This is a genomic window from Enterobacter sp. 04-C-12-SI-ECC (genome assembly GCF_047530715.1).
Classification (GTDB): domain Bacteria; phylum Pseudomonadota; class Gammaproteobacteria; order Enterobacterales; family Enterobacteriaceae; genus Enterobacter; species Enterobacter bugandensis.
The window spans coordinates 1-55,774 of record NZ_JBLKDI010000025.1; the positions used below are offsets into that span (position 1 = coordinate 1).

53 protein-coding genes are annotated in these 55,774 nt (G+C 57.3%); 18 read left to right on the plus strand and 35 right to left on the minus strand.

Annotation, left to right across the window (positions count from 1 at the left end):
- The first annotated feature begins 311 nt into the window (after positions 1–311).
- The 3 genes from aphA (at position 312) to ACMWL8_RS22390 (ending at position 1,910) form a co-directional block, all read left to right on the plus strand.
- Positions 312–1,025, plus strand: coding sequence for an acid phosphatase AphA (gene aphA / locus ACMWL8_RS22380; protein WP_045261048.1), 714 nt, complete (start codon positions 312–314; stop codon positions 1,023–1,025).
- A gap of 112 nt (positions 1,026–1,137) precedes the next feature.
- Positions 1,138–1,554: a secondary thiamine-phosphate synthase enzyme YjbQ gene (locus ACMWL8_RS22385; RefSeq protein WP_045261049.1), complete on the plus strand. Its 417-nt coding sequence runs from the start codon at positions 1,138–1,140 to the stop codon at positions 1,552–1,554.
- 2 nt (positions 1,555–1,556) lie between these two features.
- Positions 1,557–1,910 (plus strand): MmcQ/YjbR family DNA-binding protein, encoded by a 354-nt coding sequence (locus tag ACMWL8_RS22390; protein WP_028015174.1) that lies wholly within the window; start codon positions 1,557–1,559, stop codon positions 1,908–1,910.
- A 3-nt stretch (positions 1,911–1,913) separates the two neighbouring features.
- Here ACMWL8_RS22390 and uvrA read toward each other — a convergent pair whose 3' ends face one another.
- The gene (gene uvrA, locus ACMWL8_RS22395) at positions 1,914–4,736 is read right to left on the minus strand and encodes an excinuclease ABC subunit UvrA (protein WP_041911534.1); all 2,823 of its coding nucleotides are present in this window, start codon (positions 4,734–4,736) and stop codon (positions 1,914–1,916) included.
- 251 nt (positions 4,737–4,987) lie between these two features.
- Here uvrA and ssb1 point away from each other — a divergent pair, with 251 nt between their 5' ends.
- The gene (gene ssb1, locus ACMWL8_RS22400; protein ID WP_006810470.1) at positions 4,988–5,518 is read left to right on the plus strand and encodes a single-stranded DNA-binding protein SSB1; all 531 of its coding nucleotides are present in this window, start codon (positions 4,988–4,990) and stop codon (positions 5,516–5,518) included.
- Positions 5,519–5,578: 60 nt separating this feature from the next.
- Here the strand turns inward: ssb1 and ACMWL8_RS22405 are convergent, their stop codons facing one another.
- Positions 5,579–5,860, minus strand: coding sequence for a YjcB family protein (locus tag ACMWL8_RS22405; RefSeq protein WP_045261050.1), 282 nt, complete (start codon positions 5,858–5,860; stop codon positions 5,579–5,581).
- Positions 5,861–6,516: 656 nt separating this feature from the next.
- Between ACMWL8_RS22405 and ACMWL8_RS22410 the strand changes: the two genes are divergently transcribed.
- Positions 6,517–8,082 (plus strand): EAL domain-containing protein, encoded by a 1,566-nt coding sequence (locus ACMWL8_RS22410; RefSeq protein WP_045261051.1) that lies wholly within the window; start codon positions 6,517–6,519, stop codon positions 8,080–8,082.
- Between the two features lie 6 nt (positions 8,083–8,088).
- Here the strand turns inward: ACMWL8_RS22410 and soxS are convergent, their stop codons facing one another.
- On the minus strand, positions 8,089–8,415 hold the full coding sequence (gene soxS, locus ACMWL8_RS22415) for a superoxide response transcriptional regulator SoxS (RefSeq protein WP_008503387.1): 327 nt from the start codon (positions 8,413–8,415) through the stop codon (positions 8,089–8,091).
- A gap of 98 nt (positions 8,416–8,513) precedes the next feature.
- Here soxS and soxR point away from each other — a divergent pair, with 98 nt between their 5' ends.
- The 4 genes from soxR to ACMWL8_RS22435 all read left to right on the plus strand — a co-directional run bounded on the left by soxR (position 8,514) and on the right by ACMWL8_RS22435 (position 13,378).
- Positions 8,514–8,972, plus strand: coding sequence for a redox-sensitive transcriptional activator SoxR (gene soxR, locus ACMWL8_RS22420; protein ID WP_023331806.1), 459 nt, complete (start codon positions 8,514–8,516; stop codon positions 8,970–8,972).
- Between the two features lie 287 nt (positions 8,973–9,259).
- A complete protein-coding gene (locus ACMWL8_RS22425) occupies positions 9,260–9,931 on the plus strand; it encodes a glutathione S-transferase family protein (RefSeq protein WP_028015178.1) in 672 nt (223 codons plus the stop codon).
- Between the two features lie 297 nt (positions 9,932–10,228).
- Positions 10,229–11,578 carry a guanine/hypoxanthine transporter GhxP gene (gene ghxP, locus ACMWL8_RS22430; RefSeq protein ID WP_028015179.1) on the plus strand — a complete coding sequence of 450 codons (1,350 nt, stop codon included), beginning with the start codon at positions 10,229–10,231 and terminating at the stop codon, positions 11,576–11,578.
- Positions 11,579–11,731: 153 nt separating this feature from the next.
- Positions 11,732–13,378 (plus strand): Na+/H+ antiporter, encoded by a 1,647-nt coding sequence (locus ACMWL8_RS22435; protein WP_028015180.1) that lies wholly within the window; start codon positions 11,732–11,734, stop codon positions 13,376–13,378.
- A gap of 81 nt (positions 13,379–13,459) precedes the next feature.
- Here ACMWL8_RS22435 and ACMWL8_RS22440 read toward each other — a convergent pair whose 3' ends face one another.
- The gene (locus ACMWL8_RS22440; protein ID WP_041911529.1) at positions 13,460–14,347 is read right to left on the minus strand and encodes a LysR family transcriptional regulator; all 888 of its coding nucleotides are present in this window, start codon (positions 14,345–14,347) and stop codon (positions 13,460–13,462) included.
- 102 nt (positions 14,348–14,449) lie between these two features.
- Between ACMWL8_RS22440 and ACMWL8_RS22445 the strand changes: the two genes are divergently transcribed.
- Positions 14,450–14,860: a CidA/LrgA family protein gene (locus tag ACMWL8_RS22445; protein ID WP_028015182.1), complete on the plus strand. Its 411-nt coding sequence runs from the start codon at positions 14,450–14,452 to the stop codon at positions 14,858–14,860.
- Positions 14,853–15,542 (plus strand): LrgB family protein, encoded by a 690-nt coding sequence (locus tag ACMWL8_RS22450; RefSeq protein ID WP_045261052.1) that lies wholly within the window; start codon positions 14,853–14,855, stop codon positions 15,540–15,542. The genes ACMWL8_RS22445 and ACMWL8_RS22450 overlap by 8 nt, the downstream gene beginning before the upstream one ends.
- 32 nt (positions 15,543–15,574) lie before the next feature.
- On the opposite strand, the gene actP is transcribed toward ACMWL8_RS22450, so the two are convergent.
- From actP to acs, 3 genes are all read right to left on the minus strand, one after another.
- Complete coding sequence (actP, locus tag ACMWL8_RS22455) at positions 15,575–17,224, minus strand: cation/acetate symporter ActP (RefSeq protein WP_045261053.1); 1,650 nt, start codon at positions 17,222–17,224, stop codon at positions 15,575–15,577.
- Positions 17,221–17,535, minus strand: coding sequence for a DUF485 domain-containing protein (locus ACMWL8_RS22460; protein WP_028015185.1), 315 nt, complete (start codon positions 17,533–17,535; stop codon positions 17,221–17,223). Before ACMWL8_RS22460 ends, actP begins: the two co-directional genes overlap by 4 nt.
- An 82-nt stretch (positions 17,536–17,617) precedes the next feature.
- Positions 17,618–19,576: an acetate--CoA ligase gene (gene acs, locus ACMWL8_RS22465; protein ID WP_045261054.1), complete on the minus strand. Its 1,959-nt coding sequence runs from the start codon at positions 19,574–19,576 to the stop codon at positions 17,618–17,620.
- Positions 19,577–19,999: 423 nt separating this feature from the next.
- On the opposite strand from acs, the gene gltP reads away from it, so the two are divergent.
- The gene (gltP, locus tag ACMWL8_RS22470; RefSeq protein ID WP_028015187.1) at positions 20,000–21,313 is read left to right on the plus strand and encodes a glutamate/aspartate:proton symporter GltP; all 1,314 of its coding nucleotides are present in this window, start codon (positions 20,000–20,002) and stop codon (positions 21,311–21,313) included.
- Between the two features lie 80 nt (positions 21,314–21,393).
- On the opposite strand, the gene ACMWL8_RS22475 is transcribed toward gltP, so the two are convergent.
- The 3 genes from ACMWL8_RS22475 to fdhF all read right to left on the minus strand — a co-directional run bounded on the left by ACMWL8_RS22475 (position 21,394) and on the right by fdhF (position 24,810).
- The gene (locus tag ACMWL8_RS22475; protein WP_045261055.1) at positions 21,394–22,068 is read right to left on the minus strand and encodes a tetratricopeptide repeat protein; all 675 of its coding nucleotides are present in this window, start codon (positions 22,066–22,068) and stop codon (positions 21,394–21,396) included.
- Positions 22,069–22,189: 121 nt separating this feature from the next.
- Entirely contained in the window at positions 22,190–22,342 is a 153-nt protein-coding gene (locus tag ACMWL8_RS22480) for a Hok/Gef family protein (RefSeq protein ID WP_028015189.1), read from the minus strand.
- Between the two features lie 320 nt (positions 22,343–22,662).
- Positions 22,663–24,810 carry a formate dehydrogenase subunit alpha gene (gene fdhF / locus ACMWL8_RS22485; RefSeq protein WP_082071016.1) on the minus strand — a complete coding sequence of 716 codons (2,148 nt, stop codon included), beginning with the start codon at positions 24,808–24,810 and terminating at the stop codon, positions 22,663–22,665.
- 257 nt (positions 24,811–25,067) lie between these two features.
- Here fdhF and ACMWL8_RS22490 point away from each other — a divergent pair, with 257 nt between their 5' ends.
- Positions 25,068–25,799, plus strand: coding sequence for a response regulator (locus ACMWL8_RS22490; protein WP_045261073.1), 732 nt, complete (start codon positions 25,068–25,070; stop codon positions 25,797–25,799).
- Between the two features lie 3 nt (positions 25,800–25,802).
- On the opposite strand, the gene lpxO is transcribed toward ACMWL8_RS22490, so the two are convergent.
- From lpxO to ACMWL8_RS22525, 7 genes are all read right to left on the minus strand, one after another.
- Positions 25,803–26,711 (minus strand): lipid A hydroxylase LpxO, encoded by a 909-nt coding sequence (lpxO, locus tag ACMWL8_RS22495; protein WP_028015193.1) that lies wholly within the window; start codon positions 26,709–26,711, stop codon positions 25,803–25,805.
- 143 nt (positions 26,712–26,854) lie between these two features.
- Positions 26,855–27,859, minus strand: coding sequence for a carbohydrate kinase family protein (locus ACMWL8_RS22500; RefSeq protein ID WP_045261057.1), 1,005 nt, complete (start codon positions 27,857–27,859; stop codon positions 26,855–26,857).
- Positions 27,859–28,719, minus strand: coding sequence for a ketose 1,6-bisphosphate aldolase (locus tag ACMWL8_RS22505; protein ID WP_045261058.1), 861 nt, complete (start codon positions 28,717–28,719; stop codon positions 27,859–27,861). Before ACMWL8_RS22505 ends, ACMWL8_RS22500 begins: the two co-directional genes overlap by 1 nt.
- 10 nt (positions 28,720–28,729) lie before the next feature.
- Positions 28,730–29,416: a D-lyxose/D-mannose family sugar isomerase gene (locus ACMWL8_RS22510; protein WP_045261059.1), complete on the minus strand. Its 687-nt coding sequence runs from the start codon at positions 29,414–29,416 to the stop codon at positions 28,730–28,732.
- Between the two features lie 49 nt (positions 29,417–29,465).
- Positions 29,466–30,407, minus strand: a complete 942-nt coding sequence (locus ACMWL8_RS22515; RefSeq protein WP_045261060.1) for an ABC transporter substrate-binding protein — start codon at positions 30,405–30,407, stop codon at positions 29,466–29,468.
- A gap of 30 nt (positions 30,408–30,437) precedes the next feature.
- The gene (locus ACMWL8_RS22520; RefSeq protein WP_028015198.1) at positions 30,438–31,433 is read right to left on the minus strand and encodes an ABC transporter permease subunit; all 996 of its coding nucleotides are present in this window, start codon (positions 31,431–31,433) and stop codon (positions 30,438–30,440) included.
- Positions 31,430–32,950 carry a sugar ABC transporter ATP-binding protein gene (locus ACMWL8_RS22525; protein ID WP_045261061.1) on the minus strand — a complete coding sequence of 507 codons (1,521 nt, stop codon included), beginning with the start codon at positions 32,948–32,950 and terminating at the stop codon, positions 31,430–31,432. The genes ACMWL8_RS22520 and ACMWL8_RS22525 overlap by 4 nt, the downstream gene beginning before the upstream one ends.
- Before the next feature lie 125 nt (positions 32,951–33,075).
- On the opposite strand from ACMWL8_RS22525, the gene ACMWL8_RS22530 reads away from it, so the two are divergent.
- Both ACMWL8_RS22530 and yjdP read left to right on the plus strand, forming a co-directional pair.
- Positions 33,076–35,355 carry an ATP-binding protein gene (locus ACMWL8_RS22530; protein WP_045261062.1) on the plus strand — a complete coding sequence of 760 codons (2,280 nt, stop codon included), beginning with the start codon at positions 33,076–33,078 and terminating at the stop codon, positions 35,353–35,355.
- A gap of 69 nt (positions 35,356–35,424) precedes the next feature.
- Positions 35,425–35,748 carry a DDRRRQL repeat protein YjdP gene (gene yjdP, locus ACMWL8_RS22535; protein WP_028015201.1) on the plus strand — a complete coding sequence of 108 codons (324 nt, stop codon included), beginning with the start codon at positions 35,425–35,427 and terminating at the stop codon, positions 35,746–35,748.
- Between the two features lie 52 nt (positions 35,749–35,800).
- Here yjdP and phnP read toward each other — a convergent pair whose 3' ends face one another.
- The 16 genes from phnP to ACMWL8_RS22615 all read right to left on the minus strand — a co-directional run bounded on the left by phnP (position 35,801) and on the right by ACMWL8_RS22615 (position 47,452).
- Positions 35,801–36,559, minus strand: coding sequence for a phosphonate metabolism protein PhnP (gene phnP / locus ACMWL8_RS22540; protein WP_045261063.1), 759 nt, complete (start codon positions 36,557–36,559; stop codon positions 35,801–35,803).
- A gap of 9 nt (positions 36,560–36,568) precedes the next feature.
- Entirely contained in the window at positions 36,569–37,003 is a 435-nt protein-coding gene (phnO, locus tag ACMWL8_RS22545; protein ID WP_045261064.1) for an aminoalkylphosphonate N-acetyltransferase, read from the minus strand.
- Positions 36,996–37,547, minus strand: a complete 552-nt coding sequence (gene phnN / locus ACMWL8_RS22550) for a ribose 1,5-bisphosphokinase (protein WP_028015204.1) — start codon at positions 37,545–37,547, stop codon at positions 36,996–36,998. Before phnN ends, phnO begins: the two co-directional genes overlap by 8 nt.
- On the minus strand, positions 37,544–38,680 hold the full coding sequence (gene phnM, locus ACMWL8_RS22555; RefSeq protein WP_045261065.1) for an alpha-D-ribose 1-methylphosphonate 5-triphosphate diphosphatase: 1,137 nt from the start codon (positions 38,678–38,680) through the stop codon (positions 37,544–37,546). The genes phnN and phnM overlap by 4 nt, the downstream gene beginning before the upstream one ends.
- Entirely contained in the window at positions 38,677–39,357 is a 681-nt protein-coding gene (gene phnL, locus ACMWL8_RS22560; protein ID WP_045261066.1) for a phosphonate C-P lyase system protein PhnL, read from the minus strand. The genes phnM and phnL overlap by 4 nt, the downstream gene beginning before the upstream one ends.
- A 9-nt stretch (positions 39,358–39,366) precedes the next feature.
- Positions 39,367–40,122, minus strand: a complete 756-nt coding sequence (phnK, locus tag ACMWL8_RS22565; protein WP_045261067.1) for a phosphonate C-P lyase system protein PhnK — start codon at positions 40,120–40,122, stop codon at positions 39,367–39,369.
- Complete coding sequence (gene phnJ / locus ACMWL8_RS22570) at positions 40,119–40,964, minus strand: alpha-D-ribose 1-methylphosphonate 5-phosphate C-P-lyase PhnJ (RefSeq protein ID WP_041911512.1); 846 nt, start codon at positions 40,962–40,964, stop codon at positions 40,119–40,121. Before phnJ ends, phnK begins: the two co-directional genes overlap by 4 nt.
- Positions 40,957–42,021, minus strand: a complete 1,065-nt coding sequence (locus tag ACMWL8_RS22575) for a carbon-phosphorus lyase complex subunit PhnI (protein ID WP_028015209.1) — start codon at positions 42,019–42,021, stop codon at positions 40,957–40,959. The genes phnJ and ACMWL8_RS22575 overlap by 8 nt, the downstream gene beginning before the upstream one ends.
- Positions 42,021–42,605, minus strand: a complete 585-nt coding sequence (gene phnH / locus ACMWL8_RS22580; RefSeq protein WP_414751614.1) for a phosphonate C-P lyase system protein PhnH — start codon at positions 42,603–42,605, stop codon at positions 42,021–42,023. Before phnH ends, ACMWL8_RS22575 begins: the two co-directional genes overlap by 1 nt.
- Entirely contained in the window at positions 42,602–43,054 is a 453-nt protein-coding gene (phnG, locus tag ACMWL8_RS22585) for a phosphonate C-P lyase system protein PhnG (protein WP_028015211.1), read from the minus strand. The genes phnH and phnG overlap by 4 nt, the downstream gene beginning before the upstream one ends.
- Positions 43,055–43,780, minus strand: coding sequence for a phosphonate metabolism transcriptional regulator PhnF (gene phnF, locus ACMWL8_RS22590; protein WP_028015212.1), 726 nt, complete (start codon positions 43,778–43,780; stop codon positions 43,055–43,057).
- Positions 43,781–43,800: 20 nt separating this feature from the next.
- The gene (gene phnE, locus ACMWL8_RS22595; RefSeq protein ID WP_028015213.1) at positions 43,801–44,580 is read right to left on the minus strand and encodes a phosphonate ABC transporter, permease protein PhnE; all 780 of its coding nucleotides are present in this window, start codon (positions 44,578–44,580) and stop codon (positions 43,801–43,803) included.
- A gap of 51 nt (positions 44,581–44,631) precedes the next feature.
- A complete protein-coding gene (phnD, locus tag ACMWL8_RS22600; RefSeq protein WP_045261069.1) occupies positions 44,632–45,648 on the minus strand; it encodes a phosphonate ABC transporter substrate-binding protein in 1,017 nt (338 codons plus the stop codon).
- 23 nt (positions 45,649–45,671) lie between these two features.
- Positions 45,672–46,460: a phosphonate ABC transporter ATP-binding protein gene (phnC, locus tag ACMWL8_RS22605; protein WP_041911507.1), complete on the minus strand. Its 789-nt coding sequence runs from the start codon at positions 46,458–46,460 to the stop codon at positions 45,672–45,674.
- 137 nt (positions 46,461–46,597) lie between these two features.
- Positions 46,598–47,035, minus strand: a complete 438-nt coding sequence (gene yjdN, locus ACMWL8_RS22610) for a VOC family metalloprotein YjdN (protein WP_028015216.1) — start codon at positions 47,033–47,035, stop codon at positions 46,598–46,600.
- 81 nt (positions 47,036–47,116) lie between these two features.
- A complete protein-coding gene (locus tag ACMWL8_RS22615) occupies positions 47,117–47,452 on the minus strand; it encodes a zinc ribbon domain-containing protein YjdM (RefSeq protein WP_028015217.1) in 336 nt (111 codons plus the stop codon).
- 593 nt (positions 47,453–48,045) lie between these two features.
- Between ACMWL8_RS22615 and crfC the strand changes: the two genes are divergently transcribed.
- Both crfC and ACMWL8_RS22625 read left to right on the plus strand, forming a co-directional pair.
- Entirely contained in the window at positions 48,046–50,400 is a 2,355-nt protein-coding gene (crfC, locus tag ACMWL8_RS22620) for a clamp-binding protein CrfC (protein WP_241276723.1), read from the plus strand.
- Positions 50,397–51,272, plus strand: coding sequence for a diguanylate cyclase regulator RdcB family protein (locus ACMWL8_RS22625; RefSeq protein WP_045261071.1), 876 nt, complete (start codon positions 50,397–50,399; stop codon positions 51,270–51,272). Before crfC ends, ACMWL8_RS22625 begins: the two co-directional genes overlap by 4 nt.
- Before the next feature lie 55 nt (positions 51,273–51,327).
- Here the strand turns inward: ACMWL8_RS22625 and kdgT are convergent, their stop codons facing one another.
- Positions 51,328–52,320, minus strand: coding sequence for a 2-keto-3-deoxygluconate transporter (gene kdgT / locus ACMWL8_RS22630; protein ID WP_028015220.1), 993 nt, complete (start codon positions 52,318–52,320; stop codon positions 51,328–51,330).
- A 649-nt stretch (positions 52,321–52,969) separates the two neighbouring features.
- Between kdgT and proP the strand changes: the two genes are divergently transcribed.
- Positions 52,970–54,472, plus strand: coding sequence for a glycine betaine/L-proline transporter ProP (gene proP, locus ACMWL8_RS22635; RefSeq protein WP_028015221.1), 1,503 nt, complete (start codon positions 52,970–52,972; stop codon positions 54,470–54,472).
- Between the two features lie 34 nt (positions 54,473–54,506).
- On the opposite strand, the gene ACMWL8_RS22640 is transcribed toward proP, so the two are convergent.
- The gene (locus tag ACMWL8_RS22640; RefSeq protein WP_045261072.1) at positions 54,507–55,460 is read right to left on the minus strand and encodes a nickel/cobalt transporter; all 954 of its coding nucleotides are present in this window, start codon (positions 55,458–55,460) and stop codon (positions 54,507–54,509) included.
- Between the last annotated feature and the right edge of the window lie 314 nt (positions 55,461–55,774).

Consider the following 55,774-nt stretch of genomic DNA (forward strand, 5'->3'; position numbering starts at 1 on the left):
ATGACATGGTATCTCTCGCATCCCAGGGCATAAGCGACTCCATAAACGGGTTCTTATGCCTCAGTTGTAAGTGTCTACCATGTCCCCGAACAAGTGTTCACTATGTCCCCGGACCGTACATGGGAGAGGGCTGGGGTGAGGGCATCAGACCGCATAAACACGTCCCCCGGCACTTTGTGATCGTCTTCTTTTTATTCATCTTTATAAGTAAAAACTCCTTTCCTTCCCCTCCCTCCGGGGTTATGGTCGGATAGATTTTTGACCATCCACTCAAAATATAAAGATAACAAACTGAATATTCAGGGGAAAATATGCGCAAGATCACACTGGCGCTCAGCGCCGCCTGCTTATTGTTCTCGCTTAATAGCGCCGTCGTCGCGCGAGCTTCCGCACCGACGCCGCTTTACACCGGCACCACCGCCGCCATCCTTGCCGAGCAGGCACCCATTCACTGGGTTTCCGTGGCCCAAATCGAAAACAGCCTGATGGGCCGCCCGCCAATGGCCGTGGGCTTCGACATTGACGATACCGTGCTGTTCTCGAGCCCAGGCTTCTGGCGTGGCAAGAAAACGTATTCTTCGGACAGCGAAGCGTATCTGAAGAACCCGGAGTTCTGGGAAAAAATGAATAACGGCTGGGATGAGTTCAGCATTCCGAAAGAGGTGGCCCGCGCGCTGATCGCCATGCACGTTAAGCGCGGCGACAGCATTTACTTTGTCACCGGCCGTAGCCAGACCAAAACGGAGACCGTCTCCAAAACCCTGCAGGACGATTTTCAGATCCCGGCGGCCAGCATGAATCCGGTCATTTTTGCCGGTGATAAAGAGGGACAAAACACCAAAACCCAGTGGCTGGAGCAGAAAAACATCAAAGTGTTCTACGGTGATTCGGATAACGACATTACCGCGGCGCAGGATGTGGGGGCCAGAGCGATCCGGGTGCTGCGTGCCTCTAACTCGACCTATCGACCGCTGCCGATGGCAGGCAAGTTTGGCGAGGAGGTGATTGTTAACTCCGAGTATTAGTTCTTGAGCGGCGGCTTTGATTCTTTTTTGAACAAATCCGCCGCTGCGGGTTTTACCTTTCGCCTTCTTGCTGCACACTTAGAAAGATTCATCTTTCAGAACGGAGCAGCTCATGTGGTATCAACAGGCCCTGACCTTAAGCGCTAAACCCCGCGGGTTTCACCTTGTGACGGACGAAGTCATCGGGCAACTCCGCGACCTGTCGCGCGTCAAAACGGGTTTACTGCATCTGCTGCTTCAGCACACGTCAGCCTCCCTCACGCTTAATGAAAATTGCGACCCTACCGTCCGGTCTGATATGGAACACCATTTCCTGAAGACGGTTCCGGACAACGCCCCCTACGAGCACGATTATGAAGGCGCAGATGACATGCCTTCGCATATCAAATCTTCTCTGCTGGGCGTATCGCTGATGCTGCCGGTTCATAACGGGCGGCTAATGCTGGGAACGTGGCAAGGGATCTGGCTGGGAGAACATCGCATTCACGGTGGTTCGCGTAAAATTATCGCAACGCTACAAGGGGAATAAAGATGACAATTTCGGAGATACTTCAGTACTGCATGAGCAAGCCTGGCGCGGAACAAAGCGTTCACAGCGACTGGAAAGCCACGCAGATCAAAGTGGGAGACGTGCTGTTTGCGATGGTCAAAGAGGTTGAAGGGCGCCCGGCGGCGTCGCTGAAAACCAGCCCGGAACTGGCGGACCTATTACGTCAGCAGCATGATGATGTGAGGCCGAGCCAGCACCTCAATAAGGCGCACTGGAGTACCGTTTATCTGGACGGCTCGCTGCCCGGCTCGCAAATTTACTATCTGGTGGATGCGTCCTACAAGCAGGCGGTTGAACTGCTGCCGGAAGCGACCCGACAGCAGCTCTCCGTGTAACAATTACAGCAACGGTTTAAGGAAGCGCGCGGTGTGCGAGGCTTCGCACTCTGCAACTGTCTCTGGCGTACCGGAGACGAGGATTTCACCCCCGCCGCTGCCGCCTTCCGGGCCGAGATCGACAATCCAGTCCGCGGTTTTAATCACGTCCAGATTATGTTCGATGACCACAATCGTGTTGCCCTGATCGCGCAGCTGATGCAGCACCTCAAGCAACTGCTGGATATCCGCAAAGTGCAGGCCGGTGGTCGGCTCATCCAGAATGTAGAGCGTCTGGCCGGTACCACGCTTGGACAGCTCGCGCGCCAGCTTCACGCGCTGCGCCTCACCGCCGGACAGGGTCGTTGCTGACTGCCCCAGGCGAATGTAGGTCAGGCCTACGTCCATCAGCGTCTGCAGCTTACGCGCCAGCGCAGGGACGGCGTCAAAGAACTCGCGCGCCTCTTCGATGGTCATGTCCAGCACTTCGTGGATGGTCTTGCCTTTGTACTTAATCTCCAGCGTTTCGCGGTTATAGCGCTTGCCTTTGCACTGGTCGCACGGCACGTAGATATCCGGCAGGAAGTGCATCTCAACCTTGATCACGCCGTCGCCCTGACACGCTTCACAGCGGCCGCCGCGCACGTTAAAGCTGAAACGTCCTGGCGTATACCCGCGCGAACGCGCTTCCGGTACGCCAGCGAAGAGTTCACGTACGGGCGTGAAGACGCCGGTATAGGTCGCCGGGTTGGAACGCGGCGTACGGCCAATCGGGCTCTGGTCGATGTCGATAACCTTGTCGAAATGCTCCAGCCCCTGAATATCGCGGTACGGTGCAGGCTCGGCCAGCGTCGCGCCGTTCAGCGCCGTCTGCGCAATCGGGAACAGCGTATCGTTGATCAGCGTCGATTTACCGGAACCGGACACGCCGGTAATGCAGGTAAACAGGCCAACCGGCAGCGTCAGGGTGACGTCCTTCAGGTTGTTGCCGCGCGCCCCTGTGAGCTTCAGCACTTTTTCCGGGTTCGCCGCGACGCGCTGTTTTGGCACTTCAATTTTGCGCTTGCCGCTCATGTACTGGCCGGTCAGCGACTCGGGCACCGCCATAATGTCCTTCAGCGTACCTTCCGCCACCACCTGGCCGCCGTGCACGCCCGCGCCCGGGCCGATGTCGATCACGTGGTCTGCGGCGCGAATTGCGTCTTCGTCGTGCTCCACCACGATTACCGTGTTGCCGAGATTGCGCAGGTGGATCAGCGTGCCGAGCAGACGCTCGTTGTCGCGCTGGTGCAGGCCGATGGACGGTTCATCCAGCACGTACATCACGCCGACTAAGCCCGCGCCAATCTGGCTCGCCAGACGGATACGCTGGGCTTCACCGCCGGAGAGTGTTTCCGCCGAGCGGGAAAGCGTCAGGTAGTTCAGGCCAACGTTCACGAGGAACTTGAGGCGATCGCCGATCTCTTTCAGCACTTTTTCGGCGATTTTCGCACGCTGGCCGGAAAGCTTCAGGTTGTTGAAGAAGTCCATTGCGTGGCCGATGCTCATGTCTGAGATGGTCGGCAGCGCCGTGTTTTCCACAAACACGTGGCGCGCTTCGCGACGCAGACGCGTGCCCTCGCAGGTGGCGCAGGAGCGGTTGCTGATGAACTTCGCCAGCTCCTCGCGCACCGCGCTGGATTCGGTCTCTTTGTAGCGGCGCTCCATATTGTGCAGCACCCCTTCGAACGGGTGGCGACGCACGGAGGTATCGCCGCGATCGTTCATGTATTTGAACTCGATGTTCTCTTTGCCGGAACCGAACAGGATCACTTTGTGCACGTTCGGGCTCAGGCTCGCCCACGGCGCTTCAACGTCGAATTTGTAGTGCTCCGCCAGCGACTTCAGCATCTGGAAGTAGTAGAAGTTACGCTTATCCCAGCCGCGAATCGCACCGCCCGCGAGCGACAGCTCGGGGTTCTGGATCACGCGATCCGGATCGAAATACTGCTGCACGCCCAGACCGTCACAGGTCGGGCACGCGCCCGCCGGGTTGTTGAACGAGAACAGGCGCGGTTCCAGCTCGCGCATGCTGTAGCCGCAAATCGGGCAGGCGAAGTTGGCGGAGAAGAGCAGCTCTTCCGCTTTCGGGTCGTCCATGTCGGAGACCACGGCCGTGCCGCCAGAGAGTTCCAGCGCGGTTTCAAAGGATTCAGCCAGGCGCGTGGCGAGATCGTCACGCACCTTAAAGCGGTCAATCACCACTTCGATGGTGTGTTTCTTTTGCAGCTCAAGCTTTGGCGGATCGGACAGGTCACACACTTCGCCGTCGATACGGGCGCGGATATAGCCCTGGCTTGCCAGGTTCTCCAGCGTTTTGGTGTGCTCGCCTTTACGCTCTTTGATAATCGGTGCCAGCAGCATCAGGCGTTTGCCTTCCGGCTGCGACAGCACGTTATCCACCATCTGGCTCACGGTCTGTGCCGCCAGCGGGACATCGTGGTCCGGGCAGCGCGGCTCACCCACGCGGGCATACAGCAGACGCAGGTAGTCATGGATTTCGGTAATGGTACCGACCGTTGAACGCGGGTTATGCGAGGTAGACTTCTGCTCAATAGAGATAGCAGGCGATAACCCTTCAATATGGTCGACATCCGGTTTTTCCATCAGCGACAGGAACTGACGCGCGTACGCCGAGAGCGATTCAACGTAACGACGCTGTCCTTCGGCATACAAGGTGTCGAAAGCCAGTGAGGATTTGCCTGACCCCGAAAGCCCGGTCACGACGATGAGTTTGTCGCGAGGGATTATGAGGTTGATATTCTTGAGATTATGGGTGCGGGCGCCCCGAACTTCGATCTTATCCATTCACCTTTCCCGGTTGGAACACGGATTGCCTGGTTTGTTTGAAGGACAAACGGCTGTCAGAAACGGCTAATTATGACACAAAATGACCTGTTTGAATATACAGTATTGGAATGCATTTTCTGATTCACTGTGTAACAATGTTGAGTTCGCGGGAGAACTCTGGAACGTGCTACGCAACTATCAAAGTGCAGCATGGAAATGGTACACTCGCGCGTTTACACTATTAAGAAACGTATTCAGGAGACACGAACATGGCCAGCAGAGGCGTAAACAAGGTGATTCTCGTCGGTAATCTGGGCCAGGACCCGGAAGTACGCTACATGCCGAGTGGTGGCGCAGTTGCCAACATTACGCTGGCTACTTCCGAATCCTGGCGTGATAAAGCGACCGGTGAAATGAAAGAGCAGACCGAATGGCACCGCGTTGTGCTGTTTGGCAAACTGGCAGAAGTAGCCGGTGAGTATCTGCGTAAAGGTTCTCAGGTCTATATCGAAGGCCAGCTGCGTACCCGCAAATGGACCGACCAATCCGGTCAGGAAAAATACACCACGGAAGTGGTGGTGAACGTGGGCGGCACCATGCAAATGCTGGGTGGCCGTCAGGGCGGTGGCGCACCGGCAGGTGGCGGTCAGAACCAGCAGCAGGGCGGTTGGGGTCAGCCTCAGCAGCCGCAGGGCGGCAACCAGTTCAGCGGCGGCGCGCAGTCTCGTCCGCAGCAGCAGTCTGCTCCGGCACCGTCTAACGAACCGCCAATGGACTTCGACGACGATATCCCGTTCTGATCAACGGATGCTAAAACAAAAAACCCAGACATCGTCTGGGTTTTTTTATTGCTGAAGGGATCAGGTAATCACCATCGGCCAGTCTGGTGGCGTGTGGCTCATCGCCTCAACCATCACCACTTTTATATTTTCCCAGACCGCGGCCATATCCAGCAGGGTAATGCCCAGCAGGCCCGTTGCGAACCAGCAGGCCGCGCCAAGCCCTAACAGGGTACTTATGACGGCAAGACCCGCGTAGTCGGATTTACGAAACTGAATGTTCAGCGTGCTGGCTAAAAACATCAAAACCGCGCTCAACAAGGGCCAGCGCAGGAGAACCATGCTGGTAGTAATGGTTGCCATAAAACCCATCCTCTACAAAACAGACGAACTGAATGAAACAGTGTTTCTCGTTACACAATATGTGTGAACTATATCACATTTGTTGATTTATTCGCCAGTGCCTGCGTAGCCAAAAAAGGGGATTTTATTACCCGGAAAAAAGAGCATGCGGTTCGGGACCGCCTTCGCACAGGGGGAGGCGGATCCACAACGCGCTGAGGTAATCCCGTCGGGTAAGTGGGGAAGAGCATCTGGAGGCAGAGAGACGGCCAGCCGTGCCGTTTTTAGGGGGCGCATTATTTTCTGATAATATTGTGGTGATGTCTGATTATTTATAAAACAACGAACAAAATATACCCGCAGAAATAGGATAAAACGTCACGTTGGTGTTGTACTTTTTTCATGCCGCCAGAAGTTTTGCTTAATCAGCGATCCTCTGTTGTGTTCTCTTCAAACCTCCCGTACGCGATGGATAATTATTTTCCTTAATTAAAACGGAACGAATACTTACAGTTTAGCTTACGGGAAAATATTATCGTCATAACGAAATTTAAGATTTTTAATACTAAAAGTCAGTTGCTAACTTCGCATGATTCATGCAACGTAATCACCTGTTTAACAAAGCATCCGGCCTTCATTACTACAGGCGTACAACATGCAGGGATATAGGGCGGGAAATGAATCGTAGCGCGCGGCGCAAAATGCTCAGAGTGGTAGGGATCATCATGGTAGTTATGCTGCCGGTGATGCTTGCTCTATGGTTTGCCCAGCTACGAGCCGAGTCGGAAACGAGCGCTCAGCTACGGACATTTGCTGAACTGGCTTTAGACAAAACAGAACTGGTAATTCAACAAGTTGAACTGGCCAGGGGCGAGGCAGAAAAATATCAGGGTGAACGTTGTACGCCGGAACATCGTCAATATATGTTGAACGTTGTTCGTGGCCGCCTGTTTGTCGCCGATTTAATTTATGCTGAAGGTCAGAATTTTCTTTGTTCGACCGTTTTTACACCGGATCAACCCTACGTCATTCCGGTCGCTAATTACACGCGTAAACCTGACGTTGCTATCTATTATTTTCGCGATACGCCATTTTATACTGGCTATAAAATGACATATATGCAGCGCGGAAATTATGTCGTGGTGGTCAATCCGCTTTCTTACAGTGAAGTGATGTCAACCGATCATTCCCTCGCATGGGGGGTATACGACACGGTAACTAATGCCTTCTTTTCCGTCAGCCAGAAAGCCAATGCGACTTTATTAAATTCGATGATTCGGGATAAGGAATCGGTATTTCAAAAAGATAACTGTTTCTATACCGTCGTGAAATCGACAAATCGGCCTATTGCCGCCATCGTGTCGACGTCAGATAAACGTTTTTATGAAACGCTCTATCACCAGGCGACGTTGACGCTACCGCTGGGAATGATCTGCAGCATTATTATTTTGCTGGTGTGGTCCCGCACCCATCGTGAGCTTAATTCGCCGGGGCGCTTACTGCACCGGGCGCTGAACAAGCGCCAGCTTTGTGTGCACTATCAGCCGATTATTGATATCAAGAACAACCAGTGTGTGGGGGCAGAGGCGCTATTGCGCTGGCCTGGTTTCAATGGGCAGGTAATGAGCCCGGCTGAGTTTATTCCGCTTGCGGAAAAAGAGGGAATGAGCGAGCGGATCACGGATTATGTCGTTGAGGAGGTGTTCAGCGATCTGGGCCATTTCCTGGCGGCGCATCCGCATCTCTATATTTCGATCAACCTGTCGGCCACGGACTTCCACTCCTCGCGGCTGATCGCCATGATTTCTGACAAGGCCCGGCACTACGCCGTACGCGCCCAGCAAATTAAAATCGAAGTGACGGAACGCGGCTTTATCGATGTGCCAAAAACCACGCCGGTGATTCAGGCCTTCCGTCAGGCGGGCTATGAAGTGGCGATCGATGATTTCGGGACCGGTTATTCCAACCTGCACAACCTCTACTCGTTGAACGTGGATATTCTGAAAATCGATAAATCGTTTATCGACACCTTAACCACCAACAGTACCAGCCACCTGATCGCCGAGCATATTATCGAGATGGCGCAAAGCCTGCGGCTTAAAACCATTGCGGAAGGGGTTGAGACGGCTGAGCAGGTGAGCTGGCTGTTGAAGCGCGGCGTTGAGTTCTGTCAGGGATGGCACTTCGCGAAAGCGATGCCGCCCCAGGAGTTTATGACCTGGCAGCAGCAACCTTTGCACTGATATGCATTAATTCAACTGGTGGCGATAATCGCTCGGCGTACGGTCAAACTCGCGGCGAAACACGCGGGAAAAGGTTTGTTGCGAAACATAGCCAAGATCCATCGCGATATCAAAAATCGGCCGCTGCGTTGAGCGTAACGCCTGCGCCGCCAGCAGCAGCCTGCGCTGACGAATGTACTCCCCCAGCGTCTGGTGCATGACCGTGCGGAACATTCTCTGTAAATACCATTTCGAATAGCCCGATTTTTTTGCGACCACATCAATGTTCAACGGTTGGTCGATATGATCGTCAATCCATTCAATAAGTGTCTGAATAATTTGCTGATGCGACATAAGGTTGCCCCTCTGTAGATACAACTTTCTCGGTTGATTCGTCGTTTTCTCTGCGGGGGAGTATAATTCCTCAAGTTAACTTGAGGTAAAGAGGTTTTATGGAAAAGAGATTGCCGCGCATTAAAGCGCTTTTAACCCCCGGCGAAGTGGCAAAGCGAAGCGGCGTTGCGGTATCGGCGCTCCACTTCTATGAAAGCAAAGGGTTAATTAAAAGCATCCGTAACGGCGGAAACCAGCGCCGCTACACCCGTGACGTGCTCCGCTACGTGGCGATTATCAAAATTGCGCAACGCATCGGCATTCCCCTGGCGACGATCGGTGAGGCATTCGGCGTGTTGCCGGAAGGGCACACGCTTAGCCCGAAAGAGTGGAAAGAGCTTTCGTCCCAGTGGCGTGAAGAGCTGGACAGGCGTATCCACACGCTGGTGGCGCTGCGTGACGAGCTGGACGGCTGTATCGGCTGCGGCTGCCTGTCCCGTAGCGACTGCCCGCTACGTAACCCTGGCGACAGGCTGGGCGAGCAGGGGACCGGGGCGCGGCTGCTGGAGGAGGATTAAGTTCTTGCGGCAAAAAGCATAATAAAGAACTAAAGCGCCACTAAGGGCGCTTTAGTTTTTCCCGGTCTTTGTCTTTCTCTCTATCCCGCTGGTTCACGGGAGGGTTTCCCCCGACATCAGCACCCCTCGTGTCGAGCTGGTTGGGGAGGTTCCGGATTGTGCCGACACTTTAATTCTATGCAAGACCCGTTTTTTCGCCAGCCGCGCTAGCCGTTTTTTAGACGAAATTTTTTCGCGGTGTTGTTCGATTTTCTATAGTTAAAAAGTATGAATAACAGGAGAAAATCATGCTCACGGTACATCACCTTAACCAGTCGCGCTCTCACCGCGTGATCTGGGCGCTGGAAGAGCTCGCCCTGCCTTATGAGATTGTTCACTACCAGCGCGAAAAGAACATGCTGGCACCCGAGTCCCTCAAAAAGGTGCATCCGTTGGGCAAATCGCCGGTCATTGAAGATAACGGACTGATCCTTGCGGAGTCAGGTGCCATTCTGGAATATCTGCAGGAAACCTATGATGCCGAATCGCGGCTCAAGCCTTTAGACCCCGCGCATAAGGTGCAATATCGCTTCTGGCTGCATTACGCAGAAGGGTCGCTGATGCCGCTGCTGCTCATGAAGCTGGTCTTCAGCAGCCTGGGCAAGCCGCCCGTGCCGTTTGGCATCCGAACGCTGGGTAAGGCGCTGGGGCAGGGGGTACAGAAAGCGTATCTCAACCCCCAGCTGGAGACCCATGCGCGCTTTATTGACTCACATCTTGCTAAAAACAGCTGGTTTGCCGGAGAGACGTTAAGCATGGCCGACATTCAGATGAGCTTCCCCCTCTTTGCCCTGCTGGCGCGCGGCGGCATTGCTAATCTTCCGCATATTCAGGCATGGAAGCAAAAAGTGGAAACTAGCCCTGGCTGGCAAAGAACCCTGCAACAAGGTGGCCCGTTAACGATCCCGGGTGAGGATTGAAATGTAAACAAATTGCGCATAGACGATAACGTTTGCGCATCCTCTGTTTATTTCTTCATCGTCATAAGTGAATTTTAGCGAAAAACGACAAAGTTCAGTTGAAAAGGGCGGGTATTAGGCTGGATAATCGTTTGCCTTAATTTGACCACCCGTTTTATAAGCGCGGAGCTAAACGTTTGCTTTTTTTGTGACGCCCTTTCGTCGCAAACGCAACACACGGATTTGACGTTTTAGCTGGCAGCGGTGTCTCCACCACGCTTATGGACGTTCTATAAAAACTCTCAGGGGATGTTTTCTATGTCTACGCCATCTGCGCGTACCGGCGGTTCACTTGACGCCATGTTTAAAATTTCGGCTCGTGGCAGCACCGTGCGCCAGGAAGTCGTTGCCGGTCTGACCACGTTTCTGGCGATGGTTTACTCCGTCATCGTGGTGCCGGGCATGCTGGGCAAGGCGGGCTTCCCGCCTGCGGCTGTCTTTGTCGCCACCTGCCTGGTGGCTGGCGTGGGCTCCATCGTAATGGGCCTGTGGGCGAACCTGCCGCTGGCAATTGGTTGCGCCATCTCTTTGACCGCCTTTACCGCGTTCAGTCTGGTGCTGGGCCAGCAGATCAGCGTACCGGTTGCCCTCGGCGCCGTGTTCCTGATGGGCGTACTGTTTACCGTTATTTCTGCCACCGGCATTCGTAGCTGGATTTTGCGCAACCTGCCGCAGGGCGTGGCGCACGGAACCGGTATCGGTATCGGCCTGTTCCTGCTGCTGATCGCTGCCAACGGCGTGGGTCTGGTCATCAAGAACCCGCTGGATGGCCTGCCGGTAGCGCTCGGTCATTTCGCGAGCTTCCCGGTCATTATGTCGCTCATCGGTCTGGCGGTGATTATCGGCCTGGAAAAACTGAAGGTGCCGGGCGGCATTCTGCTGACCATTATTGGCATTTCCATCGTCGGCCTGATTTTCGATCCGACCGTTCACTTCTCCGGTATTTTCGCCATGCCGTCGCTGAGCGATGACAAAGGCAACTCCCTGATCGGCAGCCTGGATATCGTCGGCGCGCTGAACCCGGTGATCCTGCCAAGCGTGCTGGCGCTGGTGATGACCGCGGTATTTGACGCCACCGGTACCATTCGCGCGGTGGCCGGTCAGGCCAACCTGCTGGATAAAGACGGTCAGATTATTGATGGCGGCAAAGCGCTGACCACCGACTCCCTGAGCAGCGTCTTCTCTGGTCTGGTGGGGGCGGCGCCTGCGGCGGTGTATATCGAATCTGCAGCGGGTACGGCGGCAGGCGGTAAAACCGGCCTGACGGCCATCACCGTCGGCGTGCTGTTCCTGCTGATCCTGTTCCTCTCTCCGCTCTCATACCTGGTACCGGCTTACGCGACCGCGCCAGCGCTGATGTACGTCGGCCTGCTGATGCTGAGCAACGTGGCGAAAATCGATTTTGCGGACTTCGTGGATGCGATGTCCGGCCTGATTACCGCAGTGTTTATCGTCCTGACCTGTAACATCGTGACCGGCATTATGATCGGTTTCGCGTCGCTGGTGATTGGCCGCCTGGTCTCCGGTGAGTGGCGCAAGCTGAACATCGGCACTGTGGTGATCGCCGTTGCGTTGGTCGCCTTCTACGCGGGCGGCTGGGCAATCTAAATTATCCATTGATGCGAAAACGGGTGGCTCAGGCCGCCCGTTTTTATTTTCAGGACTCATCCCGTTGCCTTTTGCGTTACTCTGGAGAGGATAGAATAAGAGGCACGACGCCTCAGGTTTGGCTTAAAAAGAAACACAGCAAACAGGGAACGCATGGAAATTTTCTTCACAATACTCATCATGACCCTTGTGGTCTCATTATCCGGGGTGGTTACACGCGTACTGCCCTTCCAGGTCCCCCTGCCTTTAATGCAAATAGCCATCGGCGCGCTGCTGGCGTGGCCGACGTTCGGTCTGCACGTGGAGTTCGATCCGGAACTGTTCCTCGTGCTGTTTATCCCGCCGCTGCTGTTTGCCGATGGGTGGAAAACGCCGACGCGCGAATTTCTTGAGCACGGGCGAGAGATCTTCGGCCTGGCGCTGGCGCTGGTGGTCGTTACCGTGGTCGGGATTGGTTTCCTGATCTACTGGGCCGTACCGGGTATCCCGTTAATTCCCGCCTTTGCGCTGGCCGCCGTGCTGTCGCCGACCGACGCCGTGGCCCTTTCCGGCATTGTGGGTGAAGGGCGCATTCCGAAGAAAATAATGGGCATTTTGCAGGGCGAGGCGTTGATGAACGACGCTTCCGGCCTGGTGGCCCTGAAGTTTGCCGTGGCGGTAGCCATGGGCACCATGGTCTTTACCATTGGTGGCGCGACCCTGGAATTCTTCAAGGTGGCGATTGGCGGTATTCTCGCGGGCTTCGTGGTGAGCTGGCTGTACGGTCGTTCGCTGCGCTTCCTCAGCCGCTGGGGCGGCGATGAACCGGCGACGCAAATCGTTCTGCTGTTCCTGCTGCCGTTTGCCTCTTACCTTATCGCTGAACATATCGGCGTCTCGGGCATTCTGGCGGCGGTAGCCGCGGGGATGACCATCACCCGCTCCGGCGTGATGCGCCGCGCGCCGCTGGCGATGCGCCTGCGTGCCAACAGCACCTGGGCGATGCTGGAATTTGTCTTTAACGGCATGGTCTTCCTGCTGCTGGGCCTGCAGCTGCCGGGCATCATGGAATCCTCGCTGATCGCGGCGGAGGCGGATCCAAACGTTGAAGTCTGGATGCTGTTTACCGATATCGTGCTGATCTACATGGCATTAATGCTGGTGCGTTTCGGCTGGCTGTGGACGATGAAAAAATTCAGCGTCCGCTTCCTGACCAAAAAGCCGATGGAGTTCGGCTCCTGGACCACGCGCGAGCTGCTGATTGCCTCTTTCGCCGGCGTACGCGGGGCGATTACCCTTGCCGGTGTGCTCTCCATTCCGCTGCTCCTGCCGACGGGCGACGTCTTCCCGGCGCGTTACGAACTGGTGTTCCTGGCGGCGGGCGTGATTCTCTTCTCGCTGTTTGTCGGCGTGATTATGCTGCCGATTTTACTCCAGCACATTGATGCCGGTGACTCGACCCAACAGCACAAAGAGGAGCGGATAGCCCGCGCGGCGACGGCGGAAGTGGCGATAGTGGCCATTGAGAAGATGGAGGAGCGTCTGGCTGCCGATGCCGAAGAGAACATTGATAACCAGCTGCTGAAGGAAGTCAGTTCACGCGTGATTGGTAATTTGCGCCGTCGTGCTGACGGACGTAACGACGTGGAAAGCTCGTTGCAGGAAGAGAACCTCGAGCGTCGTTTCCGTCTGGCGGCGCTGCGCTCCGAGCGTGCCGAGCTGTATCACCTGCGCGCGACGCGTCAGATCAGCAACGAGACGCTGCAAAAGCTGCTGCACGATCTGGACCTGTTAGAAGCGCTGTTAATAGAGAATCAGTAGCGCGTTGTTGCCCGGTGGCGCTACGCTTACCGGGCCTACGTTTGAACCGTAGGCCGGGTAAGGCGAAGCCGCCACCCGGCACTATTCAGACCGCACCCAAAACCCCTCACAACATTGCAGCCACGCCTGTGCGCTGTGCGAAAGATACACTCCTTCACGCCAAATCATCCCCAACTGCCAGTGCAGGTCACTCTCCAGCGGGATCCAGCGCAGCGTGTTTTTATCAAGCCGCTCGCAGATCGGCTGCGGCAGAATGGCAATTCCCACGCCCGCCTGCACCATTGCCGCCAGGAAATCCCACTGGCCGCTGCGCACCGCAATGCGCGGCTTCACGTTATGGTGGTTAAACAGGGTCATCAGCTGGCGGCTTAAGGCGAAGTCTTCGTTGTAGATTAGCAGCGGGTGTTCGCCGAGCAGATCGGGCTTCACTGAGTCTATCTTCAGCCAGTCGCCGGAGCGGGGCACCAGCACGCACAGCGGATGGCTGAACAGCGGCAGCGTTGCCAGCCCGCTCTCTTCCTCCACGGGAAGGGCCGTCATCGCCACGTCCAGCTCGCCGTTGATCACCGCCTGCTGCACGGTCAGGCCGCCGAACTCAGATATTTTAAGCTCAACGCCGGGGTAGCGCTGGCGGAACAGGCTTATCGGCCCGGCCATCATCATGCCAACCATCGGCGGAATGCCGAGCCGCAGCAGACCTTTCGTCAGGTGGTTGATGTCCGCAAGCTCGGCCTCAAGCTGGCGAAACTCCGCCAGGATCGCCAGCCCGCGCTCGAACACCACGCGTCCGGTATCGGTCAGCAGCAGCTTGCGTCCGTCGCGGATCAGCAGGGTACAGTTCAGCTCGTCTTCGAGGTTTTTCAGCATTTTGCTGATGGTTGGCTGGGTAACGAACAACTTCTCCGCTGCGCGGGTAAAACTTTGCTGGCGAACCACCTCGACAAAATAGCGCAGCGTTCTTATGTCCATGATTATTCCTCGAAACTATACCTTCGATGATTTTAATTCATTTCAGTCGATGACGTACGCTCACTATACTGGCGCCTCATCTCATTTCTGAGGAAAACCCCCATGGCCGTGGCGTTAAGCCGTGTTACGCCTGCCGTTGTGCAACGACTCCAGGTCCCGGTTCAGGTACTGCTCTACGCGGGACTGTTTATTTTTGCGGAATACCTTGTCGACTGGCTGCACCTGCCTTTACCCGCCAACCTGGTAGGGATGGTGCTGATGCTGGTGCTGATTCTCTGCCGCGCGTTGCCCCTCAGCTGGGTGCGCGCCGGCGCGCGGTGGCTGCTGGCGGAGATGCTGCTGTTCTTCGTTCCGGCCGTGGTGGCGGTGGTGAACTATGCGCAGCTGCTGATGGTCGACGGCTGGCGCATCTTCGCGGTTATTGCTCTGAGCACGCTGATGGTGCTGGGTGCCACCGCCTGGGTGGTGGATAAGGTGTACCGGTTCGAAATCAGCAGGCAAAAGCATGACTAACTTTCAGATAAGCGTGCTGTGCCTGATCGTGACGGTCGCCATCTACTTTGCCAACAAGCGCCTGTACCGCCGCTTTCGCACGCTGCCGCTGATGCCGCTGGTCTTCACGCCCATCCTGCTGGTGCTGATGTTGGTCTTCGGCCATATCTCCTGGCAGAACTACATTGGTGAATCCCACTGGCTGCTGTGGCTGCTCGGCCCGGCAACCATCGCTTTTGCCGTACCCGTTTATGAAAACCTGGCCATTATCAAACGCCACTGGATGTCGCTCAGCGCGGGCGTCGTCACCGCGACGGTGGTGGCGGTCTGTAGCTCCGTCTGGCTGGCGCGGCTGTTTACCCTCTCCGATGAAATTCAGCGCAGCCTGGCCGTGCGCTCGGTGACCACGCCGTTTGCGCTGGCGGCCGCCAAACCGCTCGGCGGGCAGCCGGACCTGGTGGCGCTGTTTGTGGTCGTCACCGGCGTATTCGGCATGGCGGTGGGGGATGTGCTGTTTCTGCGGCTGTCCATTCGGGAAGGGATGGCGAAAGGAGCAGGGTTTGGCGCGGCATCTCATGGGGCAGGCACGGCGCGTTCGTATGAGCTGGGTCAGCAGGAAGGGGTCGTTGCAAGCCTGGTGATGATGCTCTCGGGCGTAACGATGGTGCTGATTGCGCCGCTGGTGGCGTGGGTGATGTTTTAAGCTCCCCGGCCAGAGCAACCGGGGAGAAAGGCTTAGTGTGCGCGGCCCTGCTCAACGCCGAGGCCGGTTTGTGAGCGGATAAACTGGGCGCGGAATTTCTCACGCTCCAGGTTACCCTCCGGCGAGTTGTCGGTAGCCGAGAAGACCCAGATACCGATAAACGCCACGGCAATGGAGAACAGCGCCGGGTACTCGTACGGGAAGATAGCGCTTTCGTGACCGAGGATCTGCACCCAGATGGTCGGGCCGAGGATCATCAGAATTACCGCTGTCAGCAGGCCGAGCCAGCCGCCTATCATCGCCCCACGGGTGGTCAGTTTGGACCAGTACATGGAGAGCAGAATGATTGGGAAGTTACAGCTTGCCGCAATTGAGAAGGCCAGTCCCACCATAAAGGCGATGTTCTGTTTCTCAAACAGGATCCCCAGCAGAATAGCGACCACGCCCAGCACCAGCACGGTGATTTTGGAAACCTTCAGCTCGTCGCGCTCGCTCGCGCCTTTACGGAAGACGTTGGCGTAGAGGTCGTGCGATACCGCAGACGCGCCCGCCAGCGTCAGTCCGGCGACCACCGCAAGGATGGTGGCGAAGGCCACGGCGGAGATAAAGCCGAGGAACAGGTTGCCGCCCACCGCGTCGGCCAGGTGCACCGCCGCCATGTTGTTACCGCCAATCAGCGCGCCCGCCGCGTCTTTAAACGCCGGGTTCGCGCCCACCAGCATGATCGCGCCGAAGCCGATGATAAAGGTCAGGATGTAGAAGTAACCCATAAAGCCGGTGGCGTAGAAGACACTCTTACGCGCTTCACGCGCGTCTGACACCGTGAAGAAACGCATCAGAATGTGCGGCAGGCCAGCGGTACCAAACATCAGGCCGAGACCGAGAGAGAGCGCGGAGATCGGATCTTTCACCAGCCCGCCCGGGCTCATGATCGCTTCTCCTTTCGGGTGGACAGCCATCGCTTCGGTGAACAGGTTATTGAAGCTGAAGCCGACGTGTTTCATCACCATAAAGGCCATAAAGCTCGCGCCGAACAGCAGCAGTACGGCTTTGATGATCTGCACCCAGGTGGTGGCCAGCATGCCGCCGAACAAAACGTACATCACCATCAGCACGCCCACCAGCACCACCGCGACGTGGTAGTTCAGGCCAAACAGCAGTTCGATAAGCTTGCCCGCGCCCACCATCTGGGCGATCAGATACAGCGCCACCACCACCAGCGAGCCGCAGGCGGAGAGGGTACGAATCGGCCCCTGCTTCAGGCGATAGGATGCCACGTCAGCGAAGGTGTAACGTCCCAGGTTGCGCAAGCGTTCGGCAATCAGGAACAGAATGATCGGCCAGCCGACGAGGAAGCCGAGGGAGTAGATCAGACCGTCGTAGCCGGAGGTGTACACCAGCGCGGAGATCCCGAGGAACGAGGCGGCGGACATAAAGTCACCCGCAATCGCCAGGCCGTTCTGGAAGCCGGTAATGTTGCCGCCCGCGGTGTAGTAATCGTTACGGGAGCGAACGCGTTTCGACGCCCAGTACGTAATGTACAGCGTCAGCACCACGAAAATCAGGAACATGATAATCGCCTGCCAGTTGGTGGGCTGGCGCTGTACCTCGCCGGTAATGGCATCCGCCGCGTGGGCGGCAAAGGGAAGTGTGGCGGCTAGCGCCGTCAGGACTCGCTTCATGATGCTTTTACCTCTTGCAGTACCGCTTTATTAAGACGATCGAACTCACCGTTCGCACGCCAGACGTAGACGCCGGTCAGCACAAACGAAATCACGATCACGCCAATGCCAATGGGGATACCGCGCGTCACGCTGGTGCCCTCATGTAACGGGGTGCCCAGCCAGTGCGGCGCAAAGGCGATGAGCAGAATAAAGCCGACATAGATAATCAGCATGATGATGGAAAGGGTGAAGGCAAACCGTTGCCGCTTATCGACGAGCTCCCTGTAGTGCGCACTATTCTCTATCTGCTGACAAATATCGTTATTCATCACAGAAATCTCCAGAGGTAAGGTTGGTTTGTTTTATCCCCTCTCCCCTATGGGGAGAGGGTGAGGGGAGAGGGAGAAAACACTAGGATGGCATTGCGATGGCCTGCTTCTCTTCGAGCAGTTTGTCCACCACGCCAGGATCGGCAAGCGTTGAGGTATCGCCGAGGTTGCTGGTATCGCCTGCCGCGATTTTGCGCAGGATACGGCGCATAATCTTGCCGGAACGGGTTTTCGGCAGCGAGTCTGTCCAGTGCAGTACGTCCGGCGTGGCAAGCGGGCCAATCTCTTTACGTACCCAGTTGCGCACCTCGGTATACAGCTCCGGCGACGGCTCTTCGCCGTGGTTCAGGGTGACGTAGGCGTAGATCGCCTGGCCCTTGATGTTGTGAGGAATGCCGACCACCGCCGCTTCGGCAATCTTCGGATGCGACACCAGCGCGGACTCAATCTCTGCCGTACCCAGACGGTGGCCGGAAACGTTCAGCACGTCGTCCACGCGTCCGGTGATCCAGTAATAACCGTCTTCATCCCGGCGCGCGCCGTCGCCGCTGAAGTACATGTTTTTAAAGGTCGAGAAGTAGGTCTGCTCGAAGCGCTCGTGATCGCCAAACAGCGTGCGCGCCTGGCCCGGCCAGGAGTCTGTGATCACCAGGTTACCCTCGGTGGCGCCTTCCTGCGGATGACCTTCGTTATCCACCAGCGCAGGTTGCACGCCGAAGAACGGACGGGTTGCCGAGCCGGCCTTCAGCTGCGTCGCGCCCGGCATTGGGGTGATCATGAAGCCGCCGGTTTCGGTCTGCCACCAGGTGTCCATTACCGGACACTTTTCGTTACCGATTTTCTTCCAGTACCACTCCCAGGCTTCCGGGTTGATGGGCTCGCCCACGGAGCCGAGGATGCGCAATGAGGAGCGGTCGGTGCCCTCGATGGCCTTATCGCCTTCCGCCATTAACGCGCGGATCGCCGTTGGCGCGGTGTAAAGAATGTTGACCTGGTGCTTGTCGACCACCTGACACATGCGCGCCGGGGTCGGCCAGTTCGGTACGCCCTCAAACATCAGCGTCGTTGCGCCGCAGGCCAGCGGGCCGTACAGCAGGTAGCTGTGTCCGGTGACCCAGCCCACGTCGGCGGTACACCAGTAGATGTCGCCCGGATGGTAGTCGAAGACGTATTTAAAGGTGGTGGCCGCATAGACCAGATAGCCGCCGGTGGTGTGCAGTACGCCTTTCGGTTTACCGGTTGAGCCGGAGGTGTAAAGAATAAACAGCGGATCTTCCGCGTTCATCTCTTCCGGCTGATGCTGGTCGCTCGCTTTTTCAATCAGGTCGCTCCACCACAGGTCACGCCCCTCGTGCCAGTCGATCTTGCCGCCGGTACGCTTGAGGACAATGACGTTATTGATGGATTTTACGTTCGGGTTTTTCAGCGCTTCATCGACGTTTTTCTTCAGCGGAATACCGCGCCCAGCGCGTACGCCCTCGTCGGCGGTGATCACCAGCTTCGAGTTCGAGTCAACGATGCGCCCGGCAACCGCTTCAGGGGAGAAGCCGCCGAAGATGACGGAGTGGATCGCGCCGATACGCGCGCAGGCGAGCATAGCTACCGCCGCTTCCGGCACCATCGGCATGTAGATCGCCACCACGTCGCCTTTTTTAATCCCCTGGTCCAGCAGCACGTTGGCGAAGCGGCAGACGTCGCGGTGCAGCTCTTTATAAGAGATGTGTTTGCTCTGAGAGGCATCGTCGCCTTCCCAGATAATGGCCGTTTCGTTGCCGCGTTCGGCAAGATGGCGGTCCAGGCAGTTCGCCGCCAGGTTCAGCGTGCCGTCTTCATACCATTTAATGGAGACGTTGCCTGGCGCGAAAGAGGTATTCTTCACCTTCTGATAAGGTTTGATCCAGTCAAGGATGTGACCCTGCTCGCCCCAGAAGGCGTCCGGGTTGGTAACAGATTGCTGATATTTCTCGTGGTACTGCTCCGGGGTGATCAGGCAACGGTCCGCAATGTTTGCGGGAATGTCGTGTTTGTGTATTTGGCTCATGGCTTTTTTTCTCCTTGTAAGATGTTAATAATATGTCGCAAAAACGTTAATAGTAGGGGCTTTACAAGCTTTGTTTAGTATTTGGGCGACAGATCACGCATTGTTTGAACAGGTTGAAAATTGAGCGAATGAAACTTTGAAGGGAAATAATTCACGATGCCGATTATTCACAATTCTTTATAAAAAAGCGTTTTTATAACAAAAGGTTATTTATCAGAATTATGACAAACTCGCGTCATAACCGCTTTTGATAGTGAAATGCGTCGTTCTTTAAGGCTTGCGCAACAGGTCGTGCAAATGATACTCATACGCCGCGTTAAAAAATCCCATAAACCAACGCAACACAATTCATACCCTTTCAGTATGTCTCCATATTCATGCAGTTTTGCTGGTGCGGAGATTTCATTGAGGAAGTCAGTTTCTATGAAAAATTTGAAAGTCAGCCTGGCCTGGCAGATCCTGCTGGCCCTTGTGCTGGGCATCTTGCTGGGCAGTTATCTTCATTATCATAGCGACAGCCGCGAGTGGCTGATTGCGAACCTGCTCTCTCCGGCAGGCGATATTTTTATTCATCTGATTAAGATGATTGTGGTGCCCATTGTGATCTCGACGCTGGTGGTCGGTATCGCGGGCGTCGGCGATGCGAAGCAGTTAGGCCGCATTGGCGCGAAAACTATTCTCTATTTCGAAGTGATCACCACGGTTGCGATTATCCTCGGCATAACGCTGGCGAACGTATTCCAGCCAGGCTCCGGGATCGATATGTCGCAGCTGGCGACGGTGGATATTTCGAAATACCAAAGCACCACCGCTGACGTGCAGAGCCATTCCCACGGTCTGATGGGGACTATCCTGTCGCTGGTGCCGACCAACATCATTGCTTCCATGGCGAAAGGCGAGATGCTGCCGATCATCTTCTTCTCGGTGCTGTTTGGTCTGGGGCTCTCCTCGTTGCCAGCGACGCACCGCGAGCCGCTGGTGACCGTGTTCCGCTCTATCTCCGAAACCATGTTCAAAGTGACCCACATGGTGATGCGCTACGCGCCGGTTGGGGTGTTCGCGCTTATCGCCGTGACCGTGGCGAACTTTGGTTTTGCCTCCCTGTGGCCGCTGGCGAAGCTGGTGATCCTGGTGCACTTCGCCATTCTGTTCTTCGCGCTGGTGGTGCTGGGGATTGTGGCGCGCCTGTGCGGGCTGAGTATCTGGATCCTGATCCGTATCCTGAAGGATGAACTGATTCTGGCGTACTCCACCGCAAGCTCTGAGAGCGTGCTGCCGCGCATCATTGAGAAGATGGAGGCGTACGGCGCACCAGCGTCGATAACGAGCTTCGTGGTGCCGACCGGCTACTCCTTTAACCTGGATGGCTCGACGTTGTACCAGAGTATTGCGGCGATCTTTATCGCGCAGCTATACGGCATTGACCTGTCGCTGTGGCAGGAGATCGTACTGGTTCTGACGCTGATGGTGACCTCAAAGGGCATCGCAGGCGTGCCGGGCGTCTCCTTCGTGGTGCTGCTGGCGACGCTGGGCAGCGTGGGTATTCCGCTGGAAGGCCTGGCGTTCATCGCCGGTGTGGACCGTATCCTCGACATGGCGCGTACCGCGCTGAACGTGGTGGGTAACGCGCTGGCGGTGCTGGTTATCGCCAAGTGGGAACACAAATTCGACCGTAAAAAAGCGCTGGCGTATGAACGCGAAGTGCTGGGTCGTTTTGATAAGACGGCTGACCAGTAACATCCTAAGCCCGGTGGCGCTGCGCTTACCGGGCCTACGGGTTTTGTAGGCCGGGTAAGGCGAAGCCGCCACCCGGCACGTTATTCTCCGCTCAACGCATCAAACTCCTCACACCCCGTATCAAACCCTTCGGTACAGCTCAGGTTTAGCCAGTAGAGCGCTTTCTGTTTATTGGGCGTAATAAAGCCTTTCTCACCCTGCTGGAATAGCATTCCTGCCCAGTATTCCGCATAGCCCGTACGTGACAGGGACGAGCTGCGCTTAAACCATGACGCCGCCTGTACGTCATCCTGCGGCACCTCTACGCCGTTGGCATAAATCAGCCCCAGTAGCAGTTGCGCATCGACCGCCGAGTCGTTGTCGATATCTTCGGCCGCCGTTTGCAGGAGCTTGATGGCCTGAGGATAGTCGGTTTTACCCGCCTGCGTGTTCACCATAATACGCGCCAGCATAATCGTGCCGCGCTTGCTGCCGGCGATGGTGGCCTGCTGCGCCAGCGCTTTAGCCTGAGCGTAATCCCCCTGCGTAAAGAGGATCTGCGAGAGTAACCCCATGGCGTCGACATCACCGCCTTTCGCGGCTTTCTCGGCCCACAGCGCTGCCTGCTTTCTGTCACCGGAGCTGAAGTAGGTATCGGCGAGATAATACTGGGCGCGGGCATCGCCGGCTTCCGCCTGCTTCTGATACTGGCTGCCTATCTCATCCGCGCGGGCGAACGACGTAAAAAATAACAACAACAGAAAAATGGCTTTCATGGATTCTTATCATCTGGGTACACGCCGCGCAGTATAATCGCGGTAGCAAAAGAAAAAAATGGGTGCATTAAGACCTCAGCATCCTACAAGCCGGGCGAAACCGTGGTTTCGCCCGTAGAGGTTAGCCTGCCACGCAGGCTAATTTCGCCGCCACCTCCTGATGTTCACTCTTTATTGAAAACTCGCAGAGTCTACCGCGAGTAATAAAGGTAAATATCACTATCGTCAGGCAGATAATAAAGACGATGCCTAACGCAGTTTTTAATGGCGTCATGCCTTTTACTCCTTGTCAAAAAAAGAATAAGAGGCTACTCTCAACCTGTTGGTAGTTGAGGGGTAGCCTCGGGTGAATGAAAATTTCCCGGGGCTTTCCACTTTCTGTCCCTCAACAATGCTCAAGACAGAAAGTCTTAAGCACCCGCCGCACATCTTATCCTTCTGAATTAAAATGCAAATATGTAATTCTGTTCTGCGCGAATTACATTATTTTGCGAGCCGCTTTCCAGAATAATAATTTATATTTTTAATGTTTTAAGCGGAAATAAAAAGGGAGTGAATAACTCACTCCCTTTATTCAACGATTAATTAACGGCTTCAACCCATTGCGCTTTCACGCAGCCGTGCTTTCAGCTTGTTATATTCGTCGATCACATACTGTTCCGCCGCGTGCTGATCCGCAATCGGCTCAACGTTGACGGCGCAGTATTTGTACTCCGGCGTTTTGGTTATCGGGCTGAGGTTCTCCGTCACCAGCTCGTTACAGGCACCAATCCACCACTGGTAGGTCATATAGACAGCCCCTTTGTTGGGACGGTCGCTGACCTGCGCGCGGGTAATGATGCGGCCTTTGCGCGAATTCACCCACACCAGCGCTTCATCCTCAATGCCGAGGCGCTCCGCATCGGCGGTGTTGATCTGCGCGTAGCCCGGTTCGTCCGCCAGCGCCGCCAGCGCGGCGCAGTTGCCGGTCATCGAACGGCAGGAGTAGTGGCCTACTTCACGCACGGTAGAGAGCACCATCGGGTATTCGTCGGTGAGTTTATCGATCGGCGCAACCCAGTCGCAGGTGAAGAACTGCGCCAGCCCGTTCGGGGTGTCAAATTTCTCTTTAAAGAGATACGACGTCCCCTGGTCGGCCTCCGACTCGTCCCGGCACGGCCACTGGATGTAGCCCAGCTCACCCATTTTTTCATAGGTTGCCCCATAAAAGTCCGGGCACAGATGCCGCAGCTCGTCCCAGATCTCCTGGGTGTTGTTGTATTGCATCGGGTAGCCCATGCGGGTGGCGATTTCGCTGATGATCTGCCAGTCCGTTTTCAAATCCCACTTCGGCTCGACCGCCTTAAAGAAGCGCTGGAAGCCGCGGTCCGCCGCCGTGTAGACGCCTTCATGCTCGCCCCAGGAGGTCGACGGGAGAATCACATCCGCCGCCGCCGCGGTTTTGGTCATGAAGATATCCTGGACAATCACCAGCTCCAGATCCTCAAAGCCTTTGCGCACCGCAGACAGCTCGGCGTCGGTCTGGAGCGGATCTTCACCCATGATGTAGGCCGCCCGCACTTCACCGTGCGCCGCGCGGTGCGGCAGCTCGCTGATGCGATAGCCGGTGTGTGCCGGCAGGCTCTCCACGCCCCAGGCCTTCGCGAACTTCTCGCGGTTTTCCGGGTACTTCACGTACTGGTAGCCCGGATACGTGTCCGGCAGCGCGCCCATGTCGCAGGCACCCTGGACGTTATTCTGGCCGCGAACCGGGTTAACGCCGACGTGCGCTTTGCCCAGATTCCCGGTCAGCATCGCGAGGCTGGTCAGGGAGCGCACGGTTTCCACGCCCTGGTAGAACTGGGTCACACCCATGCCCCACAGGATGGCGGCGGTTTTCGCTCCGGCATACATCCGTGCCGCCTGGCGGATCTCCTGCGCGCTCACGCCGGTTATCGCCTCTACCGATTCCGGCGTGTAGCCTTCGACAATTTTCCGGTACTCTTCAAACCCTTCCGTACGCGTGGCGACGAACGCCTGGTCGTACAGGTTTTCCTCGATAATGACGTGCCCCATCGCATTCAACAGCGCGATATTCGAGCCGTTTTTCAGCGCAATGTGCATATCCGCAATGCGCGCGGTTTCGATTTTGCGCGGATCGCAGACGATGATTTTCGCCCCGTTCTGTTTAGCGCGAATCACGTGGTTCGCGACGATAGGGTGAGAATCCGCCGGGTTATAACCGAAGATAAACACCAGATCGGTGTTATCTATCTCGTTGATAGCATTACTCATTGCGCCGTTACCGACCGACTGGTGCAGACCTGCAACCGATGGGCCGTGTCAGACGCGAGCGCAGCAGTCGACGTTATTGGTACCAATAACGGCGCGCGCGAATTTTTGCATCACATAGTTGGTTTCATTCCCGGTCCCGCGTGAGGAGCCGGTGGTCTGAATGGCATCCGGGCCATACTTGGCCTTAATGGCACTCAGGCGGGTGGCGACGTAATCCAGCGCCTCGTTCCAGGAGACGGCTTCCAGCTTGCCGCCGCGCTCGCGGCGGATCATAGGGTTTTTCAGGCGCGGGGTGAGGATTTGTGTATCGTTAATAAAATCCCAGCCGTAATACCCCTTCAGGCACAGCGTGCCCTGGTTGGTTTTCCCCTGCGCGGCCTCCGCCCGGACGATTTTGCCGTTATCGACCACCAGGTGGATCTTGCAACCTGAGGCACAATAAGGGCAAACCGTGACGACTTTTTTCATCAGTCTGCTCCAGTTAATCAAATCTTTCGCACCGACTAATGCAGCTTCTATGCCATGTTTTTAGTGGGGTTACTCACCGTCTTTATGGTGCATTCCCGGCGAAATCCCTGACGAAATGCAGACAATCGTCAAAATTGACGTGTCGAATGAGCGGCGGATGTGACATAGGTTGAATTTCCGTCACGGAAAAATTCATTTCACTGGAGCCGACGGCAGAATGGTTCAGACTTAATATAATCCCCTTACGGAAGCATATGATGAAACCGGCGATACTGGTGGTTGATGACGATATGGCAGTCTGCGAACTGCTGCAGGATGTGCTGAGCGAGCACGTCTTTAGCGTGCTGGTCTGCCACAACGGCCAGGATGCGCTGCGGCAGGTCCAACAGGAGCCGGCTATCGCCCTTGTTCTGCTGGATATGATGCTGCCGGACACCAACGGCCTGCAGGTTTTGCTGCAGCTGCAAAAGCAGCGCCCGGCGCTACCGGTGATCATGTTAACCGGGCTGGGCAGTGAATCAGACGTGGTGGTGGGGCTGGAGATGGGGGCTGACGATTATATTGGCAAACCGTTTAATCCACGCGTGGTGGTGGCCCGCGTTAAGGCCGTGCTGCGTCGTACCGGAGCGCTGGCAGCCGAAGCGCCGATGCCACGTGCGGCGGGGATAACCTTCAACGACTGGACGCTGGACACTGCCCGCTGTGAACTGATTGATCCGCAGCGTAACGCCGTGCCACTGACTCAGGGTGAATATGGCCTGCTGCTGGCGCTCACGCAAAATGCCCGCCGGGTACTGAGCCGCGAGCAGCTGCTTGAGCTCACCCACAGCGAAAGTACCGAGGTATTCGACCGCACGATTGACGTGTTGATCATGCGCCTGCGGCGGAAAATAGAGGCTAACCCGCATCAGCCTGCGCTTATCAAAACGATCCGCGGGCTGGGTTACGTGTTTGCCTCCGATGTGAGCCGACCCGAACAGGCGGCATAAGGCTTACGTTATCGCCGGAACAATGATGGCGGCAAAGATTGCAGCGATGCACAAATACTTGATGGCGTAATAGGCCTTACGGTTTCTTTTTTTCAGACGCTGTCCCCGCTCGCGGCCCGCATGAACGTATTTAAAAATGCGGTTAATGCCGCCGGTGCTGTCATTCTCGTCATTCGGTGAGCGGGCTGCAGACATCAGCGTGGTCCCCACCCAATGGTTAACCGCCTGCGCCCAGCGCCACTTCATCGGACGTTCAATATCGCAGAAGAGAATAATGCGCGTTTGATCCGATTTATTTTCTGCCCAGTGGACGTAGGTCTCATCAAAAATAACGGCTTCGCCATCCCGCCAGCTGTGTCGCTGCCTGTCGACTTCAATAAAGCAGCGATCGTCATTCGGTGTGAATAAGCCCAGATGGTAACGAACCGATCCCGCGTACGGATCCCGGTGCTTACCCAGCTTCGCACCCGCCGGCAGCTCGGCAAACATGGCCGCCTTCACCGAGGGGATTTCACTCACCAGCCGGGTCGTCACCGGGCATAAAGACTGCGCGGAGGGATGGGCATCGGCATACCATTTCAGGTAAAAACGTTTCCAGCCGCGTTTAAAAAAGGTGTTAAAGCCAGCGTCGTTATTATTTTCCGCCGCCTTAATATGATGCTGCAAACGCAGCGCCTCTTCGCGAATAACCAGCCAGTTTTCCGTCAGCTTATTTAATTCCGGGAAGCGCTCTGTTTCAAAGAAAGGCTGCCTGGCAGGCAGGGAAGAAAACGCCGTCATAAACATATTGATGGGGGCCATGAACGTCGAATGGTCGAAGAGCTGACGAGAAAGCGTCTGTTTTTCTTTGCCGCGTGAATGCGCATAAATAACGCTGATAATGAAAATACCGATGATGATTGCTGCGAACATTTTTCCCTTGTCCTCTTTCTATCTCATTTCGGAAAAGCGTGCGGACAGAGTGCTGCCCACGCCGAATATGCCAGATGGAGAGAGTGTAGTTCGGGAATATAAAATTCATAGAACTGTAATGAAAAATCGCAATTATTGTTAAGCTAAGCGCTCTCGCGAATAAACGCCTGCAGCTCGGCCAGCGTTTTTGCGCCGTCAATCGCATTGGCGGCCAGCAGGCTTGCCCGCGCGCAGGCGTGCGCCAGATAAATACTTTCTGTCAGCGGCAGCGATTCATGGCAGCCATATAAAAAGCCAGCGCAAAAGGCATCGCCCGCGCCAACGCTGCCGATAATCTCGTTCTGCTCCAGCTTCCACGACGGAACCCATCGGCCTGCTTCTCCCGGTGTTTCACCCCATGCCCCTTCCGGACAGTGGATTACCACCCGCTGACGAACGCCTGCCGCCAGCAGCTGCGCGGCGGCATCGGCGATATTGGCGATGTTCAGCGCATCGTCGGCGTCGCGCATCTCCAGCCCGCTAAACTCACCGGCCTCGAGCTCATTAATCACCAGATAATCCAGATGGCGCAGGGCAGGGAGTACCAGCGGCTGATAGCGCGGGTCGCCCCTGCGGGACACCAGGTCAAGGGAGGTTTCATACCCTTGCTCGCGCATCTGCGCCAGCAGCCGCGCGCTGCGGGTGCCAAACTCGTCATCCGGCATATCCAGGCTGTCGAGCAGCAGCAGGTAGCCGAGATGGAAGATCTTCATCGATCCATCGAGACGATCGAAGGCGGGAAGATCCAGCAGACGGTTGGCGCCCGGCGAGTGGAAAAAGGTGCGCTGCCCGCTGGGATCGGTCATCACCTGCGACATGGAGGTTGGGGCGAAGGTGGTGCGCTGCACGCGCTGGCGGTTGACGTGGTACTGGTCGAGCATTGCCAGAATGTAGTCCCCGTCACCGTCTTCGCCAATCAGCCCCACCGCCTGCAGCGGCAGGCCAACGTGCATTTTCGCCAGCGTCAGCAGCACGTTGAGCGGCGCGCCGCCGGTGGAGCGTTCGCTGTGGGTGATTTCCGCCAGCCAGCCGCGCTCCGGCCACTGCACGATCTGGTGAACGTGATCCACCAGCATGTTGCCTGCGGCGATGATGCCTTTGCGTTCCATTATGCCTGCCCCGCGCTGCCGAAGATGCGCATCTGCTCCGCGACCGTATCGGTTATCGCCTCTTCTATTCCCAGCAGCAGCTCGGCAAACTCATCGTAGAGCGGCTGGCGGTTCGCCATGCGCTGCTCCACGGCGGCGAGCGCGGCCTGCGACATCCCGGTATAGAAATTGATTTTATGTATGCCCAGCTCGATGGCGCGGCGGAAGTCGGCATCGCTAATCCCGGAGCCGCCGTGTAAAACCAGCGGCAGCCCCGTCTGCTGACGAATGGCATCCAGGCGCGGGAAATCGAGCTTCGGCTCGCCCCTGTATTTGCCGTGCGCGTTGCCGATAGCCACCGCCAGCGCGTCGATGCCGGTCTTATCGACAAACTCCCGCGCCAGCTGCGGGTCGGTAAAGAACGCTTCATCCGCATGTCCGTACAGCGCGCCGCCTTCATCCCCGCCGACCGCGCCCAGCTCCGCCTCCACCGAGACGCCCACCGCGTGGCACATCTTCACCACTTCCCGGGTCTGGCGAATGTTCTCCTCGTAGCTCAGCGTCGAGCCGTCGAACATCACCGAGCTAAACCCCAGGCGCAGGGCGCGCACGACGGCCTCGAAATGCAGGCCGTGGTCAAGGTTAAGCACCACGGGAATATCGTGACGGGCGGCTTCGAACTTGACCGCTTCGACCAGCGAATCCAGGGACACATACTTAAAGTGCACTTCGGCGATGTTGATGATAAACGGCGAGCGTTCCTGCTTTGCGGCGGCAAACAGCGCGCGCAGGAAATGGGAGTCGAGCACGTTGAACGCGCCCAGCGCGTAGCGGTGTTTCCTGGCGTGCTCAAGACCGTCGGCAAGAGAAATCAGTAGCATCATTCACTCCTTAGCTCCGAAACAGGTTGTACTCGTTGCACAGCACCAGCACCGCCGGTTCGTCTTCTTCGATGTTGTTATAGCGGGCAACGGGCTGCAAAAAGTGGTTGTCGTGCTCGTCGTCATTCACCGACGACACTTCGCCCACCAGCACGTCGCCAAAGCCGCGTTCGCCCCAAAAGCTGTGATACAGGCCGGGCGTGAGACAGATGCTTTCCCCTGGCGTGAGGCGCAGCTGGCTGCCGGGGGCGTGGGTCTGACGGCAGCCGTCGACTGTTACCGTCACGTCGGTGTTTTCGGTCTCTTCATGCGCCCCGGCATTCCATAACTCAATAATCAGATTCCCGCCGCCCCGGTTAATGATGTCTTCCCGCTTGCGCCAGTGAAAATGCATCGGCGTCACCTGGCCGTCGCGCACGTGCATGATTTTTTCGGCGTAGCATTTCTCATACGGCACCCCGTTGGGGGAGCCGTTGCGCAGGGTGAACAGCGTCAGGCCCTGTGCGGCAAAGCTGTTGCCGCCGAAAGCGGTCACGTCCCAGCCGAGCTTGAGGTCAAACACTTCCTGCCACGCGGCCTGGTCAAGCTGCTGCCATTTGGTTGGCGGAAAGCTGGCAAACGGCGGGAGATGCACGTCGTGCATGGAGAAGAACTGCCGCGTGTGGCCGAGGATTTCGTTAATGTCGGAGCGTTTCATGGGGACTCCTTGAAAACAGTTCCCTCTCCCTGTGGAAGAGGGAAAAGGATCATTTAACCGTCCACCCCTTATACGTGCCGACGTTCTTTTTATCGATCATCGTCACCGGGATCAGCACAGGCGCTTTCGGCGCAGGTTTGCCCTGCAGAATGTCATAGCCGATCTCCACCGCCTTCGCCGCCATCACCTGCGGATCCTGCGCCGGGGTCGCCACAAACAGGGAGTTTTCGCGCTTCAGCGCCTCTTCACCGTCCGGCGATCCATCCACGCCAACGATAAAGAACTCGTTGCGCTGGGCCTGTTTCGCCGCCAGATCGGCGCCGATCGCGGTCGGATCGTTAATCGCGAATACGCCGTCGATCTTCGGATTGGCCGCCAGCAGAGAGGTCATCACTTCCAGCCCGCCTTCACGACTGCCTTTGGCATTCTGGTTGTCCGAGAGCACCTTGATGTCCGGATGTTTTTTGAATTCCGTCTGGCAGCCTTCCACGCGGTTCTGCACCGCGGAGACCGGCGGTCCGTTGATGATCACCACGTTGCCTTTGCCTTTCAGGCGGTCGGTAATGTACTTACAGGCCATTTCCCCCGCCTGGGTATTATCGGAGGTGATGGTCGCATCGGCCCCTTCCGCCGCCACGTCCACCGCCACGACCACGATCCCCGCTTCTTTGGCTCGCTTCACCGCCGGGCCGATCCCTTTGGAATCCGCAGCGTTGAGGATGATCATGTCCACCTTCGCGGCGATGAAGTTATCGATCTGCGACACCTGCTGACCCAGATCGTAACCGCTGGAAACCAGCGTCACCTTGACGTTATCGCCTGCCAGCTTGCGCGCTTCCAGCTCGGCACCTTTGGTGATCTGCACGAAGAACGGGTTAGCCAGGTCGCCCACCGTCACGCCGATGGACTTCAAATCTTTTGCCTGCGCAAACGGCGTTGCGGCCAGCAGCGCGCCAGCACAGAGCGCGGTCACTAAGGGTTTCAAACGCATCTTGTCTTCCTCGCTTGTAGGGTATTGTTGTTATGCACTTTGATGATGTCGGGTACGGTATTTGTCGATCAGCACCGCTATGATGATCACCGCCCCTTTGATCACCAGCTGCCAGAAGTAGGAGACGCCCATCAGCGTCATGCCGTTGTTGAGGGTGGCGATGATCAGCGCCCCCACCAGCGTGCCGGTGATCGTGCCGATCCCGCCGACGAAGCTGGTGCCGCCGAGGATCACCGCCGCAATCGCATCCAACTCGTAACCCGTGCCGAGGTTACCGTTGGCGCTGTAGAGGCGCGAGGCGCTCATCACCCCGCCGAGGCCGGAGAGCAGGCCGCTCATGCCGTAGACAAACAGCAGCACCAGCCAGACCTTGATGCCGGTTAAGCGCGCCGCCTGCATGTTGCCGCCGACCGCGTAGATATGAACGCCGAGCGTGGTGCGGCGCAGGATGAACCAGCAGATAGCGATGACCGCCAGGGCAATGACGACGAGCCACGGAATCGGGCCGAGATAGTTATTGCCGATCCACTCGAAGCTGATGCTGGAGTTAATCACCGTGGTACCGTCCGCCAGCAGATACGCCGCGCCTCGCAGCGCCGTATAGGTGCCGAGCGTGACGATAAACGGCGGCAGCCCGGCGAAGGCCACCAGCGCGCCGTTGAACAGCCCCAGCACCATGCCGAGCATCAGCGCCGCCGGAATGGAGAGCATCGCGAATTCAGGAATAAGCGAGACCACCATCGCCGCCACCGCCGTGGTGCCGAGAATCGAGCCCACGGAGAGGTCAATCCCGCCGGTCAGGATGATGAAGGTCATTCCCGCCGCCAGCACGATGTTGATCGACGCCTGACGGGTAATGTTGAGCAGGTTACTTTCGGTAAAGAAGTTCGGAGCGATAAAGCCAAACACCGCCACAATCAGGATTAAAATCGGCAAAATGCCGACCGTTTGCATCAGATCGCTCATCAGCATTTTTTTGGCGGAGGCGGATTTCGCCACCTGCTGCGGATGGGTTGGAGTTGTCATGATTGCACCGCCTGATGATGTGTGTCGTTCACGCCGGTTGCCAGCGTCATAATATTTTCCTGGGAGATGTCGCGCCCGTGCAGTTCACCCGCAATGCTGCCTTCCCGCATTACGTACACCCGGTCGCTCATGCCTACCACTTCCGGCAGCTCGCTGGAGATCATCAAAATCGCCACCCCCTTGCGCGCCATCTGGTTCATGATGCGGTAGATCTCGCTTTTCGCCCCGACGTCCACGCCGCGCGTGGGTTCGTCGAGGATCAGAATGCGCGGGCCAATCGCCACCCAGCGGGAGATCAGCAGCTTTTGCTGGTTGCCGCCGGAGAGCCCGCCCGCGCGCACCTGAGAATGGGGCACGCGGATGTTAAGCAGGGCGATAGCGTCATCGGAAATGGACTGGGCTTTTTTGCGGTTAAGCATGCCGAAGGTGGCGTCGCGCTCCAGCGTCGCCATGGTGATGTTCTCCTGCGCCGCCAGCTCCAGAAACAGCCCCTGCTCCTTGCGGTTCTCGGTGAGAAAACCAATCCCGTTTTCAATGGCCGCGCGCGGGGAGTGGATCACCACCGGCTCGCCGTCCACCTCAATCATCCCGCCGGTGGCCTTGCGCACGCCGAAAATCAACTGCGCCAGCTCGGAGCGTCCGGCCCCGACCAGCCCCGCCAGCCCGACGATTTCACCGGAGCTCACCTGCAGGCTGCACGGCTGCACTTTTTTACCGTCGGTGAGGTGGTGCACGTTGAGACGCGGGCTGCCGAGAGGGATATCGCGCTCTTTGTTGAACAGATCGCTGAGCGGGCGGCCCACCATCATCTTCACCAGTTCAGACGCGTTCAGCTTGTCGCGCGTCAGGCTGCCGACGTACTGCCCGTCGCGCAGAACGCTCACGCGGTCAGAGAGTTCATAGACCTCCGCCATGCGGTGGCTGATATAGATAATCGCCATGCCTTCATCACGCAGGCGCAAAATCAGTTCGAACAGGCGGTGGGTTTCGCGGGAGGAGAGGGCGGCGGTGGGTTCGTCCATCACCAGGATGCGGCTGTTGCGGTGCAGCGCGCGGGCGATTTCCACCTGCTGCTGCTCGGCGATGGTCAGCTTCATCACCAGGTCGGTGGCGCTGAACTGCGCGCCGAGACGGTCAATCACCGCCTGCGCTTGGGCGGCCATCTCCTTGCGCTGCACCAGCCCGCCGCGCGACAGCTCGCTGCCGAGGAAGATATTTTCAGCGACGGTCAGATTGGGGGCGAGCTGCATCTCCTGGTAAATCAGGGTAATGCCTGCGGCCAGCGCGTCCTTCGGCCCTTTGATGTGAAACGGCTGGCCGTCGATCAGGATCTCGCCGCCGGTGGCGGTATAGGCCCCCGCGAGGATCTTCATCAGCGTGCTTTTTCCCGCGCCGTTTTCCCCCATCAGCGCGTGGATCTCACCGGGGAAGACCGTCAAATCCACGCCCTTGAGCGCGTGGAAATTGCCAAAGGTTTTGGCAATGTGGCGCATCTCTAAAACCGGGGTTCTGCTCATGGCGGATCTCCTGTGAATGTCGATATCTGCACTTCATCACAGGTGCGTAAATGCAAAATGTCAGAAGCTGTTCATATTTGTCATAGTTATGAATAGCGAATGTGGATCACAGTTACGGAGTCAACATGTCTTCACGCCCCCCGTTCTTCTCCAGCGCCCGCGGTCGCCTGCTGATATTTAACCTGCTGGTGGTCGCCGTCACGCTGATGGTGAGCGGCGTGGCGGTGCTCGGCTTTCGTCATGCCAGCCAGATCCAGGAGCAGGTCCAACAGCAAACGCTGGACGACATGACCGGGAGCATGAACCTCGCGCGCGACACGGCCAACGTGGCAACGGCGGCGGTGCGGCTTTCGCAGGTGGTAGGGGCGCTGGAGTACAAAGGCGAGGCCGAGCGGCTGAAGCAGATGCAAACGGCGCTGCGCCGCTCGCTGGAACAGCTGGCGGATGCCCCGCTGGCGCAGCAGGAGCCGGCGCTGGTGGCGCGGATTATTCGCAGAAGCAATGAATTACAGCAAAGCGTAACGGGGATGCTGGAGCGCGGGCAAAAGCGGCATCTTGAGCGTAACGCGCTGCTGAGCTCGCTCTATCAAAGCCAGAGCTATTTACGCCATCTTCAGGACATCAACCGCCGCTTCGGCAGCAACGTGCCGGACGCGCGGCAGCTGATGGAGATGGATCGGCTGATCGCGGCCGCGATTGATACACCTTCGCCGCGTGCTACCGTTCAGCAGCTGGACGCCGTGACCGCCACGCTGCCCCGAAGCGCCATACAGCCGGTCGTGGAGGGCGTTCTGCCCGATTTTAACGCCGAGCTGCGCAAGCTTGCCCCGCTGTCGAAGCAGCTGGAGGAGAACGATCTGTCCATCAGCTGGTATATGTTCCACATTAAGGCGCTGGTGGCGATCCTTAATAGCGATATTAATCAGTACGTTGAGCAGGTGGCGCAGGCTTCCCGGCTTCGCACGGCCCAGAGCCATCACGAGTTGCAATCCATCAGCGTGTTTATCAGCATCTTCGCCGTGCTGGCGCTGATCATCACCGGCTGCGCCTGCTGGTATATCTACCGCAATCTGGGCTCCAACCTGACGGCCATCTCCCGGGCGATGTCGCGACTTGCCCACGGTGAACAGGATGTTTCTGTTCCTGCGCTGCAGCGGCGCGACGAGCTGGGCGAGCTGGCGCGCGCGTTTAACGTTTTTGCCCGCAACACCGCCTCGCTTGAGCACACCACGCGTCTGCTGAAAGAGAAAACCACGCAGATGGAGATCGACCGCATCGAGCGTCAGGGGCTGGAAGAGGCGCTGCTGCACAGCCAGAAGATGAAGGCCGTCGGACAGCTGACCGGCGGGCTGGCGCATGATTTTAACAACCTGCTGGCGGTGATCATCGGCAGCCTTGAGCTGACAGACCCCGAATCAAACGACGCACCGCGCATTACCCGTGCGCTGAAGGCTGCCGAACGCGGCGCGCTGCTGACCCAGCGGCTGCTGGCGTTTTCCCGTAAACAGTCCCTTACGCCGCATGCAGTAGAGATGCTGCCCCTACTGGAAAACCTTCGGGAACTGATGCGCCACTCGCTGCCCGCCACGCTTACCCTGGAGATTGAAGCGCAAACCCCGGCATGGCCCGCGTGGATTGACGTCAGCCAGCTGGAAAACGCCATTATCAACCTGGTGATGAACGCCCGGGATGCGATGGAAGGCCAGAGCGGGGCGATCAAAATTCGCACCTGGAACCAGCGCGTGACCCGCAGCGACGGACGCAGGCAGGATATGGTAGCGCTGGAGGTCATCGATCGCGGCAGCGGGATGTCGCAGGAGGTGAAATCCCGGGTTTTTGAACCGTTCTTCACCACCAAGCAGACCGGGAGCGGAAGTGGGCTGGGCCTGTCGATGGTGTACGGTTTTGTGCGTCAGTCCGGGGGGCGGGTAGAGATCGAAAGCGCGCCGGGACAAGGAACGACCGTGCGGCTCCACCTCCCGCGCTCGACGCTGCCCGCCGTCTCGGAGGATGAAGCGCTGGCTGCCACAACGTCCGTGGATCACGAGCGGCTTGTACTGGTGCTGGAAGATGAGGCGGACGTTCGCCAGACCCTGTGCGAACAGCTGCATCAGCTTGGCTACCTGACGCTCGAAGCGGACAGCGGCGAACAGGCCCTGAACATGCTGGCGGCGTCGCCGGATATTGGTATGTTTATCAGCGATCTGATGTTGCCCGGAAGCCTGAGCGGGGCCGAGGTGATTAACCATGTGCGCAGCCATTATCCGCAGCTTCCGGTGCTGCTGATCAGCGGGCAGGATTTGCGCCCGGCGCATAACCCGCAACTGCCGGACGTTCCGTTACTGCGTAAGCCGTTTACCCGCCAGCAGCTGGCGCAGGCGCTGCGGAAGGTGATGGTAATTTGAGATTCCTCCGCTACCCCGGTTCCCAGCCGTTCATTACCGTAAAGCCAGTCAACCTGCGAGACTGGCCTTATGAAACGTTACTCTACCGTCCTGTTATTTGGTCTGCTGACTTTAACCAGCCAACTGGCGCATGCCGATGTGATTGATGACGCCATTGGCAACATTCAGCAGGCGATCAACGATGCCTACAACCCCAGCAGCAGCCGTAATGACGATGACGACGATCGTTACGACCGCAGCCGTCAAATCGACAGCCGACAGTACGACGATCGTCGTCGGCAGCTCGAAGACAGACGCCGCCGCTTAGACGAGCGTCAGCGCCAGCTGGACGACGACAGGCGTCGGTTAGAAGAGGACGAGCGCAGGTTGGAAGACGATTACGATCGCGGCTAAGTGCGGCCTGTTGCCCTCACCCCAACCCTCTCCCACGGGAGAGGGAGAAAACCTAATCCAGCACAAGTACCATCCCGTCATATCCCGCTTCAATGCCGTCCGGCAGCGGGTTATCCATCATCCATGCGTCAAACTGATGGCTAATGTGCGTCAGGATCACCTGCGGACAGCCAATCACCTCGTTCAGGGAAATCACCGTATTTAAATCACTGTGGTTGCGCGGCGTCTCCGGACGCGGTTCATGGCTGCAGTCGATGATTATCGCCTGTGGCTGATTGTTGAGCAGAAACGTCACCGTTTTATCCGGCAGCCCGGCGGTATCAGAAAGCCACGCCACGCGGCTATGGGCCGATTCCAGCAGATACCCGAAGGTCAGTTTTGAATGGTTGAGCGGCAGCGGCGTGACCCGCAGCCCCTGCAGCTCAAACATCACGAACGGCTCGACCGTGTGGCTGAAATCCAGAATGCCGGGGTGTTTAAACAGGTCGTCACAGCCCGCTTCATCCGGCGGACCGTAGACGGGGATCGTCGCACCCACGCCCCAGCGCAGGGGGAAAAGCCCCTGAACGTGATCCATATGATAGTGCGTGAGTAAAAACTGCTGGAAACTGCCCGCCGGCCAGTCGTCCATCAGGTGCGGAATGCCCGCGTCCAGCAGGGTCACCGCATCGTTGAATTTGACCACCGCGCTACAGGGGCGACGGCGATAGTTGTCCTGCAAACGCGCCCTGCGACACGCCGCGCAGTCGCAGCCAAAGACCGGGACCAGCTGTGCGCTTCCGGTTCCCGTTAACGTGATGGTCAGACTCATAACGCACCTCTACAGCGGTTTGGTGAAGCGAAAATGGCTCTGCGTATATCCTTCGCGAACGTAAAAGCGGTGCGCGTCCGTGCGCTTCACGCTGGTGGAGAGTTCGGTCAGCTCGGCACCTGCCTGCCTCGCGATGTCCTCCGCCCATGCCAGCAGCTTGCTTCCAATCTTTAACCCGCGCGCCTGCGGCATCACCACCAGCTCCTGGATCTCGCCGATCCAGCGTGCGTGGTGCAGGTGAAACTGCATGTGCAGGCCGATCATGCCGACAGCTTTTCCGTCCAGCTCGGCAAGCTGGTAGCGCATGTTGTGATCCTGAAGGTTGGCCAGAAATCCGGCGTGAAACGCCTGGTGATCGAACTCTGCCTGCTTCAGTTCACAGATCAGGGCGTAAACAATTTGCGCGTCGTCGGCGGTGGCGGGGCGAAGCTGGCAGTCAGGCATGCTGTCTCTCCTTCTGGCGAATAAGCGATAAAAAGGTCTCGACTGACTGTAGCAAACTTCCGTCGTTATTGAGGACGTGACAGCCCGACGGGGTGTAGCGCGCCGCACGTTCCAGCCGCTGGTCGATCTCACGCGCATTTTCGCGCCCCCGGCTTTGCAGGCGGCTGCGCAGAATATCCGGAGAAACCTGCAGGCAGACCGGCAGCAGCGCCGCTTCGTACCGGGCTTTTGCCTGCGGCAGATGCGCGCGCGAGCCGTTAACCAGCACGTCGAAGCCCGCGTGCAGCCAGAGGTCGATCTCGATGCCGACGCCGTAATAAAAGCCGTTCGCGTGCCAGCTCAGCGCCAGCAGGTTTTGCCCGGCGCGGGTAAAAAACTCCTGCTCGCTCAGGGCGATATGGTTTTCACTGCCAGCGTTCGCCGCGCGGGTAATGTAGCGGTGCGCCACCAGCAGCTGTGAATGTTCCCGCTGCCGTAACGCCGACAGCAGGCTGTCTTTTCCCGAGCCGGACGGGCCCATTAACCAGATGAGTCTTCCCATCAGAACACCCTTTTTCCCTGACGCCAGACGTGGTCGATATGAACGTGCTCGCCCTTGCGGTGCGCCAGCACCAGATCAGCCCGTTTGCCTTCGGCAATCTCACCGCGGTCGTGAAGGTTGAGCGCGCTGGCCGGGTTTTTCGTCACCAGTCGAATCGCCTGCGGCAGCGTAAAGCGGTTGTCCTCGTCGTCTGCAACGCGGAAGGCCGCGTCCAGCAGGCTGGCGGGGTAGTAGTCAGACGAGAGGATATCCAGCAGGCCGAGGGAAGCGAGTTTGCTTGCCGCCACGTTGCCGGAGTGCGATCCGCCGCGCACGATGTTCGGCGCGCCCATCAGCACGTTCATGCCGTGTTTGCGGGAGGCTTCAGCCGCTTCGAACGTGGTGGGAAATTCGGCGATCACGCTGCCTAGTTGATGGGATTCGCGTACGTGATCGTGAGTGGCATCGTCATGGCTGGCCAGCGCAATATTCCGGTCCCGACACATCGCGGCAATGGAGAGACGGTTCGGCTGCGACCACTGGGCTGCCAGCGCCAGCTGCTCTTCTTCGTAACGGGCCATCTCCGCGTCGTTGAGCGAGTATTTGCCCTGATAGTATTCACGGTACTTTTCAATGTTGGCGAACTGGCGCTGCCCCGGGGAGTGATCCATCAGCGAAACCAGCGAGACCGGCTCGCGCCCGACCAGCTTTTCAAACAGCGGCAGGGTGGTGTGATGCGGCAGCTCGCAGCGCAGGTGCAGGCGGTGCTCGGCGCGGTTGAGGCCGCGCTTTTGCGTCTCCTCCACGGCGTTGATCATCTTTTCCAGATTTTCCAGACGATCGCCGCCGTCGCGCACGTCGCCGATCGCCACCGCGTCCAGCACCGTGGTGATGCCGCTGGCGACCATCAGCGCGTCGTGGCTGCTCATCGCCGAATGGGCGGGCCAGTCCACCTTCGGGCGCGGGGTGAAGAATTTATCCAGATTATCGGTATGCAGCTCAATCAGCCCCGGCAGCAGCCAGCCGCCGTCGCCGTCCATCGCTTCAGGAGAACGGCTTTGGGTTTCGGCAAAGGCGCGGATGACGCCGTCCTGGATTTCAACCGAACCCTTCACGACCTCATTTTCCAGCACCAGCCTGACATTATTGATAATCATGCGTTTGTCCCCATTGGGTGCAGCCTGTCCGCCACGCGATTGCGGACGGCGTCGTCGTGGAAGATCCCGACGATCGCCGCCCCGCGCGCTTTGGCCTGTTCGATCAGCGCTATCACCGCTGCGCTGTTTTTAGCGTCGAGCGAGGCGGTGGGTTCATCCAGCAGTAAAATCGGATAGTCGACGATAAACCCGCGCGCGATATTCACGCGCTGCTGCTCGCCGCCGGAAAAGGTCGACGGGGCGAGGTGCCACAGGCGCTCCGGCACGTTGAGGCGCGTCAGCAGGCTGGCGGCCCTGGCGGCGCAGGTTTCGCGCGGCACACCGAGATCCAGCAGGGGCTGCATCACCACGTCCAGGGCGGAGATCCGCGGGATCACCCGCAGGAACTGACTAACCCAGCCGATCGTTGAGCGGCGCACTTCCAGCACCTTGCGCGCCGGGGCCTGAACCAGATCGACCCACTCTTCGTTATGGCGAATATGGATGTGGCCTTCGTCCGGTAAATAGTTGGCGTACAGGGAGCGCAGCAGGGTCGATTTACCGCTGCCGGAGTGGCCGTGCAGCACCACGCATTCACCCTGACTCACCTCTAGCGAGGCGTTTTGCAGCACCGGCAGGCGCACGCCATTTTGCTGGTGTAGCACAAAGGTCTTACTGACATTTTCAACCTGGATCATGTTGGCCTCTCAATTCTGTAATACCGAGGACACCAGCAGTTGGGTGTACGGATGATGCGGGTCGTCGAGCACGCGGTCGGTCAGCCCACTTTCCACCACCTGACCCTGCTTCATCACCAGCAGGCGGTCCGCCAGCAGGCGCGCAACGCCCAGATCGTGGGTGACAATCACCACCGCCAGGTTCAGCTCCACCACCAGGCCGCGCAGCAGGTCGAGCAAGCGGGCCTGCACGGAGACGTCCAGTCCGCCGGTGGGTTCATCCATAAACACCAGCTTTGGATGGGTGACCAGATTGCGGGCAATTTGCAAACGCTGCTGCATACCGCCGGAAAAGGTGGTTGGCAGGTCGTCAATGCGCGAGGCGGGGATCTCCACCTCCTCCAGCCAGTGCTGTGCGGTGGCGCGGATGTTGCCGTAGTGGCGCGCGCCGGTGGCCATCAGCCGTTCGCCGATATTGCCTCCCGCCGACACCTGACGGCGCAGGCCGTCCATCGGGTGCTGATGCACCACGCCCCACTCGGTGCGCAGCAGGCGACGGCGCTCGGCCTCGCTTATGTCGTAGAGGGAGCGTCCCTGATACAGGATCTCGCCGTGTTGCGGCGTCAGGCGCGCGGAGATGGACTTCAGCAGGGTGGTTTTGCCGGAGCCGGACTCGCCGACAATGCCCAGCACTTCGCCCGGCCACAGCTCGAACGACACGTCGCTGAAGCCTTTTCCCGGCGCATAAAGGTGGGTCAGGTTATTAACCGAAAGCAGCGGTTTCATTGGCCGTTCGCCTCGCTCTGTTGGCGGCAGTAATCGGTGTCGGAGCAGACAAACATCCGTTTGCCCGTATCGTCCAGCACCACTTCATCGAGATAGCTGTGTTTGGATCCGCAGATGGCGCACGGCTCGTCCCACTCCTGCACCGTAAACGGGTGATCGTCGAAATCCAGGCTTTCGACACGCGTATACGGCGGTACGGCGTAGATGCGTTTTTCACGTCCGGCACCAAAGAGCTGCAGGGCAGGCATCATGTCCATCTTCGGATTGTCGAATTTTGGGATTGGCGACGGGTCCATCACGTAGCGCCCGTTGACCTTCACCGGGTAGGCGTAGGTGGTGGCGATATGGCCGAAGCGGGCGATGTCTTCATACAGTTTGACCTGCATGATCCCGTACTCTTCCAGCGCGTGCATGGTGCGGGTCTCGGTTTCCCGCGGCTCGATAAAGCGCAGCGGCTCCGGGATCGGCACCTGGAAAATCAGAATCTGATCTTCCGTCAGCGGAGTCTCCGGAATGCGGTGGCGGGTCTGGATCAGCGTCGCGTCTTCGGTTTTTTCGGTGGTGTTGACGCCCGTCACGCGCTTAAAGAAGTTGCGGATCGACACGGCGTTGGTGGTATCGTCCGCGCCCTGGTCGATAACCTTCAGCACGTCCGCTTCGCCAATCACGCTGGCGGTGATCTGAATGCCGCCCGTGCCCCAGCCGTACGGCATCGGCATTTCACGGCCACCAAACGGCACCTGATAGCCCGGAATAGCCACCGCTTTTAAAATGGCGCGGCGGATCATGCGTTTAGTTTGCTCATCCAGATAGGCAAAGTTGTAGCCGCTTAAGTTAGCCATTGGCGCGCTCCCGTTGCAGGCGTTTTAGCAGTTCCAGTTCGGCCTGGAAATCGACGTAGTGCGGCAGCTTGAGGTGCGAGACAAAACCTGCGGCCTCGACGTTGTCCGCGTGGGCCAGCACGAACTCTTCGTCCTGCGCCGGGCCGGCAATGTGCTCGCCGTAGTCCGGCGCCTGCAGGGCGCGGTCAACCAGCGCCATCGCCATCGCTTTGCGCTCGCCGAGGCCAAACACCAGCCCGTAGCCGCGGGTAAAATGCGGGTCTTCATTCTCTGGCGCGACGAAACCGTTGACCATTTCGCACTCGGTCATCAGCAGTTCGCCGACGTTCACCGCAAAACCCAGCTCTTCCGGCACGATTTCGACGTCGAGATAGCCGCTGCGGATCTCTGCCGCGAACGGGTGGTTGCGCCCGTAGCCGCGCTGTGTGGAGTAGGCCAGCGCCAGCAGATACCCTTCGTCGCCGCGCATCAGCTGTTGCAGGCGGGACGAGCGTGAGCACGGGTAGACCGGCGGCGTGCGGGTGACGTCGTCCGGCGTGGCGCCAGTGTCTTCTTCCGCTTTCGCCAGCCCCTGGTTTGCCAGCAGGCTGAAGACGTGCGGAGACGGTTCCTGTTCGACGTCTGAAGTGCTGAGCGTTGGGGCTTCGCCGTTCGCCAACAGCGTGAAGTCCAGCAGACGATGGGTGTAGTCGTAGGTCGGGCCAAGGAGCTGGCCACCGGGAATGTCTTTGTACACCGCTGAAATACGGCGCTCTAAACGCATTTCCGCCGTGTTCACCGGCTCGCTGACTGCCAGACGGGGAACGGTGGTGCGCCAGGCGCGCAGCAGGAAGATGGCTTCCACGTTATCGCCGCTGGCCTGCTTCAGCGCCAGCGCTGCAAGCTCGCGGTCAGCAACGCCGCCCTCGGTCATCACGCGGTCAACCGCGAGGTTAAGCTGTTGCTCAATCTGGGCGACGCTCAGCTCGGGAAGCTGTTCATCGCCCCGGCGTCTGTGCTCCTGTAAGGCATGAGCGGCGGCGATCGCCTTTTCGCCTCCTTTGACGGCTACGTACATCAGCACACCTCCACGTGGGTAGTCCGCGGGATTGCCAGCAGGCGCTCGCCGCAGGTCAGGATCAGGTCAATGCCGAGCGGGAACGGGTGCGGACGCTCGGTCAGCTCATGGATGATGCACTCCGGCAGCTGGGGCGCGACCATCCGCTCGTCGGCGATGCCTGCGCCCGTCAGGCGAAGCATGCGGCCACCGCTCAGGCTGGAGACTTGCAGGATCAGCGTGGCGCTGGTTTCCGGTGCGACGGCGCTGCCTTCGCTCAGGGCGTTAAGCTGTTCATGGCTGATCTGTTCGTCGGCCACGGCAAAGACCGCCTGCTGGGGCTGATCGACCAGCGGCGCGCTGGTGTGAAAGCGCAGGTTCTGGCTGGCGATATCGTTCAGCAATGCGCCTGACAGCCATACCGGAGTGTCGTTGTCCGCCAGCGTCAGCAGCACGCTGGTAGTGGCGAGTTTCAGCGGCAGCCAGCCCTGCGAAAGCTGATGCAGCGAGACGATCACGCCGGGCTCGCTCATGGCCTTCAGCAGGCGACGGAAACTCTGTTGGGCATCCTGGACGGCCAGGGTAAAAGCAGGTTGAAGCGTCATGCGTTGTCTCCGCGAACGAGCGTAAAGAAGTCGACCCGGCTGGTGTTCACTTCGGCCTGACGCGCGGCAAGGCGTGCGGCGCGGTCGGCTTCCAGCGGGGCAATAAGGGTTTCCATTAACGTCTGGAAATGCGGGTGTTCCTGTAAAAGCGCGTCGATCACCGCGCAGCGCTCGGCGTGCGTTTTGTCTCGCCCAAGTACGTAGCTATAACCCAGCGTGCCGCTGTTAAGGCGGATAGCCGCGCGGGTGAGGGTGGCATCGCCGGCGAAGAAGCGCTCGCCGGTGCCGCCCATGCGTGCCTGGATCTGCACCAGGCCGATCTCCGGCGCGCGGATCGTGTCGTAGTCCGGCGTCAGGCCGAGTGCGTTCATGCGGGCGGCCAGCGCAGCAGGCTGGCTATGGGCCAGCACGCGCATCCAGCGCTGTCGGGTGGAGGTGTCGAAGTGCATTCAGTGCTCCATGGTGAATTCAATCATGTCGGCGCGGGTCAGACTGACGGAGTATTCCGTCGCGTTGATCTCGCCGTCACGGTGGTTGAGGGTGCGCACGCAGAGCAGCGGGGCCATGTTGGGGATCTCCAGCACCTTGCTCTCTTTCGCCTGTGCACGGCGGGCGCTGATGCGCGTCTGGGTGCGTTTGAGCGCGATACCCGTCGCGTCCTGAAGGAAATCATGCAGGGAACCGCTGGCGAAATGTTGCAGCACGGGCCAGAGGGTGAGGTCCGCGAAGTAGTGGTCGATCTGGCAGACCGCCACGCCGTTGACCCGGCGCAACGTACGCAGGTGTACGACGTTGTCACCCTCCTGAATCCCGAGGGCATCCGCCACGTGGTGGGAGGCCGGGCGCAGAACCGAGAGCAGCTTTTCGCTGGTTGGATGGCTACCCTGATCCAGCAGATTCTGGCTAAAACGCGCCTGGGCGTTGAGCGGGTAGTCAAACGGGCGCATCAGCACCAGCACGCCGACGCCCTGACGGCGCTGGACCCAGCCGCGCTCCACCAGCTGGTCAATGGCGCGGCGCAGGGTGTGGCGGTTCACCTCGTAGCGGTCGGCAAGCTGCTGCTCGGCGGGCAGGTAGTCACCGCAGCGGTAATGCGTGCGCAGCTCCACTTCGAGCCTGGCCGCAATCTCTTGCCAGCGGGTAGGGTAACTGGTCGGATGTCTGGATAAGTGCATACCAATCAAAGCCTCGCTAATCAGATGAAGTGCTTACGCAAGCGTTGAGAGAGGAAATCCAGCAGGCTGACGGTGACGATGATGAGCACCATCAGGGCGCAGGTTTGCTGGAACTGGAAACCGCGAATCGCTTCCCACAGGGTGACGCCAATCCCGCCTGCGCCCACCATGCCGACCACGGTGGCGGAGCGAACGTTGGACTCGAAGCGGTACAGGGAGTAGGAGATCAGCAGCGGCATCACCTGCGGCAGGACGCCGTAGAGGATCTCTTCGATTTTGTTGGCGCCCGTTGCGCGGATGCCTTCGACCGGGCCGGGCTCGATGGCTTCAACCGCTTCCGAGAGCAGCTTGGAGAGCACGCCTGTGGTGTGGATGAACAGTGCCATCACGCCGGCGAACGGACCCAGGCCAACGGCGACCACGAACAGCATCGCAAAGACCATTTCGTTGATGGCGCGACAGGCGTCCATCAGGCGACGCATCGGCTGGTAAACCCACCACGGCACGATGTTTTCGGCGCTCATCAGGCCGAACGGAATGGAGAGAACGACGGCGAGGGCGGTGCCCCAAACGGCGATTTGCAGGGTGATCGCCATTTCGCTGAGGTAGTCCTGCCACTGGCTGAAATCCGGCGGGAAGAAGTCGGCGGCGAAGGTCGCCATGTTGCCGGAATCTTTGAAGAGCAGCAGCGGATCCATCTCCGCGCCCTTCCAGGAGATAACGAGTACCGCCAGCAGGATGGCCCAGCTTATGAGCGAGAACCAGCTGCGCTTCGGCGGCGGGAGGGTAATGGTTTGCATGTTGGCTCCTTAATCTGTTCTCCCTCTCCCCCAAGGGAGAGGGGACTTGTGTTACTGCACCGCTTTATTCACGCTCGTCATCGCACCCAGCGCGGCGGTCAGGCGGTCGAGGTCTTCCAGCTGGGCCTGGATTTCAGAGACTTTGCTGGTCTTCTCCTCTTCCTTCAGCCCTTTGTTGTCCTTCACGGCCTGCATTTGCTTAAACAGCGCCAACTGGCGAATCGGGACCAGCTGCAGATCGCTGGACGCGCGGAACGGTGCCCAGCCCAGACGTTCCAGAACCGCTTTCTCTTCCGGCGTTTTGCCGTAGCTCATAAAGAAGTCGTAGACCTTATCCTTGGTGCTTTCGGAGAGATTTTTGCGCCAGACGATCGGGTCGCCGGGGATCAGCGGGGATTTCCAGATGACCTTCAGCTCTTTCAGCTTGTCCGGCGCGGAGGTTTTCAGCTTGTCGAGGTTTTCGGTGTTGTTGGTGGCAACGTCCACCTGCTTGTTCGCCACGGCCAGCGCGTTGGTTTCGTGGCTGGCGTTGACGGTGCGCTTAAAGTCGCTGGCGGAGATGTTGTTTTTCGCGAAGACGTAGTAGCCAGGGACGAGGAAGCCGGAGGTAGAGTTCGGATCGCCGTTGCCAAAGGTCAGATCTTTGCGTTTGGCGATCATGTCGTTGAGGTTGTTGATCGGGCTGTCTTTGTTCACGATCAGCACGCTCCAGTATCCTGGAGAACCATCTGCCGCAACGGTCTGGGCAAAGACCTGACCGTTGGCGCGGTCCACCGCTTCCATGGCGGAAAGGTTGCCGTACCAGGCGATGTCCACTTTGTTAAAGCGCATCCCCTGGATGATGCCCGCGTAGTCCGGGGCGAAGAAGGCGTTCACTTTGATCCCCAGTTTGGTTTCCATATCTTTCAGGAACGGTTCCCACTGCGGCTTCAGGTTTTGCTGTGATTCCGTTGAAATGATGCCAAAGTTCAACGCTTTTTCCTGCTCTTCGGCGTACGCCGGGCTTAACAGGGTGCTGATGCTGAACATGCTGGTGAAGGCCAGCGCGGCAACGGCTTTGTAGTTCATTTCCATTCCTCGTTATCGGGGCGTTAAGCAGCCTGCGCGCGTTCTTCGACGCGGTTTACGCTGCGGTAGAGATGGTCAAAACGTTCGTTATCAAACTGGTGGCTGGCGCCATCGAAGAACACGTGGCCCTGACGCAGGGCGACGATGCGCTCGCAGTAGCGCAAGGCGTAATCCACCTGATGCAGCGTCACCACCACGGTGATGCCGTCGTTCTGGTTGATGTCGCGCAGGGTTTCCATCACGATGCGGGCCGACTCCGGATCCAACGAGGCGATGGGCTCATCGGCGAGAATGATTTTGGCTTTCTGCATCAGGGCGCGGGCGATAGCGACGCGCTGCTGCTGCCCGCCAGACAGCGTGGACACGCGCTGGTGGGCGAAGTGCGCCATGCCGACGCGGGTCAGTGCCTGTAACGCTTCCTGCTTCTGTGATGGGGAGAACCAGCGCAGGCAGGTGCGCCAGAACGGGGTGCTGCCGAGCGCGCCAATCAGCACGTTCTCCAGCACCGTCAGGCGGTTCACCAGGTTGAACTGCTGAAAGATGTAGCCCGTCCGGGCGCGGCTTTTGCGAATATCGCTCGCCAGACGGCCCGCATGCTGCACGGTGTTACCCAGCAGCTCGACGCGGCTTTCCGGCGTTTTATCGCAGGTAATAAGGCCGCTTAAGTGACGCAGAAGGGTGGATTTTCCTGAACCGGACGGCCCCAGCAGCGCCACCATTTCGCCCTGCTGGACGGTCAGATCAACGGCATGCAGCGCCTTGTTGTGATTGAAGGTCTTGCTCAGTTTCTCGACGCGGATGACAGTGTGCATGTGCTGGGCCTCACGATAAATGTGGCCTCATGCTGGCGCATCAATATGACATTTGGGTTAAGTGCAGGTTGCGGGAGTTTGAAGAGTTGAGGGGAGTTTGATGACAGGCGGAGGCAGACCGCCCACCGCCCGAAAAATTAGTGCTGCTGCTTAACGACGTTAATCATCCACGGCACGCCGTACTTGTCGGTGACCTTACCGAAGCCGTGCGCCCAGAAGGTTTCCTGCCAGGCCATGTCGATATTCCCGCCATCGGCAAGGTTGTCGAACCAGCGCTTGCCTTCTGACACATCCTGCGTGTCGAGTACCAGCGTGAAGCCCGCGTACTGTGCGCTGCTGCCCGGCGGCAGCCCGTCGCTCATCATGATATCGCTGCCCGCAATGCGAACGTTGGAGTGAGCGATAGCCGAATCCGGAAACTGCATGCCGGACGGACAGCCTTCTTCGCTGTTATCGCTTTTTGGCATTTCGCCGAAGGTGATTTTATAGAGGAGTTCTGCGCCGACGGCCTGCTGATAGAAGGCGGTAGCCTCTGCACAGTTGCCGGCAAAAGAGATGTAGGGACTTAACGGCATAATCTTTACCTCACGTAAGAAAAGCCCGTTAAGTGTAGTTCCCGAAAGCCCGGTAAGCGAAGTGCTACCGGGCGGGTTAAATCAGTTCTTTTTCACGAACTCAGATTTCAGTTTCATCGGACCGAAGCCGTCAATTTTGCAATCGATATTATGATCGCCTTCCACCAGACGGATATTCTTCACTTTGGTGCCGATCTTCAGCATGGAAGAGCTGCCTTTCACCTTAAGATCTTTCACCACGGTGACGCTGTCGCCATCCGCCAGCAGATTACCGTTGGCATCTTTGACGACCAGCGCATCAGCGTCCTGCGCTGGCTCGGCATCATTCCATTCGTGTGCACATTCCGGGCAGATGAACATGCCATTATCTTCGTAGGTGTATTCAGAATTGCATTTTGGGCAGTGTGGGAGTTGCATGTCGGTATCCTCAAAAGTGTTAACGCGCTGGAAAGTGCCAGCTAAATGACGGCAGAGTGCCGAAAAAGGCGGCAAGTATAACGCAAATCCACACTTTTGTCGGTGCTATTGTGAATTTAAAAAACGCAGAAAATGTGTTGCGAGTGACACTTACTGTCAGTCAGCTAAGCGATGCTAACGTCATTAACACGGTGGAAAGAGAAGTCGCTAAATATATCGAATATTTTATTGCGGCAAATTGCTACGCACCTTCATTTCGGATAAGGTGAAGCAACGCATTGTTATTTATCTTCGAACTTTACTGCCATGCATTTCTTATGTTGGCGGCCTATCCCTCTCTTTTTAGGTGGGTAAATAATGATGATATATCCTGAAGCTTCTTAAAATGGGCCAGGCTTTTTATCTTTTGGCTTTCAGGCCTTGAGGAGAGCTTTACACGCCATGCAGGGATAGCCATTTATTTCTGATTATCTTCAATTAGTTATATTTTGGTGAACATGTTTTCCACACGTGATCATATAAGCCTGAACATCATAATTAATACAAGTGGCTTAATAAAAGTAATAAATTTGCGTTAAGGAAAGGCTTTTATCATGCACACACAGACCATTTTTGAATTAAGTCAGGAAGCTGAGCGTTTGTTACAGCTTGCCCTGCAAAATCTCGATACCCTGAAATCAATGCCGACAGCGAAGCTGGAGAGCACGACGGCTGCTATTACAGGTGAAAAGAACAACGTGCTGCCTTTGCATTTTAGTGCGCGCGGCGTCGAAGCGCAGCAGGCAACGCTGAATAATGAATTACGCAAAATAACACGTCTGGAAATGGTTCTGGCTATCGTTGGCACGATGAAAGCGGGGAAATCGACCACCATTAATGCCATTGTGGGTACCGAAGTGTTGCCGAACCGCAACCGCCCAATGACGGCGCTGCCTACGCTGATCCGTCATACGCCAGGTCAGAAAGAGCCGGTGCTCCACTTCTCACATGTCTCTCCTATTGATGATTTGATTCACCTGCTGCAGAAAAAGCTTGGCGATTACGATCGCGGCAAGCTGGCTCTGCAACTGGAAATTGATAAGGACATGAATACGCTGCTGGAGCGTATTGAGAAAGGCGAGGCCTTTGAAAAGCATCATCTCGGGGCGCAGCCAATATTTCATTGCCTGAAAAGTCTCAATGACCTGGTGAGGCTCTCCCAGGCGCTGGGCGTGGCGTTTCCGTTCTCTGAATACGCGGCCATCGAACATATTCCGGTGATTGAAGTGGAGTTCGTGCATCTTGCGGGTCTGGATGCGCACCTCGGGCAACTGACGCTGCTCGATACTCCCGGCCCCAATGAGGCCGGACAACCGCATCTGCAAAAAATGCTTAGCGAACAGCTAGCCCGCGCGTCGGCGGTGCTGGCGGTGATGGATTATACCCAGCTTAAATCTATTTCTGATGAAGAGGTCCGTCAGGCTATTTCGGTTGCGGGGAAATCAGTGCCTCTGTATGCGCTGGTGAATAAATTCGACCAGAAGGATCGCAATAGCGACGATGAAGAGCAGGTCAGGGCGATGATCTCCGGTACCTTAATGAAAGGCACTATTTCGCCTGGCCAGATCTACCCTGTTTCCTCTATGTGGGCGTATCTGGCAAACCGCGCCCGCAACGAGATGAATGCCCGTGGACGCCTGCCGGATCATCAGGAGCAGCCCTGGGTGCAGGATTTTGCCGAAGCCGCACTCGGACGCCGCTGGCGTTCGGCGGACCTGGACGATATAAACCATATCCGTCACGCAGCCGATTTGCTCTGGGAAGATTCGCTGTTTGAACAGCCGATACGCAAACTGATTTACGCCGCCTATGCCAATGCCTCGCTATTCGCGCTGCGCTCGGCCTCGCATAAGCTGCTCAACTACGCGCAAAATGCCCGGGAGTATCTCGACTTCCGCTATCAGGGGCTGACGGTGGCCTTTGAGGGGCTGGAACTGAACATCGCGCGTCTTGAAGAGGATATGGCGCTGCTGCAGACGCGCCAGAGCGCGGTGAGCGATGAGGTGAAACATGAAGTTGACCAGGCGCTGAACGCGACCGCGGACTTTATGGAGGCCGAAAAATCGGCGCTTCACCAGGCAGTGGGCCATGTGTTCAGCCCTCAAAATATTCTTGATTTGGCAGGTATTGAGCGGCTGAATCGCCGCAGTGACAAACAGCAAGAGCGGGAACCGCTGGTTCTGGATGATGAAGGGCAGGCGCAGATCGTCCTGAGTAAAATTCGCTCCTCCTGTGAACTCATCATGCTGGATGCGCAGGCAAAAATCGCCCGGGAGCTGGCGTTACGCTTCGATCAGCTGGAATCTACGCTGGCGCGCTCGCTGAATGACGCTATCCGCCCCATTGAAACGCGTATAAAAGAGCATCTGAGCCATGCCGGCTTCCGGGCGCGGATCAGCTTCCCGGCTTTTCAGGCAAACCAGCTTGATTTCAATACGCGCGCGCTGTTTAACGATGCCATTGCAAAGGATAACCGCCCGGCAGGTCAACTTTCCGCCGGGAGCAGTATGCGTGAAACCGTTTCGCGTTGGCTCAATAATCCGGGCTGGGGCTGGGATGAGTACGTGGTCACGCGCACGCACTATGTTATCGACATTGCGCAACTGCATGACAAATTTAAGCAACATATTGATCAGTTTTGTGAACAAATACGTAAAGCTTTGTCCGCGCAGGTCGATGTCTCTGTTACGGCCGGAATGGCGACGTTCTTTGCAGAATTTTCGTTATGCCTGACCGGGTTACAGGAAAGCTTGCGTGATAGCCTCGCAGTGCGTCAACAAAATGAGCATTCAACCCGAGCGCTCAGCCAGCTGTTGAAGCAAAGCATTACGACTGCGACGTGGATTCAGGAAGACACCCGACTGTTACGCGATGACATTCAAACTCTATTCGCAGCAGAGCAACCATGACAACACAGCTACTGGACGGTCCCGGGCGGACGCTGGAGTGTATTCATCCCAGGTTTATGGTCGATCTTGTGCAGGGCGTGGACGCGGCGCGCCATCCCCATCTGGGGCCGCAGCAGCTGCAGTTTCGTGAACGTTTGACTCAGGAGATCATGACGCATACCCGGCTACGGCCCTGGGCGATGGCGGGAATGCTTAACGAGAACGCGGCCCTGCGCCTGGGGCTGGCGGAAAAACTCGCCGGCATGTTGGATCCAGGCCATCTTGCGCTGACGCTGATGGCCGATAAACTGACTGCACTGTGCCAGCAGGCTCACCTGCGCGCTCAGCCATCTCCCGGCCTGCTTGAACAGTATGCGGAGCTCTCCTCTCATTTTATCCAACGTGCCGCCTATAAAGAAAAGGCGCTGACCCAGCGTGGACTGACGGTACAGGCGGGCGAGCACAGTGAACAAATTTTCACCCGCTGGCGAGCCGGTCACTATGATGGCTGGTCTTTAGCCGGGCGCTGCTTCATTGTTCTGGAAGAGCTGCGCTGGGGAGCATTTGGCGATGCCTGCCGTCTGGCGAACAACGATGTGTCGGCAATGCTCAAGGATAATTTACGCAGCATGGCCGCCAACTACCTCGCGCAGGGCATCAATGCGTCTCCCACAACGCGCCATTTCTATCATCAATGGCTGACCACACCCGCTTCGGCGGGTTTAATCGATCACAAAGACATGCTGGGCTGGCTGGGCGACTGGTGTCAGGCGGATATACACCCGGTGAGTTGGTCAGTGACGCAAAACTGGCAGACCGTCGCGCTGGGTATGCCGAGGCTGTGTTCGGCAAAACGGCTGGTGGATGCAATGGTGGAAGAGATTTTTGGTTGAACCCCTCATCCTGACCCTCTCCCCCCAGGGGAGAGAGGATGGCTGGCGCGGTGTGTTAGTGATTCATTTCTATCGGTTTCGGTTCAGGCGGGATCTCTTGCACATTTCCGTAGCGTTTCGCGTATAGCGCCGTGATGATGGGCACCAGGATTGCGGTGACAATCACGCTGGCGGCAACCAGTGCCGTCGCGGACGCGGCCACCGGTTCGAAGGCCGGGTTAATCTGGGCGATAATCACCGGGTTTGCAACGGCAGCGCCTGCGGCTGAAGAGGCGGCGACGCCCGCCGTGCCGTTTCCTCCCCCGATTACGCGGTCAGCAATGATCAGCGGAATACCGGTGATGATGATAACCGCGACACCCAGCACAATCCCCAGCAGTCCCGTATCAAGAATCACGTTCAGGTTGATGGTGTTACCCAGTGCAAAGCCAAAGAATGGGATCAGCACCGGCGTGGCTTTGCTGAAGAAATCACGCAGATCGTGATCCAGATTGCCCAGCGCGAAGCCGATCAGGAATGGCAGGATCGCGCCGACAAAATGATGGGGCTCAAAAGAAGCCAGGCCAGCGGACCCCAGGATCAGCATCGTCATGAGCGGGCCGGACTCCAGAGACATCAAAACAAACGCGCCGGACTCCTCTTTCGTTCCGTACTGGTTCATCAGGCTGGCATACAGCCCGCCGTTGGTCATGTCCATCGCCGAGACAATCGCCAGGACGGATAACCCGGCGAAGAAACCGGTCTGAATTCCATTTTCAGGAATGAACATCGCGCATATCATTGCGACCACCCAGGCAACCGCTATTTTGGTTATCACCAGCGTTCCGGATTTGCGTAATACGGTACCGGTTGCCCGCAAATTAATGGATGCGCCGATACAAAAGAACCAGACCGCCAGGATGGGAACGGTACCCGTAATCATCCCCTTTGTGAAACCACCAAAATAAGCCCCGGTTTCAGGTGCTAATGTATTCAGAATAGCACCGAGTACCAGCGGCACCAGCATCATACCACCCGGTATGCGTTCTATCGTGGCTTTAATCTTCATCTCTAACCCTCACAATTTCGCCTCTCATGGTGAGCGGCAGGTGCGAATAAAAAAATCAATAAATTCAATTTGATGAAGGGTGCTCTTGATGATTGGTTTGTGATAACCCTGCACCGAAATTCAGTTAGCGCTCTCGTTTCCTCTCGTCAGAAAACATGCGTCGCTATGTTTCAGGAATTATCATGCGATCGATGGAATATTGATTCAATGAAAATAAAACGGTGTTTTAGTTATCTTCATCACATATTGAATGTAAACTTTACGGCGCGTTGTGAGAGCTGAAAATTTATGTAAATCTCTTGTAAAAAATATGGCTTTTTATTCTGTTGGGAAAAGAAAAAGGATGAGGCCGAAAATGGGGGCTCTGGAAGGTTGAGAAAGTACTTATTTGCGGTAGTTGACAAAAACTGTCTTCACCTGACGCAGTATAAATATATGTGTGAAGTTGATCACAAATATAAACGCTGGTAGGGTAAAAAGGTCATTAACTGCCCAGACAGGCGTCAACAGGTTCGGTTGTATCGACGGAAAACGTCAATGTAAGTAAACCTGCTACGCTTGAAGATGGAGGTTCGCATGGAGCGGATCTCGGGTTCACAGAGTGCGAGTTGGCTGTGGAACGGACAGGGCTAAGTCTACGAGGAAAGCTATGCTAAGAAGGAAAAAGGTTAAACCCATTACGCTTCGCGACGTCACCATTATTGATGACGCTAAACTGCGTAAAGCGATCACCGCCGCCTCGCTCGGTAATGCGATGGAATGGTTCGATTTCGGTGTCTACGGCTTTGTTGCCTATGCATTAGGTAAAGTGTTCTTCCCCGGTGCTGACCCAAGCCTGCAGATGATTGCCGCGCTGGGTACATTCTCCGTTCCTTTCCTGATCCGCCCGCTGGGTGGTCTGTTCTTCGGTATGCTCGGTGACAAATACGGTCGCCAGAAAATACTCGCTATCACCATTGTCATTATGTCGATCAGTACGTTCTGTATCGGCCTAATACCGTCCTATGCCACGATCGGCATCTGGGCACCTATTCTGCTGTTGCTCTGTAAGATGGCGCAGGGCTTCTCCGTCGGGGGCGAGTATACCGGGGCGTCGATCTTCGTCGCGGAGTATTCTCCTGACCGTAAGCGCGGCTTTATGGGCAGCTGGCTGGACTTCGGTTCGATTGCTGGGTTCGTGATGGGCGCGGGCGTCGTGGTTCTGATTTCAACCGTGGTCGGTGAGGAGAACTTCCTCGACTGGGGCTGGCGTATTCCGTTCTTTATCGCGCTCCCGCTGGGTATTATCGGTCTTTACCTGCGACATGCTCTGGAAGAGACACCTGCGTTCCAGCAGCACGTTGATAAACTGGAGCAGGGCGACCGCGAAGGGCTGCAGGACGGCCCGAAAGTGTCCTTTAAAGAGATCGCGACAAAGCACTGGCGCAGCCTGCTGACCTGTATTGGTCTGGTGATTTCCACCAACGTCACTTACTACATGCTGCTGACCTACATGCCGAGCTATCTGTCGCATAACCTGCACTACTCGGAAGATCACGGCGTGCTGATTATTATCGCCATCATGGTGGGTATGCTGTTTGTACAGCCGATTATGGGTCTGCTGAGCGACCGCTTTGGCCGTCGACCGTTTATCATCCTGGGTAGCGTAGCGCTGTTCGCGCTGGCGATCCCGGCGTTTATTCTGATCAACAGTAACGTGCTGGGTCTGATTTTCGCGGGTCTGCTGATGCTGGCGGTGATCCTGAACTGCTTTATCGGGGTGATGGCATCCACATTACCTGCGATGTTCCCGACGCACATTCGTTATAGTGCGCTGGCTGCGGCGTTCAACATCTCCGTTCTGATTGCCGGCCTGACGCCTACGCTTGCCGCCTCTCTGGTGGAAAGCACGCAGAACCTGATGATGCCAGCCTACTACCTAATGGTTATTGCGGTAGTCGGCCTGGCGACCGGCCTGACCATGAAGGAGACGGCGAACCGTCCTCTGAAAGGGGCGACGCCTGCGGCATCTGATATTCAGGAAGCGAAAGAAATCCTGCGCGAGCACTACGATAACGTTGAGCAGAAAATTGAGGATATCGACGCAGAGATTGAAGAGCTGCAGAAGAAACGCTCCCGTCTTGTTGATCAACATCCACGCATTAACGAGTAATAAAGAAAACCCGCCAACGGCGGGTTTTCTTTTATTAGCATCCGGCGGCGATGTAGTCGCCGTTGGCGCTAATGGGGATGACGGTCAGGAACAGGACGGTCGCGAACAGGATCAGGATGATACCTCCGGCAATTTTAACTGCCGGCATCAGCCATCTGAACGCGCTATCTCCCCCGAACCATGCCACCGTGCGTTCACGGGCATAACGAACCGCCAGTGATAGCCCCATAATAGAGAGTGCCGTTCCTAAAGACATGGTCATAACGGCCGCCATTCCCCAGGTGACAATGCCCAGCGCGTTCGAAAACATCAGAATCATGATTGCACCGCTGCACGGACGTGCGCCAATCGCCAGAATGACGCCCAGACGCGTTTTCCAGTCACCTTGTGTCAGATCTGCGCCCACGCCGTGATGACCACAGCCACAGTGTTCATCGTGCTGATGAAGGGGAGTGATCGCTGAGATCCTCATTCTTTGAGGCCGCAGGCTTTTCAGCGCCTGGTAAATGATGAAAGCACCAAACGCGCCAATCAGCACGGCGCTTATCTTCTCGACATACCAGCGGCTGGTGCTGATATCCCCTGACGCGAGGTTAAATCCTACTGCCAGAATAAAGACAAACAGAATGGCGCTGACGCCCTGCATCAGGCTGCCAAGAAAGGGAACGGTGCGTGCGGCCAGTTCGCTCTCCTTATTTGTGCTCAGGTAGGTTGTCACGATGAACTTCCCGTGCCCCGGCCCGATGGCGTGAAGGACGCCATAAAAGAAAGCGCCTGTTAAGAGCCATAATCCACCGCTGTACTGGTTGTTATTAAGCTGCAGGAGATACATCACCAGATAACGGTGCAGCGTAATCTGCGTGGCAAGGCACCACTGGATAAAGGCGTTCCAGTGCGTATGCAGCGTAAAAGCGGCGAAGAGGATGGTCAGCAGCATCAATCCGGCCGTAGGGAGGCGCCAGTCGCGAGGCAGGCGTTGTGTATTCATCAGGGGGAGCTCTGCGGAGAAGAATATTTGCCGCTAGTATAGTTGATCTTCTCTTTCAGTTCGCAGGATCGCATCAGGATCTTGCTGTAATTGTGGATAAGTCTGTGCGTAAAAGGGTATAAGGCGGGGTTTTGCTGGGGAATGCAGCAGTCAGTCATTTTTTTGCAACTTTTCTGTTGCGGGCTGCGGAGAACTCCCTATAATGCGCCTCCATCGACACGGCGGATGTGAATCACTTCACAGTTAACCCGGTCGGTTGAAGAGAAAAAATCCTGAAATAACGGGTTGACTCTGAAAGAGGAAAGCGTAATATA

Bases quoted from the DNA above. Each gene is read 5' to 3' on its own strand.
- aphA (WP_045261048.1), top strand. From the start codon at position 312: ATGCGCAAGATCACACTGGCGCTCAGCGCCGCCTGCTTATTGTTCTCG.
- ACMWL8_RS22385 (WP_045261049.1), top strand. From the start codon at position 1,138: ATGTGGTATCAACAGGCCCTGACCTTAAGCGCTAAACCCCGCGGGTTT.
- ACMWL8_RS22390 (WP_028015174.1), top strand. From the start codon at position 1,557: ATGACAATTTCGGAGATACTTCAGTACTGCATGAGCAAGCCTGGCGCG.
- uvrA (WP_041911534.1), bottom strand. From the start codon at position 4,736: ATGGATAAGATCGAAGTTCGGGGCGCCCGCACCCATAATCTCAAGAAT.
- ssb1 (WP_006810470.1), top strand. From the start codon at position 4,988: ATGGCCAGCAGAGGCGTAAACAAGGTGATTCTCGTCGGTAATCTGGGC.
- ACMWL8_RS22405 (WP_045261050.1), bottom strand. From the start codon at position 5,860: ATGGCAACCATTACTACCAGCATGGTTCTCCTGCGCTGGCCCTTGTTG.
- ACMWL8_RS22410 (WP_045261051.1), top strand. From the start codon at position 6,517: ATGAATCGTAGCGCGCGGCGCAAAATGCTCAGAGTGGTAGGGATCATC.
- soxS (WP_008503387.1), bottom strand. From the start codon at position 8,415: ATGTCGCATCAGCAAATTATTCAGACACTTATTGAATGGATTGACGAT.
- soxR (WP_023331806.1), top strand. From the start codon at position 8,514: ATGGAAAAGAGATTGCCGCGCATTAAAGCGCTTTTAACCCCCGGCGAA.
- ACMWL8_RS22425 (WP_028015178.1), top strand. From the start codon at position 9,260: ATGCTCACGGTACATCACCTTAACCAGTCGCGCTCTCACCGCGTGATC.
- ghxP (WP_028015179.1), top strand. From the start codon at position 10,229: ATGTCTACGCCATCTGCGCGTACCGGCGGTTCACTTGACGCCATGTTT.
- ACMWL8_RS22435 (WP_028015180.1), top strand. From the start codon at position 11,732: ATGGAAATTTTCTTCACAATACTCATCATGACCCTTGTGGTCTCATTA.
- ACMWL8_RS22440 (WP_041911529.1), bottom strand. From the start codon at position 14,347: ATGGACATAAGAACGCTGCGCTATTTTGTCGAGGTGGTTCGCCAGCAA.
- ACMWL8_RS22445 (WP_028015182.1), top strand. From the start codon at position 14,450: ATGGCCGTGGCGTTAAGCCGTGTTACGCCTGCCGTTGTGCAACGACTC.
- ACMWL8_RS22450 (WP_045261052.1), top strand. From the start codon at position 14,853: ATGACTAACTTTCAGATAAGCGTGCTGTGCCTGATCGTGACGGTCGCC.
- actP (WP_045261053.1), bottom strand. From the start codon at position 17,224: ATGAAGCGAGTCCTGACGGCGCTAGCCGCCACACTTCCCTTTGCCGCC.
- ACMWL8_RS22460 (WP_028015185.1), bottom strand. From the start codon at position 17,535: ATGAATAACGATATTTGTCAGCAGATAGAGAATAGTGCGCACTACAGG.
- acs (WP_045261054.1), bottom strand. From the start codon at position 19,576: ATGAGCCAAATACACAAACACGACATTCCCGCAAACATTGCGGACCGT.
- gltP (WP_028015187.1), top strand. From the start codon at position 20,000: ATGAAAAATTTGAAAGTCAGCCTGGCCTGGCAGATCCTGCTGGCCCTT.
- ACMWL8_RS22475 (WP_045261055.1), bottom strand. From the start codon at position 22,068: ATGAAAGCCATTTTTCTGTTGTTGTTATTTTTTACGTCGTTCGCCCGC.
- ACMWL8_RS22480 (WP_028015189.1), bottom strand. From the start codon at position 22,342: ATGACGCCATTAAAAACTGCGTTAGGCATCGTCTTTATTATCTGCCTG.
- ACMWL8_RS22490 (WP_045261073.1), top strand. From the start codon at position 25,068: ATGAAACCGGCGATACTGGTGGTTGATGACGATATGGCAGTCTGCGAA.
- lpxO (WP_028015193.1), bottom strand. From the start codon at position 26,711: ATGTTCGCAGCAATCATCATCGGTATTTTCATTATCAGCGTTATTTAT.
- ACMWL8_RS22500 (WP_045261057.1), bottom strand. From the start codon at position 27,859: ATGGAACGCAAAGGCATCATCGCCGCAGGCAACATGCTGGTGGATCAC.
- ACMWL8_RS22505 (WP_045261058.1), bottom strand. From the start codon at position 28,719: ATGCTACTGATTTCTCTTGCCGACGGTCTTGAGCACGCCAGGAAACAC.
- ACMWL8_RS22510 (WP_045261059.1), bottom strand. From the start codon at position 29,416: ATGAAACGCTCCGACATTAACGAAATCCTCGGCCACACGCGGCAGTTC.
- ACMWL8_RS22515 (WP_045261060.1), bottom strand. From the start codon at position 30,407: ATGCGTTTGAAACCCTTAGTGACCGCGCTCTGTGCTGGCGCGCTGCTG.
- ACMWL8_RS22520 (WP_028015198.1), bottom strand. From the start codon at position 31,433: ATGACAACTCCAACCCATCCGCAGCAGGTGGCGAAATCCGCCTCCGCC.
- ACMWL8_RS22525 (WP_045261061.1), bottom strand. From the start codon at position 32,950: ATGAGCAGAACCCCGGTTTTAGAGATGCGCCACATTGCCAAAACCTTT.
- ACMWL8_RS22530 (WP_045261062.1), top strand. From the start codon at position 33,076: ATGTCTTCACGCCCCCCGTTCTTCTCCAGCGCCCGCGGTCGCCTGCTG.
- yjdP (WP_028015201.1), top strand. From the start codon at position 35,425: ATGAAACGTTACTCTACCGTCCTGTTATTTGGTCTGCTGACTTTAACC.
- phnP (WP_045261063.1), bottom strand. From the start codon at position 36,559: ATGAGTCTGACCATCACGTTAACGGGAACCGGAAGCGCACAGCTGGTC.
- phnO (WP_045261064.1), bottom strand. From the start codon at position 37,003: ATGCCTGACTGCCAGCTTCGCCCCGCCACCGCCGACGACGCGCAAATT.
- phnM (WP_045261065.1), bottom strand. From the start codon at position 38,680: ATGATTATCAATAATGTCAGGCTGGTGCTGGAAAATGAGGTCGTGAAG.
- phnL (WP_045261066.1), bottom strand. From the start codon at position 39,357: ATGATCCAGGTTGAAAATGTCAGTAAGACCTTTGTGCTACACCAGCAA.
- phnK (WP_045261067.1), bottom strand. From the start codon at position 40,122: ATGAAACCGCTGCTTTCGGTTAATAACCTGACCCACCTTTATGCGCCG.
- phnJ (WP_041911512.1), bottom strand. From the start codon at position 40,964: ATGGCTAACTTAAGCGGCTACAACTTTGCCTATCTGGATGAGCAAACT.
- ACMWL8_RS22575 (WP_028015209.1), bottom strand. From the start codon at position 42,021: ATGTACGTAGCCGTCAAAGGAGGCGAAAAGGCGATCGCCGCCGCTCAT.
- phnH (WP_414751614.1), bottom strand. From the start codon at position 42,605: ATGACGCTTCAACCTGCTTTTACCCTGGCCGTCCAGGATGCCCAACAG.
- phnG (WP_028015211.1), bottom strand. From the start codon at position 43,054: ATGCACTTCGACACCTCCACCCGACAGCGCTGGATGCGCGTGCTGGCC.
- phnF (WP_028015212.1), bottom strand. From the start codon at position 43,780: ATGCACTTATCCAGACATCCGACCAGTTACCCTACCCGCTGGCAAGAG.
- phnE (WP_028015213.1), bottom strand. From the start codon at position 44,580: ATGCAAACCATTACCCTCCCGCCGCCGAAGCGCAGCTGGTTCTCGCTC.
- phnD (WP_045261069.1), bottom strand. From the start codon at position 45,648: ATGAACTACAAAGCCGTTGCCGCGCTGGCCTTCACCAGCATGTTCAGC.
- phnC (WP_041911507.1), bottom strand. From the start codon at position 46,460: ATGCACACTGTCATCCGCGTCGAGAAACTGAGCAAGACCTTCAATCAC.
- yjdN (WP_028015216.1), bottom strand. From the start codon at position 47,035: ATGCCGTTAAGTCCCTACATCTCTTTTGCCGGCAACTGTGCAGAGGCT.
- ACMWL8_RS22615 (WP_028015217.1), bottom strand. From the start codon at position 47,452: ATGCAACTCCCACACTGCCCAAAATGCAATTCTGAATACACCTACGAA.
- crfC (WP_241276723.1), top strand. From the start codon at position 48,046: ATGCACACACAGACCATTTTTGAATTAAGTCAGGAAGCTGAGCGTTTG.
- ACMWL8_RS22625 (WP_045261071.1), top strand. From the start codon at position 50,397: ATGACAACACAGCTACTGGACGGTCCCGGGCGGACGCTGGAGTGTATT.
- kdgT (WP_028015220.1), bottom strand. From the start codon at position 52,320: ATGAAGATTAAAGCCACGATAGAACGCATACCGGGTGGTATGATGCTG.
- proP (WP_028015221.1), top strand. From the start codon at position 52,970: ATGCTAAGAAGGAAAAAGGTTAAACCCATTACGCTTCGCGACGTCACC.
- ACMWL8_RS22640 (WP_045261072.1), bottom strand. From the start codon at position 55,460: ATGAATACACAACGCCTGCCTCGCGACTGGCGCCTCCCTACGGCCGGA.